45 protein-coding genes and 1 riboswitch are annotated in these 50,477 nt (G+C 58.1%); of the genes, 27 read left to right on the forward strand and 18 right to left on the reverse strand.

What is annotated here, in order from left to right:
- From ROO76_19670 to ROO76_19680, 3 genes are all read left to right on the forward strand, one after another.
- Positions 1-2,242 (forward strand): RHS repeat-associated core domain-containing protein (locus tag ROO76_19670; GenBank protein ID MDT8070390.1); only part of this gene is annotated, 2,242 nt, incomplete at its 5' end.
- 50 nt (positions 2,243-2,292) lie between these two features.
- Positions 2,293-3,009 (forward strand): hypothetical protein, encoded by a 717-nt coding sequence (locus ROO76_19675; protein MDT8070391.1) that lies wholly within the window; start codon positions 2,293-2,295, stop codon positions 3,007-3,009.
- 367 nt (positions 3,010-3,376) lie between these two features.
- Positions 3,377-4,141 (forward strand): glucose 1-dehydrogenase, encoded by a 765-nt coding sequence (locus tag ROO76_19680; protein MDT8070392.1) that lies wholly within the window; start codon positions 3,377-3,379, stop codon positions 4,139-4,141.
- Between the two features lie 146 nt (positions 4,142-4,287).
- Here ROO76_19680 and ROO76_19685 read toward each other — a convergent pair whose 3' ends face one another.
- Positions 4,288-5,211, reverse strand: a complete 924-nt coding sequence (locus tag ROO76_19685; protein MDT8070393.1) for a DUF4350 domain-containing protein — start codon at positions 5,209-5,211, stop codon at positions 4,288-4,290.
- Positions 5,212-5,407: 196 nt separating this feature from the next.
- Between ROO76_19685 and ROO76_19690 the strand changes: the two genes are divergently transcribed.
- The 4 genes from ROO76_19690 to ROO76_19705 all read left to right on the forward strand — a co-directional run bounded on the left by ROO76_19690 (position 5,408) and on the right by ROO76_19705 (position 9,992).
- Positions 5,408-7,585, forward strand: coding sequence for a prolyl oligopeptidase family serine peptidase (locus ROO76_19690; protein MDT8070394.1), 2,178 nt, complete (start codon positions 5,408-5,410; stop codon positions 7,583-7,585).
- Between the two features lie 207 nt (positions 7,586-7,792).
- Positions 7,793-8,509 (forward strand): thioredoxin-dependent peroxiredoxin, encoded by a 717-nt coding sequence (prxU, locus tag ROO76_19695; protein MDT8070395.1) that lies wholly within the window; start codon positions 7,793-7,795, stop codon positions 8,507-8,509.
- Positions 8,510-8,974: 465 nt separating this feature from the next.
- Complete coding sequence (locus tag ROO76_19700) at positions 8,975-9,445, forward strand: hypothetical protein (GenBank protein ID MDT8070396.1); 471 nt, start codon at positions 8,975-8,977, stop codon at positions 9,443-9,445.
- A 121-nt stretch (positions 9,446-9,566) separates the two neighbouring features.
- A complete protein-coding gene (locus tag ROO76_19705; protein ID MDT8070397.1) occupies positions 9,567-9,992 on the forward strand; it encodes a hypothetical protein in 426 nt (141 codons plus the stop codon).
- 25 nt (positions 9,993-10,017) lie between these two features.
- On the opposite strand, the gene bla is transcribed toward ROO76_19705, so the two are convergent.
- Together bla and ROO76_19715 are read right to left on the reverse strand one after the other, a co-directional pair.
- Entirely contained in the window at positions 10,018-10,884 is an 867-nt protein-coding gene (gene bla / locus ROO76_19710; GenBank protein MDT8070398.1) for a subclass B3 metallo-beta-lactamase, read from the reverse strand.
- Positions 10,885-11,004: 120 nt separating this feature from the next.
- Positions 11,005-11,400, reverse strand: coding sequence for a hypothetical protein (locus ROO76_19715; GenBank protein ID MDT8070399.1), 396 nt, complete (start codon positions 11,398-11,400; stop codon positions 11,005-11,007).
- 36 nt (positions 11,401-11,436) lie between these two features.
- On the opposite strand from ROO76_19715, the gene ROO76_19720 reads away from it, so the two are divergent.
- A complete protein-coding gene (locus ROO76_19720) occupies positions 11,437-13,500 on the forward strand; it encodes an ABC transporter ATP-binding protein (protein ID MDT8070400.1) in 2,064 nt (687 codons plus the stop codon).
- Here ROO76_19720 and ROO76_19725 read toward each other — a convergent pair whose 3' ends face one another.
- Positions 13,501-14,508, reverse strand: a complete 1,008-nt coding sequence (locus ROO76_19725; protein MDT8070401.1) for a hypothetical protein — start codon at positions 14,506-14,508, stop codon at positions 13,501-13,503.
- A gap of 209 nt (positions 14,509-14,717) precedes the next feature.
- Here ROO76_19725 and ROO76_19730 point away from each other — a divergent pair, with 209 nt between their 5' ends.
- On the forward strand, positions 14,718-15,773 hold the full coding sequence (locus tag ROO76_19730; GenBank protein ID MDT8070402.1) for a phospholipase D-like domain-containing protein: 1,056 nt from the start codon (positions 14,718-14,720) through the stop codon (positions 15,771-15,773).
- A 4-nt stretch (positions 15,774-15,777) separates the two neighbouring features.
- On the opposite strand, the gene ROO76_19735 is transcribed toward ROO76_19730, so the two are convergent.
- Complete coding sequence (locus tag ROO76_19735; GenBank protein MDT8070403.1) at positions 15,778-17,742, reverse strand: winged helix-turn-helix domain-containing protein; 1,965 nt, start codon at positions 17,740-17,742, stop codon at positions 15,778-15,780.
- Positions 17,743-18,033: 291 nt separating this feature from the next.
- Here ROO76_19735 and ROO76_19740 point away from each other — a divergent pair, with 291 nt between their 5' ends.
- The 9 genes from ROO76_19740 to ROO76_19780 all read left to right on the forward strand — a co-directional run bounded on the left by ROO76_19740 (position 18,034) and on the right by ROO76_19780 (position 27,731).
- A complete protein-coding gene (locus ROO76_19740) occupies positions 18,034-18,456 on the forward strand; it encodes a hypothetical protein (protein MDT8070404.1) in 423 nt (140 codons plus the stop codon).
- A 341-nt stretch (positions 18,457-18,797) separates the two neighbouring features.
- On the forward strand, positions 18,798-19,580 hold the full coding sequence (locus ROO76_19745) for a hypothetical protein (GenBank protein MDT8070405.1): 783 nt from the start codon (positions 18,798-18,800) through the stop codon (positions 19,578-19,580).
- Positions 19,581-19,864: 284 nt separating this feature from the next.
- Complete coding sequence (acpP, locus tag ROO76_19750; GenBank protein MDT8070406.1) at positions 19,865-20,107, forward strand: acyl carrier protein; 243 nt, start codon at positions 19,865-19,867, stop codon at positions 20,105-20,107.
- A 3-nt stretch (positions 20,108-20,110) separates the two neighbouring features.
- A complete protein-coding gene (fabF, locus tag ROO76_19755; protein ID MDT8070407.1) occupies positions 20,111-21,349 on the forward strand; it encodes a beta-ketoacyl-ACP synthase II in 1,239 nt (412 codons plus the stop codon).
- 153 nt (positions 21,350-21,502) lie between these two features.
- A complete protein-coding gene (locus ROO76_19760; GenBank protein MDT8070408.1) occupies positions 21,503-22,213 on the forward strand; it encodes a PilZ domain-containing protein in 711 nt (236 codons plus the stop codon).
- Positions 22,214-22,238: 25 nt separating this feature from the next.
- Complete coding sequence (locus tag ROO76_19765) at positions 22,239-23,186, forward strand: ATP-binding cassette domain-containing protein (GenBank protein MDT8070409.1); 948 nt, start codon at positions 22,239-22,241, stop codon at positions 23,184-23,186.
- Complete coding sequence (locus tag ROO76_19770; protein ID MDT8070410.1) at positions 23,179-24,465, forward strand: ABC transporter permease; 1,287 nt, start codon at positions 23,179-23,181, stop codon at positions 24,463-24,465. Before ROO76_19765 ends, ROO76_19770 begins: the two co-directional genes overlap by 8 nt.
- A 90-nt stretch (positions 24,466-24,555) precedes the next feature.
- A complete protein-coding gene (locus ROO76_19775) occupies positions 24,556-25,281 on the forward strand; it encodes a lysophospholipid acyltransferase family protein (GenBank protein MDT8070411.1) in 726 nt (241 codons plus the stop codon).
- Between the two features lie 61 nt (positions 25,282-25,342).
- Positions 25,343-25,523: riboswitch (cobalamin riboswitch) on the forward strand.
- 24 nt (positions 25,524-25,547) lie between these two features.
- Positions 25,548-27,731: a TonB-dependent receptor gene (locus ROO76_19780; GenBank protein MDT8070412.1), complete on the forward strand. Its 2,184-nt coding sequence runs from the start codon at positions 25,548-25,550 to the stop codon at positions 27,729-27,731.
- Between the two features lie 68 nt (positions 27,732-27,799).
- Here ROO76_19780 and ROO76_19785 read toward each other — a convergent pair whose 3' ends face one another.
- Complete coding sequence (locus ROO76_19785; GenBank protein MDT8070413.1) at positions 27,800-28,465, reverse strand: class II aldolase/adducin family protein; 666 nt, start codon at positions 28,463-28,465, stop codon at positions 27,800-27,802.
- Between the two features lies 1 nt (position 28,466).
- Between ROO76_19785 and queA the strand changes: the two genes are divergently transcribed.
- A complete protein-coding gene (queA, locus tag ROO76_19790) occupies positions 28,467-29,708 on the forward strand; it encodes a tRNA preQ1(34) S-adenosylmethionine ribosyltransferase-isomerase QueA (protein MDT8070414.1) in 1,242 nt (413 codons plus the stop codon).
- Positions 29,709-29,808: 100 nt separating this feature from the next.
- Here queA and ROO76_19795 read toward each other — a convergent pair whose 3' ends face one another.
- Entirely contained in the window at positions 29,809-30,153 is a 345-nt protein-coding gene (locus ROO76_19795) for a cupin domain-containing protein (protein ID MDT8070415.1), read from the reverse strand.
- A gap of 104 nt (positions 30,154-30,257) precedes the next feature.
- Between ROO76_19795 and polA the strand changes: the two genes are divergently transcribed.
- Positions 30,258-33,071, forward strand: a complete 2,814-nt coding sequence (gene polA / locus ROO76_19800; protein MDT8070416.1) for a DNA polymerase I — start codon at positions 30,258-30,260, stop codon at positions 33,069-33,071.
- A 50-nt stretch (positions 33,072-33,121) separates the two neighbouring features.
- Here the strand turns inward: polA and ROO76_19805 are convergent, their stop codons facing one another.
- The 5 genes from ROO76_19805 to ROO76_19825 all read right to left on the reverse strand — a co-directional run bounded on the left by ROO76_19805 (position 33,122) and on the right by ROO76_19825 (position 36,896).
- On the reverse strand, positions 33,122-33,439 hold the full coding sequence (locus ROO76_19805; GenBank protein ID MDT8070417.1) for a hypothetical protein: 318 nt from the start codon (positions 33,437-33,439) through the stop codon (positions 33,122-33,124).
- Between the two features lie 2 nt (positions 33,440-33,441).
- Positions 33,442-34,821 carry a phosphoglucosamine mutase gene (gene glmM, locus ROO76_19810; protein ID MDT8070418.1) on the reverse strand — a complete coding sequence of 460 codons (1,380 nt, stop codon included), beginning with the start codon at positions 34,819-34,821 and terminating at the stop codon, positions 33,442-33,444.
- Positions 34,822-34,836: 15 nt separating this feature from the next.
- Complete coding sequence (locus ROO76_19815; GenBank protein ID MDT8070419.1) at positions 34,837-35,535, reverse strand: CdaR family protein; 699 nt, start codon at positions 35,533-35,535, stop codon at positions 34,837-34,839.
- Positions 35,532-36,422, reverse strand: a complete 891-nt coding sequence (gene cdaA, locus ROO76_19820) for a diadenylate cyclase CdaA (protein ID MDT8070420.1) — start codon at positions 36,420-36,422, stop codon at positions 35,532-35,534. Before cdaA ends, ROO76_19815 begins: the two co-directional genes overlap by 4 nt.
- Positions 36,423-36,665: 243 nt before the next feature.
- Positions 36,666-36,896: a DUF2905 domain-containing protein gene (locus tag ROO76_19825; GenBank protein MDT8070421.1), complete on the reverse strand. Its 231-nt coding sequence runs from the start codon at positions 36,894-36,896 to the stop codon at positions 36,666-36,668.
- A 72-nt stretch (positions 36,897-36,968) separates the two neighbouring features.
- Between ROO76_19825 and xseA the strand changes: the two genes are divergently transcribed.
- Positions 36,969-38,351 (forward strand): exodeoxyribonuclease VII large subunit, encoded by a 1,383-nt coding sequence (gene xseA, locus ROO76_19830; protein MDT8070422.1) that lies wholly within the window; start codon positions 36,969-36,971, stop codon positions 38,349-38,351.
- Between the two features lie 185 nt (positions 38,352-38,536).
- Here the strand turns inward: xseA and ROO76_19835 are convergent, their stop codons facing one another.
- Entirely contained in the window at positions 38,537-38,737 is a 201-nt protein-coding gene (locus ROO76_19835) for a cold-shock protein (GenBank protein ID MDT8070423.1), read from the reverse strand.
- 319 nt (positions 38,738-39,056) lie between these two features.
- Between ROO76_19835 and ROO76_19840 the strand changes: the two genes are divergently transcribed.
- A complete protein-coding gene (locus tag ROO76_19840) occupies positions 39,057-39,554 on the forward strand; it encodes a hemerythrin domain-containing protein (protein MDT8070424.1) in 498 nt (165 codons plus the stop codon).
- Between the two features lie 99 nt (positions 39,555-39,653).
- Here ROO76_19840 and ROO76_19845 read toward each other — a convergent pair whose 3' ends face one another.
- Together ROO76_19845 and ROO76_19850 are read right to left on the reverse strand one after the other, a co-directional pair.
- A complete protein-coding gene (locus ROO76_19845; protein ID MDT8070425.1) occupies positions 39,654-39,887 on the reverse strand; it encodes a hypothetical protein in 234 nt (77 codons plus the stop codon).
- A 137-nt stretch (positions 39,888-40,024) separates the two neighbouring features.
- Positions 40,025-41,608 carry a M28 family peptidase gene (locus ROO76_19850; protein ID MDT8070426.1) on the reverse strand — a complete coding sequence of 528 codons (1,584 nt, stop codon included), beginning with the start codon at positions 41,606-41,608 and terminating at the stop codon, positions 40,025-40,027.
- 573 nt (positions 41,609-42,181) lie between these two features.
- Between ROO76_19850 and ROO76_19855 the strand changes: the two genes are divergently transcribed.
- Positions 42,182-42,817, forward strand: coding sequence for a PilZ domain-containing protein (locus tag ROO76_19855; GenBank protein MDT8070427.1), 636 nt, complete (start codon positions 42,182-42,184; stop codon positions 42,815-42,817).
- A 13-nt stretch (positions 42,818-42,830) separates the two neighbouring features.
- Here ROO76_19855 and ROO76_19860 read toward each other — a convergent pair whose 3' ends face one another.
- On the reverse strand, positions 42,831-43,820 hold the full coding sequence (locus tag ROO76_19860; GenBank protein MDT8070428.1) for a hypothetical protein: 990 nt from the start codon (positions 43,818-43,820) through the stop codon (positions 42,831-42,833).
- Positions 43,821-43,990: 170 nt separating this feature from the next.
- On the opposite strand from ROO76_19860, the gene ROO76_19865 reads away from it, so the two are divergent.
- The 3 genes from ROO76_19865 (at position 43,991) to ROO76_19875 (ending at position 48,017) form a co-directional block, all read left to right on the forward strand.
- The gene (locus ROO76_19865; GenBank protein ID MDT8070429.1) at positions 43,991-45,997 is read left to right on the forward strand and encodes a serine hydrolase domain-containing protein; all 2,007 of its coding nucleotides are present in this window, start codon (positions 43,991-43,993) and stop codon (positions 45,995-45,997) included.
- 361 nt (positions 45,998-46,358) lie between these two features.
- Complete coding sequence (locus tag ROO76_19870; protein ID MDT8070430.1) at positions 46,359-46,727, forward strand: PilZ domain-containing protein; 369 nt, start codon at positions 46,359-46,361, stop codon at positions 46,725-46,727.
- Between the two features lie 60 nt (positions 46,728-46,787).
- On the forward strand, positions 46,788-48,017 hold the full coding sequence (locus ROO76_19875) for an aryl-sulfate sulfotransferase (protein MDT8070431.1): 1,230 nt from the start codon (positions 46,788-46,790) through the stop codon (positions 48,015-48,017).
- A gap of 164 nt (positions 48,018-48,181) precedes the next feature.
- Here ROO76_19875 and tsf read toward each other — a convergent pair whose 3' ends face one another.
- Complete coding sequence (tsf, locus tag ROO76_19880) at positions 48,182-48,838, reverse strand: translation elongation factor Ts (GenBank protein MDT8070432.1); 657 nt, start codon at positions 48,836-48,838, stop codon at positions 48,182-48,184.
- A gap of 151 nt (positions 48,839-48,989) precedes the next feature.
- Entirely contained in the window at positions 48,990-49,871 is an 882-nt protein-coding gene (rpsB, locus tag ROO76_19885) for a 30S ribosomal protein S2 (protein ID MDT8070433.1), read from the reverse strand.
- Between the two features lie 284 nt (positions 49,872-50,155).
- Here rpsB and ROO76_19890 point away from each other — a divergent pair.
- Positions 50,156-50,477, forward strand: a 322-nt coding sequence (locus ROO76_19890; GenBank protein MDT8070434.1) for a GDP-mannose 4,6-dehydratase, incomplete at its 3' end; no start/stop codon positions are given.

Consider the following 50,477-nt stretch of genomic DNA (forward strand, 5'->3'; position numbering starts at 1 on the left):
ACCCCGCACCGCATCGCTCGTGAGCAAATCGCCTGCTCCCGTTCCCGATGCGGAAAACCATACCACCTTGCCTTCGTGCCCGTCGAAACTCCAACTGCATCGTCGCTTCCACGGCCACCGACTCAATCATGCCCGATACGACGCTCTGCATCGCCTCACCTACGTTAATTACCCAAGTGGCCAATATGCGAGCGTCACGCCGTCCAAGTACTACATCTACGACAGCGCGACGATCAATGGTACGGCAATGGCAAATCCGAAGAATCGCTTGGCCGAAGCCTACACGTGTACATCGTGCTCTCCGGCGACCAAGATTACTGACCTCGGGTTCAGCTATTCTGTCCGAGGTGAGGTCACTGACACCTATGAATGGACCACGAATAGTGGCGGCTGGTACCACGTAAGCGGCTCGTACTGGGCAAATGGAGCGCTCAACCAACTAAGTACAAATCTGTCGGGACTGCCGACGATCACCTACGGTGCCGACGGAGAGGGCCGCGTGTCAACAGTCGGCGCATCGTCCGGACAGAATCCCGTCTCAGCTACAAGCTATAACTATGCGAGCCAAGTGACAAACGTAACCCTGGGTTCTGGAGACAGTGACCAGTACACATACGACTCCAACACAGACCGCATGACGCAATATAAGTTCGCTATCGGCGCGACTCCGCAGAACGTGATCGGCAACCTGGGCTGGAATCCGAACGGATCGCTCGGTTCTCTTACCATCACTGATCCTTTTAATGCCGCTAACGATCAGACCTGTAACTACACGCACGATGACCTTTCACGCCTTGCGACTGCGAATTGCGGCTCCATTTGGAACCAAAGTTTCGGGTTTGATCCCTTTGGCAACATCAGCAAAACAGGAACACAAAGTTTTACACCGACCTACAGCAACTTGACGAATCAGATCAACGGCGGCGGCTACTCTCAGAGCTACGATGCGAATGGCAATCTGAAGACAATCAATGACGGGACAAACCACACTTATTCTTGGGATGCGGAAGGCAAGCAGATAGGCATTGATACCGTGACTGCAAGCTACGATGCGTTGGGGCGTATGGTTGAGGTAAACAACTCCGGAACGTTTACACAGACCGTTTACGGGTTAGGGAGCGAAAAACTGGCTTTAATGAACGGGCAGACGATGCAGAAATCCTTCGTTGCTTTGCCTTCAGGTACAGCGGTCTACACCGCTTCTGGGCTCACTTACTACCGCCATTCGGACTGGCTAGGTAGTTCGCGGTTTGCATCAACGACGTCCCAAACAATGTACTCCAGTTCGGCTTACGCGCCTTATGGAGAACAGTATGCCGGTGCTGGGAGCAACGATCAGAACTTCACGGGGCAACAGCAAGACACAACCTCAGGTCTTTACGATTTCATGTTCCGACGGCTGGGTCAGATACAAGGAAGGTGGATCTCCCCCGACCCCGGCGGGCTCGGTGTCGTGAATCCGGCAAATCCGCAGACCTGGAACCGATATGCGTATGTGTCGAATAATCCCATGAGCTTTACTGATCCTTATGGATTACAGATGGGCTATACCTGCCCACAGGACCAGACGGGCGAGGATGGCACTGGTTGTGAAAGTGGTGGTGGTGGCGGCGGCGGTGGTGGTGGCTTCTGCGACGCAAGCGGCGATTGCGGTGCAGGGACAGGGGTAGACGGCTGGGGAAATACAGGCGTTAGCGGAGTCCCTTGGAACTGGCAGCCAGGCTATGCAGGCGTTCTCATGTCTCCTCTTGGGCTGATACATTCGGCTGAACTGCAATACCTCATGAGTACGCCCGCCTTCTATATCGACATTACGACATATTACGCAAATGGAAACGTAGGGCAATCTATTAACTTGTTCGAAGGCTACGATAGCTATGGACTTGCTCCGATCGCGTTTACCCAGAGCTACACGATAGATCTGACGGGCCCTTCGAACTATGGGAACGCCACAAAAAACGGTCGAACACCAGGGACCAACGGGCAGCAGCACAGCGCCACCCCGCAACCCGAGCACTTTTGGCAGAAGCCCGGCTGCAGTGAGGCGCTAGGCGGACTTGCGGTCGGGGCTGTGGGGACTGCGATTACTGTTGGTGCGATTGTGGCTTCATTCTATCTTGGACCAGAGCTATACGAAGGTGTTGAAGGACTCGGCACGATAGCTCATATCGGCCCTATTGGTGCTCCTGGATTAGTTCTGCTGGGACAGAGTGGGTTCATGGTCGCAGACAAGTGCTTCTGATTCCGAACGGTGCTTATAGTCAGGGTATTTTGGGGGGGGAGGACGAAGTGGTGCCAGAATTCAGAGTAGATAGAAATCTTTTGAACAAGGAACGAGAATTGAGCCGTCGACTGTTATCGTGGGGATTAGTGGCCCTACTGTTTGCGATAACTGTATTGCTCTTCTGTCTCGGAATTTCTGGGTACCTCAGCTCCCATTCTGCTCTCCGTTTCTTATTCGTCTTTACTCTCCTAGCGGCGGTTGTCGCCGCCTCTATCCTGGCATCCGGTGAAGCCTTACGTATTGCGGAGCGGCAGATGGTGTTTGCGCTGGACGAGGAAGGAATCACCCGAAGAAGAAAAGGATGGCCGGATGTGACGATCGCATTTTCTGAAATTGATACATTGCGAGAGGAACTTAGATGGCTGGTTATCTACGGTGGCCCCACCCGTAAGAAGATCGCGATACCAAAGAATATTTCAGGGTACGAAAAGATTCGTGCCGAACTTGCCAGACGCCATCCTCTGTCCGTCCCCGCAGAAATTCCATTGAGCAATGTTGCGCTGTCTGCTATTGCGGTTCTCAGTTGGAGTGGTTTAATCTGGTTTGGAGACGCGAGAATCGCGGTTCCCTGTGGATTTATCGCGCTGGGGTCGCTAGCCATAGGGTCTAGACGCTTGTGGACCTTGCTGCACCTAGGACCGAAACGCGTGCTCATGTGGTTTTGCCTCGCTTCTGCATGGATTTTGGCGATTTTTTTAATTTACATCCGTGCGGTACGACCCTGAGATGTGTGAGCGAAAGGAATCAGAAGACGCACCTGATTATTTGCGCACCGGTTACTCTAGAATCACTCGGAATCAAACTAGACATTACAAGAGTTCTAAAATCGTCCTCTAGGGCCGACCAATCCTCTTGCTTGTTCCAAATCCCAGGCCGACCAATCACCTTGCGCTTCAGAAACTCACAATTCCCTTTCTTGTGGTTGGAACTCTCACAATCTAGGCCTGTGAATTGCGCGGCTTCAGGACAAGGTGTAGTATTCGCGGACATCCAGATTCCATTCTTAGCCCGTCATTCGCGGATCCAGGCCCTAATATCCCGTCCTCCCTGTCGTCGAATCGGTCGTCCAGATATAAAGATGGAGAGTGCTTTATGCCGCATTCGTTGTTTGACCTAACCAATCGGGTGGCTGTCGTGACCGGCGGTAACGGCGGAATTGGCCGGGCAATTGCGCTCGGATTGGCTGAAGCCGGAGCTGCGGTCGCAGTCCTTGGACGAAACGACGAAAAGAACCAGCGAGTGCTTTCTGAAGTGAAGGCAATCGGTGTTCCGTCGATCGCAGTCAGGGTTGATGTGACCAACCGCGCCAGCCTGGAGCCGGCCATGAACAAGGTCGAGAGCGAACTCGGTGGCGTCGACATCCTGGTGAACAATGCAGGCAACGTGTCGCTGAGCGGTGGGGTGTTGCAGGAAAAGCCTGAAGATTGGGACAGCGTTATCGAGACTCAACTCAATGCGGTCTTCCTACTTTCGAAGCTTGCCGCGAGATCGATGCTGGGTCGTAAACGTGGAAAGATCATCAACATTGGCAGCATGTATTCGTTCTTTGGGTCTGGGCTCATCCCCTCTTACAGCGCGGCAAAAGGAGCGATCGTCCAATTGACCAAGTCAATGGCGATTGAACTCGCTCCTCACAACATTCAAGTCAATGCCATCGCTCCCGGGTGGATCGAAACAGAAATGACGGCGCCCGTACATACGATGCCGTTGAACGACGAGATTCTTGCGCGTACCCCCGCCGGTCGATGGGGTCAACCGGAAGAGATAGCCGGAACAGCTGTGTACTTGGCCTCGCGAGCTTCGGACTTTGTTACCGGCGCCACGATTCGCGTCGACGGTGGCTATGCAATCCGTTGACACTCTGAGCGGAGTGGTTTAAGAAAAGGATTTTAAGCCGACAGCGGCGAGCAAAATAGCACGGCTCAAGGGATTGTTCGCTACTCTGGGTGTCGATCTTCTCACCACAACCTCCTTACTTTGGCGCCACCTGCCGACTTCCCCCATCACTTAGCGTTTGTCAGCCAGTGCATGATGTTGAGCAAAAACTGATAATTCTGCTTTGCGATCTCCGAGTTCATGCCCATCTTACGTTTCTGTGGTCCGGCGACTTGCGCGGTGAACATGGCTGCCTCACCAAACACGGCCACTCGTCCCTTTCCGACTTTCACCACGGCGCCCTGGCACCACCCGGTGATCGGAATCCTCGGAGTCTCCGGCGTAAATTGCCATGCGACTTCCGGCGTCGCCGAGACGTATCCCTCCGGGAAGACGAGGACTGGTTCTACGTTCGGGCCCGGATAGAACGCCGAACCTGTGAATGTCACCACGGAATCGACTTTCTCCTCGGGGGAACGTCCTTCGGTCCATGGACCGGGTTTCAGTCCTGTCTCCGGTGTAAAAGTAATCGGGCCCGCATTCTTTCCGTCGCGCGGCATCGCGAAGCCGTTGCTGAACTCGACTCCGAAAGCGCGGGCAAGGTCGCCTGCAGCGCCAGGAAACGGCATGTGGTCGACGATCAGGAACAATGCTCCACCGTTCTCCACATATTTCTTTACCTCAACGATCTCCGCCGAAGTGAAGGCCGGAGGCGTTGGGAGTGCCCATTCGCCTTCGGCATTAATCTCGTTCAGTGCGTTGGCGATGACCAGCACATCGGCCGAGTTCAGAGAATTTGCGGTGAAGGACGCGTCACTGCCCGTGACGCGGTACCCATCGCGCCGAAGTAGCTCGGCGAACGGCTTATACCTTTCATCGACAGTGTGGAAGTTATGATGTCCGCCATCGATTACCACGCGGGGCCCCTGGTTCTGCGCATAAGCAGGTTTAGGGATGGGAGGCTTGTAACTTAGATCAGGAAGCTGCTGTGCGACTGCACAGCTAGCTATAAGCAGGACGAACGCGATTAGGAATACGCCGCGATACTTCATAAAAACCACCTCCGGCGGACTTGGTGGCTAATGTCAAACTCCGTGCTTCAAATTGAACTATTCTGAGTGGCTTCGCAAGCCGAAAAGCGGGAGAGCTCTAAAATCGTCTGCTAAGGCCGACCAATTCATCAATTCAGCGCGAGGGTTCAATCCGATTGCCGAGTTCCGAGTAGCTTTGCTATCTTTTTCGCCCACCATGAAATCGTTAAAAATCTTTTGCCTCTTCGTATTCGCATTCCTGTCGATTGCCTGTTTCGCGCAGCAGAAGTTCAACCTTGAACAGGTGATGAGCGCGCCTTTCCCTGACAACCTTTCTGTCGCCAAGGACAGCGGGCGCATGGCATGGGTCTTCAACGCCAAGGGAGTGCGCAACGTCTGGATTGCCGACGCGCCCGATTTCAAGGCGCGGCCGGTCACGCACTATGACGTCGATGGTGTGCCCATCGCCAGTCTCCGGCTCACGCCCGACGGCAAGACCGTCGTGTATGCCCGCGGCAGTGAGACCAACCACCAGGGTGAGGTCGCAGCCCCGCAGCACTTCACTGTCAAGCCGGAGCAGCAGGTTTGGGCCGTTGATGTCGACGGGAACAGCACTCCCCGTCTGCTCGGCTTGATGAACTGCGACGATGAGGGGTGCGAAGACATCCAGATTTCTCCCGATGGCAAGTGGGCCGTCTGGGCGGCGCGCAAAAACCTTTGGCTGGCGCCGATCGCGGCCGGAGCGAGCGCGCAAACTTCCAATCCCGACGCTGCCGCACAATCAGATAAAGTCGCCGCGAACGGCCCGGCGAAGCAACTGGCCTACCTTCGCGGCAACAATTACGACCCGCACTGGTCGCCTGATTCGCGGCGAATCGCATTCACCAGTTCGCGCGGCGATCACAGCTTTATCGCCATCTATACCCTGGGCAGCGACAAAGTCCAATACATGGCCCCGGCGCCGGACCGCGACCGCTTGGCCCGCTGGTCGCCTGGTGGCAACCGCATCGCCTACATCAGGTTGCATGGCGCCGAGCAGCGCGTGCCGCTTATTCCGGAGCGCAGCAATCCATGGTCGATCTGGGTCGGCGATCCCGATACCGGCGCGGCGAAAGAGATCTGGCACAGCAGCACCGATCTGAACGGCAGTCTGCCGGGAATGATCGAGGACGATGCGTTCCATTTCGCAGGCGATCGCATTACCTTCGCCAGCGAAATGGATGGACGTGGTCACCTCTATTCGATTGCCGTCACTGGTGGTCAGCCGACGCTGCTTACGCCTGGCGATTTCGATGTCGAAGATATCGCCGAGAGCCAAGATCAAAAAACACTGATCTACACCTCGAACCAGAATGACATCGACCGCCGCCACATATGGCGGGTGCCCATCACCGGCGGCACACCCGAGGCGGTCACGCGAGGCGAGAAGATCGAGTGGTCGCCGCTACAGATGAGCGATGGCACACTTGTGTTCTTCCAATCCAGCGCGACGCAGGTCGGCATGCCGATGTATCTCGGCAAGTCGGGTCCGCAAATGATCGCGCGTGAAGCCATCCCCGCAGACTGGCCGGGCTCACAACTGGTCACGCCGCAGCAAGTGATTTTCAAATCGACCGACGGCCTTGAAATCCACGGCCAACTCTTCATTCCGCGCGAGAAGAAACAGGGCATGCCAGGAATCATCTTTACGCACGGCGGCTCACGTCGCCAGATGATGCTCGGCTTCCACAACATGAACTACTATTCGAACGCCTACGCCGAGAACCAGTATCTGTGCTCGCTCGGTTATGTCGTTCTGAGCGTCAACTACCGCACCGGCATCATGTACGGACGCGCCTTCCGCGAGGCGCCGCACACGGGCATGCGCGGCGGAATGGAGTACCAGGATGTGCTCGCCGGTGGACGTTACCTGCAATCTCTGCCCTACGTCGACAAGAATAAGATTGGACTCTGGGGCGGTTCCTACGGCGGATATCTCACGGCCATGGGTTTGTCGCGTAATTCCGACTTGTTCAAGGCCGGCGTGGACCTTCACGGCGTCCACGACTGGTGGCCTGAAGAGCGCATGTGGAACCCCACCCTTGGCGATAACGCGCCAGACCTCGAGCAGGCGCAAAAGCTGGCGTGGGAGTCGTCTCCTAATTCCACGATCGACAAGTGGACCAGCCCGGTGCTTCTCATCCAGGGCGATGACGATCGCAACGTGCCTTTCACGCAGACCGTGGACCTGGCACAACTGTTGCGCGATCATCACATCCCGTTCGAGTACCTGGTCTTTCCCGACGAAATCCACGACTTCCTGAAATGGGGCAGTTGGATGCACGCCTATTCGGCCGGCGCGGATTTCTTCAATCGCGTGCTGGTAAAGGGCGAGAAGATCGGAGTGCCGAATTAGTGGTCGTGACAGAACAGACGGGTGAGCGGTTAGGCTGAAATGCTCGCGATGTGACAGGGCTACTCATGGTGAGTAGCCCTTTACAGACCACCAAGCTCTCCTTAGCCACAAACGCACGTGAGCTATGTCACTTACAGTCATTTGACCGTTCCGCAAGAATGCTGGCTCACAACCAGGTACTGACAACTATAGAAGTGAGGCGGACCAATGACTCAAGACAAGAAGAAAGTAGTCGGGTGCATTGCACCGGCCGCGGGCCCGCTGATTCCGAAGCCAGCGGAGAACGCGGGGCAAGCAACCAGCACTGGAGAGGAGAAGAAGATGAGTGTTACAGTTGGAAAGCAGGCGCCCGATTTCGAGGCAGCGGCCTTTCACAAGGGCGAGTTCAAGAACGTAAAGCTGTCTGACTATCACGGAAAGTGGATACTCCTCTGCTTCTATCCAGGCGATTTCACCTTTGTTTGACCGACCGAACTGTCTGCGGTCGCAGACAAGGCTGGTGACTTCAGGAAGTTGGGCGTGCAAGTGCTCGCATGCAGCACGGACAGCCGCTTCGTACACAAAATCTGGCAGGAAGAAGAACTCTGCAAGATGATCGACGGGGGCTTCCCGTTCCCGATGCTCTCCGACGCTGGTGGCAAAATTGGATCCGTCTATGGTGTTTTCGATGAGGCTGGCGGAGTCGATGTTCGTGGCCGCTTCCTTATCGACCCGGATGGCGTGATCCAGGCGATTGAATTTCTCACCCCTCCAGTCGGCCGCAAAGTTGCCGAAGCGATTCGACAAATCCAGGCTTTCCAGCTTGTACGCAAGACCCAAGGTGCTGAGGCCTGTCCGGCAGGCTGGGAGCCCGGAAAGCCGACGCTCAAAGTTGGCCCCGAACTGGTGGGCAAGGTCTGGGAAGTTTGGAAGCCGAACGAATAGAGATCTGAAGGGTCAGAGGCGTATACAATGGCGAGAGAGCGCCACCCGCGTGCGACTCTCGCCTTCCCAGTTTCTTTGCTTTCCTTTGTGGTCGCTGATATCCGCGGCCGGCTCATCACCCCACCCAAAGTAAATGATAGGGAACGTTACTCCTCAATGCTTTCTTACAGCCGTTTAACCCGGAGGGTAAGCCTTTTGTGACTCCGCTCTCACGTCATCCGGGCAACCATCCGCAGCTCTGCGGCTTCTCTAAAAGATTCCGGACCAATGGCCTACTCACAAAAGAAACTCTGGTTGCACACGATGCTGAATGGTGATGCACGGGCGCCAGCGAGCGGAGCGTAATTGCGTTGGATGAAGAAACGGACTGCAGCCCTTATTATTCTGGTCGCGACCTGCTTTGCGTTGATTAGCAGTCCGGCGTATGGACAGCTACGCTGGCCTGACCCTCCCAGGGAAACTCCGATGCGAGTGCGTCTCGTTGCCATTGCGCTCTCAGATCCGCGGTCTTCTTTCTTCTCGAGCCATGAGGTCTTCGTTGCCGAAAGAAAGATCGCTGGCGAGGAGTGGAGCCTCATCAAGTTGGTCTTCACATTCCTTCCGTACCAGCCGCGCTTGTCGGAATCGGGATTCGACTACTCGGTGGTTCACCAACTCAGCGCCACGCGCGACCCGAATTGTGATCAAACCGTCGCGGATCTCACAGCGCGCGACCTGACGACCCGTCACGAGCCTCTAATCTATGCCAGCCATGTCCCCGAGGAGGACCTTGATCGCCGACGTATCCCTCTGCCCTGCTACGAAACCAGCGCCGACGAGTACATGAAAGCCACCCTCGATCCACTCGCTCCACCACCGGCACTACCCGACCCCGCACTGAAACATCGCTGGGACCCCCATCCGAATCCAAGCGGCTCCTCGTCCGATCCCCATTGAAAATCGTTTCCAGCTGCCGCCTCAGTAAAAACCTAATCAGTAAAGATGAATTGGCGTTCAGTAGATAGGCGCTGGTTTTGGCGTACTCCGGTATTTATCATGGAGTGCTCGGGAGCCAACCATGAACGCCAGTTCTTCCGATTTCTCCACCATCGACGCAATCATCCACGCAATGTACGACGTTTTATCCGGACCCGCGGGTCAACCACGCGATTGGGAGCGTTTGCGCGCGATCTACCATCCGGGAGCGCATTTGACGCCCGTCGTATCCATAGAAGGGCAGCCCGCTCGCGCGCGTCTCCTCAGTCCAGAGGATTACATCCGCCGCGTTGAGCCGATCTTCGCCGTTGAAAATTTCTGGGAACGCGAATCAAGGCGTGAATGCGAAACTTTCGGACGGGTCGCGCACGTGCTCAGCTATTACGACTCGTTCCGCGATCCGAACGGTACTCCGTTCGAGTCCGGCGTGAACAGCGTACAACTATTCAACGACGGAGTACGCTGGTGGATCCTCAGCGTCGTCTGGAATACCGCGCGTTCCGCCTGACCCGAGTTGCGTATCCGGCGAGAAATCACTGGGATCGCCTGGCCTGCTGTTGCTTCTTTAACTCTTCCTCGAACTCGCGCTGCGATCGCTCGACATAGGCTTGGAATTCGCCGGGAACGATAAACGGATTCTGTTTCGGGTGAACCGCGAGCGCATCACGTTTCTGCGTCAGGTGGAAGAAGGAACCATGCGACGCAAGGAATACATCGGCGGGAAGAGTTCTCAAGTAAGCGAACGTGTGTCGGTAGTCCCGGACAATGTTTGGATAGTTCGGGTTGTTGACAAGCTTGTAGCCGGGCACACTCGTACTGCAGAGGAATACCACGTTGTACCGGCGACCGTTTTCCTCGGCTTCGGTAGTCCAGGTGGTGCAGCCCTTCGTGTGTCCGGGTGTGAGGTGCGCGATCATGGTTACGCTGCCTGTTGAGACGCTCTCGCCGTCTCCGATGATCCTGTCGGGTTGTAGTGGCGGAAACGTCAGCTTGTCGCCCCATGCAAAATCGCCCCGTTCCCCGCGAGCGATCAGTGCACCATCTTCTCGGCTCGCGACGAACTGTGCTCCAGTCCATTGCTTCAGTTGCGCAAGTCCGGCGGCGTGATCGAAATGCGCGTGGCTATTGATCAGGTATTTCACATCACCGAGCCTGAATCCGAGTTTACGGATGTTGTCGCGAATCATAGGTGCGGTTTCCGGGAAGCCCCCGTCCAGCAGCATGTGGCCTTGAGGGCTAGTGATCAGGAATGATGTTACGTCGCTGGCTCCAACGTAATAGATGTTCCCAATGATTCGAAACGGTTCGACCGGTTGATTCCACGAGCGCCACTCCGGATTCGATTGGCCGAACATGGAGATGGACAACAGAAGCGTGACCACGCAGAGGACGGACTTCATGTTGGACGGGAGAAATCCTGAGAGCTAGAGGAGTGTACAGGAAGAACGGGCAAATGGAAAAGCGACAAGAAAGCCAAGGAGCGACGTGAAGTGCTTTCGCGTCGCCCGATGTTCGTTCAATTAGCTCGCCGCCAGCATTCTTTCCTGCGCCAGCGAATTCAGAGCCGCGAGCACGGCCTTCTCGCCATCTCGCGAATCGAGCGCTACGTCGACTGCCGGATGCTTGCCGCTAGCGTGAAGAACCATGACCTGCGGATGTCCACTCGACTTCTTCGCCAGGTATGGCAGGTGATGGCGGTCATCCTTCGTCAGCGTGTGTCCCAGGACAACGACGTCGTAGCTACCCTTGCGAAGCGCCTGCTCGGCGGCTGCCCGGCCCTGAATGCATTCCACAGCATACCCAGCCCGTTCAAAAGTCTTCGACTGGGCCGCCAGGACAGCGGCATCATTTTCGCAATACAACATTGTCCCTTGTGACGGCCGAGCCACTTTCTCCGACTTCGGTGCAATCTTCATCTGGGAACTCCTTCCCGGCCACACGGTACATCGGAAATGCCATGTTTCAGCCCTGCCGAAGGTGCAGTTACCGCTCAGATTGCCAGCCGAAAGTACATGCTCCAGGACACGACGACCTTCCGTAATAGGCCTGTTTTGGCCGTCAAACCCCGGATCGGGATCTCAGCAACTCCGGCGCGCCAACCCACCCGTGACTCTGAAACCCGCATCTTAGTGCCAGTGAACCTGAAGCGATCGGCGCCGCAACCCGCTCTTGGCTCCGAACCGCAGGCGGAAACTATCGACGCCCGCGTGCAGGAGAAGGCGAAGAAGATTCCGCGCCGCCACAGCCGTCATCTCTCTATCCGTAGCCTTCTAAAGCCGCACTGGGCCGCTCTCTCCGTCGGACTGCTGGCCGTTGCGGGCGAATCCGCAGCCAATCTGCTGCAACCCTGGCCTCTCAAGATCGTCCTCGATGATGTGCTGCGCTCCAAGGGCAGTCATCCGGGGTTTATGCGCTGGATCGAATCCATTGTCGGCAACGGCAAATTGGCAATCCTGGAATTTGCCTGTGCCGCCGTTCTGGCCATCGCTGTGCTCGACGCCATCTGCACCTATACCGAGAAGTACCTCACCACCAGCGTCGGTCAGTGGATCACCTACGACCTGCGCCGCACCATCTACTCGCATATCCAGCGCCTCTCGCTCGCCTTTCACGACCAGAAGCGCACCGGCGACCTCATTACCCGCGTCACCGACGACATCGACGCTATCCAAACTTTCATCACCTCCGGCTTGCTCGGCCTCTTCATCAACGTTCTCACGCTCGTCGGAATGATCGGGGTGATGTTTTACCTCAACTGGCGCTTCACGCTGATCGCACTTTCCGTTGCGCCTGTGCTCTTCCTTATCGTTTTCATTTACACGCGTCGCATCAAGAAGGCCTCGCGTGCCGTGCGTCGCAAGGAGGGTGAAATCGCGTCCGATGTAGAAGAAGTGCTCTCGGCCATGCGCGTCGTAAAAGCTTTCGCGCGTGAAGACTACGAAGTGAAGCGCCTCGAGGAACAGAGCATCGAGCAGGTTGAGATCGCCTTGCGCGCACGCAGCCTGAAAGCCAAGCTGAACCCGATCGTCAATGTTGTCGTCGCGGTAGGAACATGCATGGTGCTCTGGTTTGGCGCCCACTATGTACTCGCAGGCACGCTAAGCGCCGGTTCGCTCGTCGTTTTCATTCTGTATCTCGGCAAAATGTACAAGCCGATGCAGGAGCTTTCCAAACTCACGGACACCTACACCAAGGCAGCCGTCGGATACGAGCGAGTGCAGGAAGTGCTCGAGGTTGAGGACACGGTGAAGGACGTTCGCGGCGCCCGTCGCGCACCGCGCTTCCGCGGTGAAATCGAATTCGACCATGTCTCGTTTGGCTATGGCAAAGACGATCTTGTGCTCAACGACGTCAGCCTGAACATCATGCCCGGCCAGCTTGCAGCCCTCATCGGCCCCACCGGGGCAGGGAAGACCAGCATCATCAGCTTGATTGCACGCTTCTACGAGCCCGTCTCCGGAGTCATAAAAATCGACGGAACGGATGTCCGTCAATTCCGTCAGAAGTCGTTGCGCGAACAGATCAGCTTTGTGCTTCAGGACACGACGCTTTTCCGCGCGCCCATCTGGCAGAACATCGCCTACGGCAAGCCAGGCGCCACCCGCAATGAGATTGTCCGTGCAGCCGAGATGGCCAATGCCGCCGAGTTTATCGAGAAGATGCCCGATGGCTACGACACGGTTCTCGGCGAGCGCGGAATGACAGTTTCCGGCGGCCAGCGGCAGCGCATCGCCATTGCCCGAGCTGTCATCCGCAACGCACCCATCCTCATTCTCGACGAGCCCAGTTCTGGCCTCGACTCCAGTTCCGAGAAGCAGGTTTTCGAAGCTCTCGATCGCCTGATGAAAGGCCGCACGACCATCGTCATCGCACACCGCCTCTCGACTATTCAGAACGCCGATGTGATCTTCGTGATCAACGAAGGGGAGATTGTCGAGCGCGGCACGCACATTGAGCTGATGCGTCAACGCGGCCTCTATTGCGAACTTCACGACCTGCAATTCAAGTTGGCTTGATCAGAGTTTTGCGATCTGCGCAATGCGATCTTCAACCGCCGCTGAAAATGCGTCCACCTGTGCCGGCGTGTACCCCGCCGCTCGAAACGCATCCCGAATCTGGTTGGGCGAAAGCTGCGAAAGTAGTGAAGCGATCCAACGCACGTCGTCGCGCGGAATGTGCCGTCCTACCCAGCGATGCCGCCACTCCTGCCAGACAAATGGAAACTCGAACAGCGGAAAGTAGTAGATGAAAGAAGGATGCGTAGGGAAGTTGAAATCCACGTAATCCGGTGTGACCTTCGAAATGAACTTGTGCTTTCGATACGCTTCTAGATTGTTTTTTGATGCCGCCTCGCTGTAACTCTTTCCCGAAGTGCCAAACGAAGCGCCAACGTCCGTCACGCCCAAAATCTCCCGTGAAGGATCGCGCTTCTCCTCGTAGATGGCGTTGTTATCTTCCTTCAGGTCCCAGTTGCTCAGCAGCGCCATCATCACGCGAAGGCCGTTGAATTCGCGTGTGCCCTTCACCGGGTTCTTCCGCCAACTCCATCCTTTCAGTTTCTTCTCATCGGCCGGCGTCCGCTGCAGGCGTACCCCGTGAGCCACATCTTCCTTGCTGATGAACTCTTTCCCGCGGTGCTGGCGCTTGTGGCTTCCCGGCAATGGTATCTCCGGGATGTAGTAGTCCTCGTTCGCCGAATACCCGACTGCCCACAGCAGGCGTGACGCCACGACCTCCGCTTGCGACTCCGGCCCCAGCTTCGCTTTCCACTTCTCACCCGTCGCATCGCGAACACTAAATTTCGGACTGGTGCCGCCCTGGTCTTCCTTCAGGTACGTGAACGGGCCCTTCGGTACATCCTGCCTCCCGCCGATCCCGTAGTAGAGGTTCTTCCCCCGGATATTCCCGGGGTCTATCCAGACGACCGCGGTTGCATTTGCGGAGGCCTGTTTCTGTGCGAGGGCCGGGGTTGCGGCCGAGATACTTAGCGCGATAGCGAGTGCAAGGGTCCGTGGAAATCGCATCCGATGCATACCTGAAGGAATTTGTCCTCTCCAGGTGCGGTTGCGGAGAGGCATCTTTGGGGACGACTGCAACAATGTCCTGGCTATTGGAATGCCTTTGTTGCCGGCGGGTGTTGCCTCGGGCCCGCCACTTTGCATCATAACCAGAGCGCATTGAGGAGAAACTTCTGCGTCTGTTCATACAACCCGGCGACGGCGTAGACCCGCTTGTGAAGGCCATCAAGAAGGCCAGGAAATGTATCGATATCGTCATTTTTCGATTCGATCACGACGCCATCGAACGCGCGCTCGTCGATGCCGTCGAGCGCGGAGTCGCCGTCCGCGCCTTAATCGCGTTCACGAATCGTGGCGGCGAAAAGAACCTGCGCAAACTCGAAACTCACTTCCTCGCCAAGGGCATTACGGTTGCGCGTACCGCCGGCGATCTCATCCGCTATCACGGCAAGATGATGATTGTCGATCGCCACGACCTCTACCTGCTGGCGTTTAACTTCACCCATCTCGATATCGACCACAGTCGCAGCTTCGGCCTCGTCACGCGCAACCGTAAACTCGTCCAGCAGGCCATTAATCTCTTCGAAGCCGACTCTCAACGCCAGTCTTACGAGGCCGGCAGCCCGAAATTCCTGGTCAGCCCCTTGAACGCCCGCAAGGAACTCGCGGCATTCATCAAAGGCGCAAAGAAGCAGTTGCTCATTTACGACCCTAAAATCGGCGACCGCTCCATGATCGGGCTTTTGCGGCAGCGCCTCGAAGCCGGAGTCGAGGTTTGCGTCATCGGAAGCTCAAGCGCACGCGGCATCAACGTTCGCCAGTTGGGACGCATGCGCCTGCACGCGCGCGTCATCATCCGCGACCGCAAGGACGCTTTTCTCGGCAGCCAAAGCCTGCGCACCCAGGAACTCGATGCCCGCCGTGAAATCGGACTCATCTTCCGCGACGCCAAGATTGTCAAAACCCTGCGCCGCGAATTTCGTGAAGACTGGAAAGCCTCTGAAGGGCTCGAATCGCAAGAACAGGAAGCCAGGAAACTCCCGGTCGAGAAAGCTGCCAAGAAGGTTGCGAAAGCAGTCGCGGAAAACCTCGCCGTGGATCCGGTCGTGAAAAAAGTTGTAAAAGCGATTAAAAAGAACGGAGCCGGTCGAGTGCCGGCGAAGCAGATCGAAACCAAGGTAAAGGCCGCGGTCAGAGATGTCGTGGGCAAAAAAGTAGAGGAAGCGACTGCAGAAACCGTCCGCGAACTCGCGGATGAAGTCGCGAGCTAACCCCTCATCCCTTCGGTATCCCAACCCGCCGGGCCAAATCTTCAAATCGTGGATCTCCCTGCATTCCCGCGAAGGCGGGATGCACGCGCAGGAAAAGAAGTGCGCCATCGTGCATCGCGTACGCTTTCTCCAGCGACTCCATGGCTTTATCGGCGTCTCCGAGCCGTGCATAATACAACGCTCGAGGTATCTCCTTGAGGGGGTCCGGATTACCTGCGATGCGCTCTACCATAACCTGGTACAGTCCTCGCATTCCCGACTTCGAAAAAGCCGCACGTAGCTGAGACAATTCTTCCGCTGTCGCATTCCTTCGTTTCATCTCTTGTTCTATGAAGTCCAGCGCCTCCGCCCCTCTGCCCGTATACATCAAAAGGCCCGTCTTCACGTTCAGCGCATATTCAAAATTGCTATCCAGTTCCAGGACTTTTTGTACCTGCGCGAACGCCGCGTCGTAGTTTCTGGCGTCCGCGTAGAGTTCGCCTGCCAGCGTAACCAGCGGCAGCCTCAGCGGATCCAACTCCAGGGCGCGTCGGATATGAGGCGCAGCTTGCTGGTGGCGCCCTGAGCAAGTCAGGAACAACGCGTAGTAAAGATGTGCCGAAGTGGAGTTAGCATCCAGTTCCAGGGCCTTCTGAAATTCCGATTCCGCTCCCTTCCAATCCCAGTCGTGGTACAGCTTGGCAATTCCCAGCAGACTGTGTGCACCTGCAAGATTGTTGTCCAACTGGGTCGCGATCGTAGCCTCAGCCTTCGACTTGGCGAGGTTCTCCATCGGGGGAACTCCGGCAACGAACCGCAGCGGCTGACCCAACACAAAGTAAGCGTCTGCCAGCCCCACGTGTGCTTGCGCATATTGAGGATCCAACTCAACTGCCCGTTTGAAGTGCTCGATGGCGCCCTCCACTCCTTCCTTGTCGAATTTCCCCATCAGGTATATTCCGCGCAGGTACTCGTCGCGGGCTGCCGGATTCGCCTCCCGTGGACTTGCAAGCTTCGCCTTCTGTTGTGGAGTCAGCCGTAAATCAATCTGGTTGGCAATGGAAGCTGCAATGTCGCTCTGCAACAGGAGGATGTCTTTCCCGTCCTGCACATAGGTTTGGCCCCACAACTGCCGCTGCGATTTCACGTCCACCAGGTTCGCCGTCACGCGCACCTTGTTGCCATCTCGTCGAAGGCTGCCGTCAAGGATGTAGTCGGCATTCAATTCTCGCCCAATTTCGTCAATCCGTTTAGACGAGTTCTTGTAGCTCATCGCCGAAGTACGGGCGATTACTCCCAGCTGTTGTGGTTGCAGGTTTCCGATCTGCTGGATCAACTCCTCAGTCATTCCGTCGCTGAGATACTCTTCCTGCGGGTCGCCGCTGGCGTTCTTAAACGGCAACACGGCAATCGTGGTGTTTTTTGCCGTGGGAACTCTCACAAATGTGTGAAACACGGCTGCCCCTGCCAGTACGGCCATTACCGCCGTTGTTGAAAACACAAACAGCTTCCTCTTCCAGGCAGGTGGTTCTTTCTCCGGAGAGGGCTGTGGCTTCTCGGGAAGTTCAGGCTCTGGCTTCGGTTGCTCGATCTCAAACAGCGCCCGCTCATATCCAACCTGGAATTCCGACCAGTTAGGCAGCACCGCAGCGTTCAACCGGTATCCATTCTTCGGCACCGTCTGGATGAACGCTTTGTTCTTCTCACCGAAGCCCTGGCGTATTTGCCAGATGGCATTTGTAAGAACCTGCTCGGAGACGAACGTGTCGGGCCACACCGATTTCAGTAACGTGTCTTTACTGAGGACTTCGCCTTGGTGCTCGGCCAGGAACACGAGCACCTGCATCGCCTTCGGTTCGAGGTGGCTTATTGTTGAACCACAGACAATAAGGTTAAGGCTGGGCTGAATCAGCCAATCCTCGATCAGAAAGTCCGACTGCGACAGCGGTTTGGGTGTAATTCCCGAAAATCCGTTTTGCATCGCGTCCATCCCAGACTTCAACCGCGCCGAATTATCTACCTACTGATACGAATTCCTCTGTGATTTCGACGTTAGAAAGTCAGGGCTGTAAGCAGTTAACCAGATCCCATCCTGATGACTTCCTGAGAAATCCCGCTAAGACTCTGAAAACAAATGGCTATCGTTGTCCAGGCGTACCCGCACGAACTTAGGAATTCTCGATTACTCCGTGAGGACTTTTGTCGCTGGCTTGGGCTATCTCTTCTCGCGTAACGAAGGAGTCCCGGAGCAGGTAGCCGGGCCACTCTCGAGGAGGTTGTTATGAAACGCTTGGCTTTGATTGCGGTTGCAATCGCGGTTATGTTGCTTGCTGCTCCGAGTCTCTATGCGCAGGCGGGCACCTTTATCACTGCAAATGTTCCCTTTGATTTCTTCGTTGGGAACGACCGTATGCCCGCTGGAGAATACCGGATCGCCTACTACGGAAACAGCGACAGACTCGTGATCCAGAATCGCACTAGTGGCGACGTCATCACGATTCTCAGCTATCCGGAAGACCGCGATGTCCGCGGCGCGAACCCCCGCCTGATCTTCCACTCCTATTACGGCAAGTCGTTCTTCCTGGTTCGAGTTGCAATGCCGGGAAGCATGATTCAGGAATTGCCGCAGATACACACGGAGCGTGAACTCTCCGCCAAGGCTCTGCCTGAGGAAGTAACTCTCGTGGCACGTGTCTATCGGTAGTCGAAAACCAACCCCGAGCCCGGCCGCCTGGCCGGGCCTTTGTTTTTTCCGCAGCCTCGCCCTTCTTTTCTGTTCAACCATGAAATCGGGGTGTAATATTCACGAACCCCAATTTCTTCATATTCTTTTCTGTGGGGCGTTCCCCAAGGTCCCCATAGTTCTATCCATTACCAGAACAACAGGGTGTCTTTCTGTCCTCGCATTCTTTGGAGATGTACCTGACAATTCGGACTACTCCGTAGTCACCTGAACGAGCTGCCGCGCCCTCAGTTTCGGCACGACGCTCTCTATCTCGCAGTCAGTGAAAGTACCGGGTACGAAGTTCCAACAGGAGAGAAGAAATGAAGAAATGTGTGGGGAAGGTTTTCTCCGTCGTCTGCGTCGTCGCCACGTTCGCCATTTTGGCAATGCCAGCTGCCGCGCAGACATCGCAAGTCAAAGAAAAACCGCCGATGTATTCCTACGTCGCGAACTGGGTCATTCCGCGTGCACAGTGGGGAGACATGGCCAAGAACAATGCCGCCGACCTCCCAATACTTCAGAAGGCCCTCGCCAGCGGGACGATCGTTGGCTTCGGCGACGACGAAACGCTCATTCACACGCCTGACGGTTCCACTCACGACAGTTGGTGGTCTGCAATGTCGATGGCAGGAGTACTCAATGTTCTGGAGCAGTTCTACACTACTGGAGCAGCCACCAATGCTGTGCTGGCCAGTTCCACAAAGCACTGGGACAACCTCTGGGTAAGCCGTTACTACAACTGGCACTCCGGATCATTCAAGGGCGGATATACCAAAGTCTCGTTTTATAAGCTAAAGAAAGATGCTCCGGATAATGCCGTTGACACGCTCAGCAAGAATCTCATAGCGCCTTTGCTTGAGAAATTGCTCGCAGACGGCACCATTCACGAATACGAAATCGACACCCAGGCGATCCATACCAGTTCACCGGATGGGTTCTCGATCGTCTACATTGCCGCCACTGCCGAGGGTCTCGACAAGGTTGACGCGGCAATTCACGCAGCGGTACAGGCGCAGGCTCTGTCCGGGCCTGCATTTGGCTCGATGACAGAGTACTCCGCTCATCGCGACGAACTTCTACGGACCAACGCGACCTACAAATAGAACTCGAGCTTCCGCTTCGCGAGCGGCGCCATTCCGCGCCGCTCGCGCTAGTTTCATCCGTCATTTTGCAGTGTGTCAGAACGCACACACTCCTGTGATTCTCCTGTCGCGCAACATTGACCTGCCCGTACTGACCATTTAGCATGATGCGGGCTTAGAGCAGCAGTCACGCGGTCTTGAACCGAGCTGCGCAAGCGCAAGGAGAGACCTGTCTCTCTTGCAACTGCTGTAATTCATCACGTAAGACTAATTCGTTTTCGCAAAACGTAAGGAGAGTTAGATCGATGGCTTCTGTAGAAGATAAAGTAAAGCAGATTATCGTTGAGCAACTCGGTGTGGACGAGGGCGAAGTCACGCCCAACGCATCGTTCGTGGACGATCTTGGCGCGGATTCGCTCGACACCGTGGAACTGGTGATGGCGTTCGAAGAGGCCTTCGACATCGAAATCCCCGATGAGGATGCCGAGAAGATCCGTACCGTCAAAGATGCGGTTGACTACATCGACAAGCACGCGAAGGGTAAGTAAATAGTGGCGCGTCGGGTGGTCATTACCGGGATCGGGCTGATCTGCGGTGTCGGGAATACGGTTCCAGAGGTCTGGTCGGGCCTGCTGGCCGGTAAGAGCGGCATCGCCAGGATCACGCATTTTGACGCCTCCGCATTCGCTTGCCAGATAGCGGCGGAGGTCAAGAATTTCGATCCTCTCAACTTCGTCGAAAAGAAAGAACTGAAAAAAATGGGGCGCTTCATCCATCTTGCCCTGGCAGCGACGGATGAAGCCATGAAGATGTCCGGCCTGCAGGTGACGCCCGAAATCGCAACTCGCGTCGGCGTTCACATCGGATCCGGCATCGGCGGATTCGACGTCATCGAGCGCGAGCACTGCGCGTTGCTCGAAGGCGGCCCCCGCAAGATCTCCCCATTCTTCATTCCTGCAACCATCATCAATCTTGCCGCCGGCCACGTCAGCATTCGTTACGGCGCCAAGGGGCCCAATGAAGCCACTGCAACCGCATGCACGACCAGCGCGCATTCCATCGGAGACGCTTTCAAGATCATTCAGCGCAACGATGCGGATGTCATGATCGCTGGCGGCACCGAAGGAGCGATCACGCCGATGGGGGTGGGCGGTTTCGCCGCCATGCGCGCGCTTTCCACGCGCAACGACGATCCAGAGCATGCCAGCCGTCCATGGGATAAGGATCGCGACGGCTTCATCGTTGGCGAAGGCTCGGGCATTCTGATCCTGGAAGAACTCGAGTTCGCCCGTCGCCGCGGCGCCAAAATCCTCGCCGAGATCGTCGGGTACGGCATGAGCGCGGATGCCTATCACATCACCGTGCCATCGGAAGACGGCGACGGCGGTTTCCGTGTCATGACCAATGCCATCAACGACGCCGGCATCAAGCCAAGCGACGTCGGCTACGTCAACGCGCACGGCACCTCGACCCCGGTCGGAGATGTGCTTGAGGCAAGGGCAATCCGCCGCTGCTTTGGCGACTACAAGGTGCCCGTCAGTTCGACCAAGTCGATGACCGGACACCTGCTTGGCGGCGCCGGCGGACTGGAAGGTGGCATCACGGTTCTGGCGCTGTTGAACCAAACCCTGCCGCCAACCGTCAATCTCGAGAGCCAGGACCCCGATACCGAGGGAATGGATTTCGTGCCCAACCACCCGCGCAAAGCGGAATTCGAGTACGCACTCTCGAATTCCTTCGGCTTCGGCGGGACCAACGGCTCGCTCCTGTTCCGCCGGTGGTCCGAGTGAGCTCGTAGCCCCGGGCGCTGCCCGGCAACTTATATCGAAAGCACGGCTGCGGCCGTGCTTCCTTTTTATTTACAATTTGAGTCCCAGATGTACTTTGTATCGTATCCCCAATGGGGCTACGATACAGACGCAGCTTCTTGCAGCAATCCTTCTATGGCTCCTGTTCCAGCCCCGCAAAAATCGGGTGGTCCTAAGGCGTACGCCTACGTCGCCCTCATCGGTCTGGGCGACGCGGCCGCCAAACTGATCGGCGATTGTTTTAAGCAGTTCGGAATCGAAACGAACGCGTTCAGTCCGGAAGACGCGCCGGTCCGCTTCAAGCGTGAAAAGTATGAGGCCTGCGTGCTATCGCTGCGGGCTCCGAACGTGGGCCAGTTGCTTGGCGATATTCGGAGCAGCACCAACACGCAGCGCATGGTGGTTTACGGAATTTGCGGAACGATGCAGGAAGCATTGCAATTCTCGCAGTACGGCGTGAACGCCACCTTCAATGATCCTCTCGATCGCCAGAACCTGCTTCGCGTCATTCGCGCCACGCACCTGCTCGTTCTGCACGAACTGCGTCGCTACGTTCGCATCCCCATCGTCACCGAGGTCCGGGTACGCTCCAATGGCACCATCCATCGCGCCACAATGATCGAAGTGAGTGGCGGCGGACTCTCCATGCACAGTCACGCGGGATTCGATTTCGGCGAGAACGTTGAAGTCCTGTTCGCTTTGCCCAATGCAAAAGAAGTCTCCATTCGCGGCACCATCGTCTGGATCCGCCCCGATTCCGGCGCAACCGGCGTTCGCTATGAATTACAGGACCCCGGCCGCGAAATCGTGAAGTCCTGGATCGACGACTACCTGGACATTGAATGACGAACGTTTCCTCAGGCACTTTCTTATGACTAATACCCTGGAACTGCACGGCATCACCAAGCGCTATGACAGCTTCACTGCCGTCGACTCGCTTAGTTTCTCCATCCCGCAAGGGTGCGTCTACGGCCTGTTAGGTCCCAACGGCGCCGGGAAGACAACCACCATCCGCATGATGATCGGTATCACCTTGCCCGACAGCGGCGAGGTCTGGATGTTTGGCGAACGCTTCAGGACGGCGCATCTCGACCGCGTCGGCTATCTTCCCGAAGAGCGCGGCCTCTACAAGCGGATGAAAATCAGCGAACTGCTCAGTTTCTTCGCGCAACTGAAGGGCATTTCGCGAGTCGAGGCCGACAAGCGTGCCGCCCGATGGCTCGAGCGCCTCGATCTGCAGCAGTGGGCAAAAGCGAAGGCCGAGGAACTCTCCAAGGGAATGCAGCAGAAAGTTCAATTCATCGCCTCGGTCCTGCACGACCCCGAGTTCGTCATCATGGACGAATTCTCCTCCGGCCTCGATCCCGCAAATGCGCGCGACCTCGAAAACATCCTGCTGGAGCTCCGCAAGGCCGGAAAGACCATCCTCTTCTCGACCCACCGCATGGACCAGGTCGAGAAACTCTGCGACGAGATCACGCTCGTGAATCACGGCCGCGCCGTTCTCCAGGGCGAACTCCGTGCCGTCAAGGCAAGCTACGGCAAGTCCTCTGTCGAGATCGAGTATGACGGCGATACCTCCTTCCTCGAACGCAAGGACCTCGTGCAGTCGTTCCACAACTCAGGCAACCGAATCGAGTTGAAGCTGGCTCCTGGCGCCGATTCCCAATCCTTGCTCCGCCTCGCCGCGGATAAGGCACGCATCAGCAAGTTCGAACTCGTTGAGCCCTCACTGGAGGAAATTTTCATTGACGTGGTGAGCGCCGGGAAAAATGGCGGTGCTGCATTAAACGGAGCCGCGGGGGTGACCAATGCGTAATGTCTGGCTGATCGTCAAACGCGAGTATCTTGAAAGGGTTCGCACCCGTGCCTTCATCCTCTTTACCGTGCTGATGCCGATCTTCGTCGCCGGTGTCGTTGTGGTCCCGAGCAAGCTGATGATGATGAAGTCCGACGCTGTCCGGCACATCGTCGTCGCTGCACCGACCATGCAACTCGCGAATGAGATCAAGTCGCAGTTGGAGAATCCCGAGCGTCCGACAAAGTCGCGTGCCAACAGCGATGAAAACACCTCGCCAAAGTTCGCCGTGGACGCGCAGCAGACGACAGATGAGGCCGCGCGCAACGAACTCACGACGCAGGTTGCCAAAAACAAGATCGACGGCTTTGTCTGGCTTACCGATCAAGCGATTACCGATAACAAGTTCGTCTACGTCACCAGCCATCCCAGCGACTTCACCGATTTCTCTACCGTGCAGGGCGCGGTCAATCGCTCTGTCATGCGCTTTCGAGTTGCGGCAAAGGGAATTCCGCCGGACCAGATCAAAGGCATTCTCAAGCGCCTCGACATGGACGTCACCAGCGTGGATAAAAGCGGTAAAGAGGGCCCGCCGGTCGGCATCGCCGCCTTCTTCCTGCCCTATGTGATGATGTTCATCATCTATATGACCGTCCTCATCTACGGCATGGCCGTAATGCGCTCGGTCCTGCAGGAGAAGACCTCCCGCGTCATGGAGGTGATGCTCTCCGCCGCAACGCCCACTCAAATGATGGCGGGGAAACTGATTGGAGTTGGCGCGGTCGGGATCACACAGATCTTGATCTGGCTGGCGACACTTGTCATCTTCAGCACGCCAGCGTTAGCCGCTGCAGGACCCGTGATGAAGGACCTCAGCATTCAACCCGCCGTGCTGGTGTGCCTCGCCGTGTTCTTCCTGCTGGGATACTTTCTCTATAGCAGCATGTACGCGGCCGTCGGTGCCATGGTCAATTCCGAAGAAGAAGCCCAGCAGTTGCAGTGGCCGGTAATGATGCCGCTCATCCTGTGCGTCGTATTTGCCAGTGCCGTCATTCGCGACCCGAATACTCCGCTCGCCTTTTGGACCTCCATCTTCCCATTCACCGCTCCGATCATCATGTTCGTCCGGGTCGCGGTGCAGATGCCGCCACTCTGGCAGATCCTTTTGTCCATCGCCCTGCAGATCCTCGCAATCTGGGGAATGATCTGGGTCTGCGCCCGTATTTATCGCGTCGGTATCCTCATGTACGGCAAGCGCCCAACCCTGCCGGAAATCATGAAATGGATTAAGTACGCGTGAGGAATGGTTCCCGTTCGGGTGCCCCGTCCAAGCTCAGCTTGGGCGGGGTAGTTCTTTGCGTTCCCACCGTGCGTTCCCTAGAATCTTAATGTGGCTTCATCCGACGCAACCGTGATGGACGAGCAGACGACTCCTGACGAGCGCCCCTTCACTTTCCGCCAGCGCCTGGCCCTCTTCTCTATTTCCGTGGCTGGCTACCTTGCCATCTCGATCATCTGCCGCACCGTCCGCTTCACAGCCAGCACCGAAGAAGAGGGCGTCACCGATCCCGCCGCCCTTCCGCCGCCTCAAACCATTGCCCCCTTCTGGCATCGCTGCGTCTTCTCCGCAACCTACTTCTTTCGCAAGCGGGGTATCTCCGTCATGACCAGTCGCAGCTTCGACGGCGAGTACATTGCGCGGATCATCGAGAAGTTCGGTTTCCGGGCCGTGCGCGGATCAAGTTCTCGCGGCGGCGTTCGCGCGCTTCTCGGGATGCACACCGTCATCGAAGGAGATGGCGTCGCAGCATTCACCATCGATGGTCCACGAGGTCCGGTCTACGTGGCCAAGCCTGGCCCGGTCCTGCTCGCCCGCAATACCGGCGCACCCATCCGCTGCTTCTACATTGCCGTGAAAGACGGCTGGGTGCTGAATTCCTGGGATCGCTTCGTCATCCCGAAGCCTTTCACTCGCGCGCACGTTCGCTGGTCGCGCCCCATCTTCGTTCCTCGCCAAACCGACAGCGTCGCCGCCCAGCAGTTTCACGCCGAAATGCAGGCCGCGCTCGAGCGTGTTCGTGACCAGGCCAACGCGCTTGTTGGTTCTGCCGTTTGACACGCCGCTGCTTTTTCCATACAGTTCAAATTTCCCTGTCTGATTGGATTGGGCGTTCTTTCGCAATCTTTTGTTCGCGCGTTCATGACCTTCGTCATGAACAGGGAAGCGGGTGAGAATCCCGCGCTGCCGCGCAACTGTAAGCGAGCTAAGCTGCCTGCCACTGTGCAATCGCATGGGAAGGCCACAGCTGCTGTATGACTCGCCGAGCCAGGAGACCGGCGCGAACGCAACGACAACCCCTTTCGCGTGCAAAGGAGGACGACTTGCGTTTCACCTATTTCCTTTTTCTCCTGCTGATAACACCGACCGCGTTCGCATCTGATCTGCGAGTCCGTGTCACCGACCCGCATCACGCGCCGGTCTCTGGTGCTCACGTTGCGCTCTACGAAGGCCAGCATGTTATCGCCGTCCAGACCACCACCGCCGAAGGCACCGCCGAATTTCACAATATCGCCGACACCAATTACCGCGTCGAAGTGCTCGCGCCCGGTTTCGCATTGTTTTCAACTACCGTCAGCGGAACCACCGAGCAGATCGGTGCCTCTCTCAGCCTCTCCAACGTGAACACCAGTGTGAACGTCACCGCCGCGCGTACACCGCTGCCCACCGAAGATTCCCCGGTAAGCAACGCTGATCTCACCGCCACCGAACTGAAGGATTTACAACCGGTGGCCGCGGGCGACGCCATTCGTTTCCTTCCCGGGGCCATCGTCTCCAATGCCGGCCAACGTGGTGGCCTGACTTCGCTCTTCGTCCGCGGCGGCGAATCGCGCTACAACAAGGTGATCCTCGACGGCGTGACCGTGAACGACCCCGGTGGCACCTTCGATTTCGGCGTAGTGCCCATGACCGACATCGATCGCGTCGAGTTCGTGCGTGGGGCCGAAAGCACTCTCTATGGCTCCGACGCCATGACCAGCGTCGTCCAATTTTTTACCCGAAACGGCAGCACCCGAACTCCCGAGCTTCGTTTCGGAGCCGACGGCGGCACCTTCCAAACCGCCAACGGATATGCAGCGTTCTCCGGAGCAATCCATCGCTTCGACTACAACCTGTTCGGGAACCAATTCAACACCCTGGGGCAGGGAATCAACGATTCCTACTGGAATTCCTCACAAGGCGCCAATCTCGGTTTTGCAGTCACTCCGAAACTGCAACTCCGCTTTCACGCCCGCCACAACAACAGCTTCGTAGGGATTCCCGGCGAGTGGTGGTTCAATGGTCAACCGCTTCTTCCACCCGACCGCGACGCGCACGCCACCCAGAACAATTTCCTTTCCAGTCTCGACCTCAGCTACGCCAGCGGAAAATGGCAGCACCGCCTCACTGGGTTCGAATACAACCACGTCCGCAATGACGTCGATACCGTGCAGGAGCCCGGCCGGCAAACCCCGGCCTACGGAAACTTCGACTACCCCTATCACGACTTCGCCAGCATGAATCGCGCCGGCCTCGAGTACCAGGGCGATGTCTGGGAGCGCACCTGGACGCGCACGACCTTCGGCTATCGCTTCGAAGATGAGAATGGCTTCGTCGGAGACATCACCGCGCCGCCGCTGGGCCACGGCCTGCGCCGCAATCATTCGCTTTACGGACAGCAGGTCTTCGCCGCCCATCGCGCCACCCTCATCGCTGGCCTTCGTTACGAGCATAACGAGAGCTTCGGTAACCGAGCCGTACCAGAACTCGCGGCCAGCTACCTGCTCTGGAATGGACGCGGCCCACTGGGAGCATTTCGCCTGCGGGGCCGCTACGCCGGGGGCATCAAGGAGCCGCGCTTCGAAGAGTCCTTCGGAGTAGGCGGGTACAACATCATCGCCAATCCCAACCTCAAGCCGGAAACCAATCGCAGCCTTGAAGCCGGTTTCGACCAGTCGTTCTTCGCCAACAAGTACGCTCTGAGCGCCGTTTACTTCGACAACCTTTTCCGCAATCGCGTCGACTTCAACATCATCGATTACTCGACTTTCGAGGGCCAGTACGTCAACGTGAACAAGTCCTTCGCCCAGGGTGCTGAAATCGATCTCCAGGGTCGGCCCACCGAGCGCATCCAATTCCAGGGAGCCTACGTTTACACTTCCGGCCAGATCCTCGCCGCTCCGTTCGCCTCGGGCCCACTCGCCCAGGGCAATCCGCTGCTTCGTCGCCCGCGCCACTCCGGCAATCTGCTTGTCTCCTATACTCGCCACCGTTTCGGCGGCACGCTCGGCGGAACCTTCCTCGGCCGCCGCTTCGACTCTGACTTCCTCGGCCTCGAACCGCCCATTACATACACCGCCGGCTACGCACGTTTCGACCTCGGCGCATGGTACGAATTTCATCCCCGGATTACCGCTTATGCGAATTTCGAGAATTTTCTAAATCGCAAATACGAAGACGTTGCCGGCTATCCCGGCCTCAAAGCGAACTTCCGCGCCGGCCTGCGCTTCCGCCTGGGAGGCGAATAGAGTACGTTCCCATCCCGCATCTGCCGCAGCCAGCAGACGTGGGTCTTTTCTACCTGGAAATGAGGTCTTTAGACTTTTCGGAGTGCCGCGATTTTTGCTTCCTGCAACCGCCGTCGAATCTCGTCCAGTTCTTCCACCCGATGCGGCGGAAGAACCTGCTGTGTTCCCAGCATGTGCGTGGTCAAGGCAATCTTCGCGAAGTGCTCTACCGTCTCCATGTGCATGTAGGCGGTGCAGAGATCTTCGGCGTGCGCCACTACTCCGTGGTTCGCCATCAGGACGGCGTGGTGACTGCACACCAGCGGCTCGAGTGATGCGACCAGTTCTTGAGTTCCCGGCGTTCCATACTTCGCCAGCGGTACTGATCCGAGCGATATGACGATCTCGGACACCAGCGGCTGATCCAGTGGCATTCCTGCCGCTGCGAACCCGGTGGCGGTCGGCGGATGCGCGTGCACAATTGCCGCTGTCTCCGGACACTTGCGGTAGATCATCATGTGCATGGCGATCTCGCTGGAGACCTCGCGGAAGCCTTCCAGCTTGCGCCCCTGCATATCGACGACCACCAGGTCCTCGACCGTCATCATGCCCTTGCTCAGGCAGGTAGGCGTAGCCAGCACTCGTCGCTCGTCCAGTCGGACTGAAATATTGCCGTCCGTGGCAGCAACAAACCCTTTGTCGTGCAGCGACTTACCCAGTCGTACAATCTCTTGGCGAACTTCGTATGCCGTCATGATGCAGTACTGCCGCGGACGCAGGATAAAAGGGAACCGGGCGCGCAAGGCAGTTTGGTTATACTACCCCACCTTTCGGCGGATCGCCAACAAATACACTTGCAGCGCCGCCTATAATCGAGCAGTGCTGGTTTCGGAGTTCGATTTCCACCTTCCCGAGGAGTTGATCGCGCAGCAACCGCTTGCCGATCGCGCTGCCTCGCGTATGCTCCACCTCGACCGCAACTCCGGCGCCTTCCAGGATACCGGCTTCCGAGAGTTCCCGAACCTGCTCCGCCCGGGTGATCTGCTGGTCCTTAACAATACCCGCGTCTTGCCTGCCCGCCTCTTCGGTCACCGAGGCGGCCTGCACGCCCAACGCCTCAGCCCCCAAAACCCCGCCATGCGAGACTTTCTCCACGGCAAAGTCGAAGTGCTGCTGGCGAAGCAGGTCAGCCTGCACCCACCCACCTGGCAATGCCTGGTTCGCCCGGGACGAAAGATTCGCGTGGGAGAGAACCTCTTTTTCGGCGAGGGTACCGCCTACGAGTTACACGCAGAGATCATCGAGCACGGCGAGTTCGGGGAACGAACGATCCAATTCGACGATGTCCCCGACTTTTTCGAACGGCTCGAGAAACTCGGCCACGTGCCCCTGCCGCCCTACATCCATCGCCAGGATCGCACCGAAGACCGCGACCAGTACCAGACCGTCTTCGCGCGCAATCCCGGGTCCGTAGCCGCGCCCACCGCCGGCCTGCACTTCACCCCGGAAATCCTCGACCAGATTCGCAACCGGGGCATTGAGATCGCCGAAGTCACCCTGCATGTGGGCCTTGGAACTTTCCAGCCCGTCCGCAATGAAGTCGTCGAAGAGAACAAGCTACACACCGAAACCTTCGAGATCGGCGAAGAAGCAGCTGCCAAGCTGAACCAGGCGCATTCGGAAAACCGACGCGTCATCGCTGTAGGCACCACGGCGGTTCGAACCCTGGAGTATGCCGCCGCCGAAGACGGAACGATTCAGCCCCAGCGCGGCGAGGCCGACATCTTCATCTACCCCGGCTGGCGCGGCCCTGACGCTCCTAATCGTGGCTTCCGCTTGGTGCAAGCCGTGCTGACCAATTTTCACTTGCCCAAGTCCACGCTGCTGATGCTCGTCTCCGCCTTCGCCGGCCGCGAAAGCGTCCTCCGCGCGTACGACCACGCCGTCGCCGAGCGCTATAGATTTTTTTCCTATGGGGATTGCATGTTTATCGAGTGATCCGGCTATGCTTTGGCAGGGGCAGGCGCCCTCGCCTGCCCCTGCGAGTGCAAACTCGCATCCGTTCTTGGCCCACCCGATTTTCAGTTCTTCGGTTTCCCTACTTCTCCCCGCCCTCCGGCCCGTAAAAGATCACCCAAGTGTAGAAATCATCCGTGAACTCTTCGAATCGGTGTACCTCTCCAGCCGCCGCAAACAGCACGTCTCCCGGCCCGAACGGCTGTCGCGTTTCGCCGTTCATGAAGATCCCTTCACCTTGGACGACCACGTACAGCTCATCCTGGCTGTGCGGTTGTTGAGGATCCCGCGAGCGAGGCGCGTAGATTTCGACGCGCAGCGTCCCATGACGGAAGACTTCGGCGAAGCGCCCGTCGCCTTCGGGAATCATCTGCATCGCTTCGCGAAGCAGGAAGCGGCGTTCGCTTGAACTTGCGGAAGAGGTCATCGATTACCCCTGGGAGATTTCTTGATTCTCAACATCATACGCGCCGGAAACCGCGCCCGGCCATGGATTCCACCTGGGTATCCCTCTGATAAAATCAGGCTATCTTGCCAGCTCGCACGAAATCCCCGAAACCCGCTGAATCCGCGCCTTCCGAGAACAAAGCGCCCGTCGCGCACCCGCCCAAGCTGCCGCCCGACACCGGCAAAGGTCGCATCTTCCTCATCGATTCCATGTCGTTCATCTTCCGCGCCTACCACGCCATGGCGCGGCAGCGGCCCATGTCCACCAAGACCGGCATTCCCACCAGCGCGACTTATGTCTTCGTGAACATGCTCAACAAGCTGCGGAACGACTTCGCGCCCGAGTACATCTGCGCCGTCTTCGATCTCTCCGGCCCGACCTTCCGCGACCAGCAGGCCGCGGCCATGAAGTTGAAGAAGTTCGACAAGGATGCCGGTGCTTACGTCGATGTCGCCTATCAAGGCTACAAGGCCAACCGCTCGGCGATGCCCGAAGACCTCGCCCAGCAGATCCCCTATATCCGCCGCGCCCTCGACATCTACCGTATTCCGATCCTCGCCATGGAAGGTTTTGAGGCCGACGACGTCATCGGGACCCTGGCCCGTGAGGCGGCCGAGCGGAAGTATCCCGTCTATGTCGTCTCCAGCGACAAGGACATGCTGCAGCTCGTCAACGACCAAGTCTGCGTCCTCAATCCGCCCAAAGATAACCTGATCTGCGACGCCGCGAAAGTCGAGGAGATCCTCGGCGTCCCACCCGAGCGCGTCATCGATGTAATGGCTCTGCGTGGTGACTCTATCGACAACATCCCCGGCGCTCCCGGCATCGGCGACAAGGGGTCCGTCGAGTTGATTCAGCGCTTCGGTTCACTGCAGAACCTGCTCGACCACTCCGACGAGGTCGAACGCAAGACTTACCGCGAGTCTCTGCAACACAACCGCGAAGCGATTTTGCTCAGCCGCGACCTGGTGACGATCGACCAGAACGTCCCCATCGAATTCGAACCAGAGAGGATGAAAGCTCAACCACCCGATGTCGCAGGCGCGCGGCAGCTCTTCACCGAGCTTGAATTCAACACCCTCGTGCAGGAGTTCCTGGGAGAGGGAGACGAAGTCGGCGAAACCGATTACCGGGAAATCAAGTCCACAACCGAACTCGAGAAGTTCCTCAAGGCTCGCCCGGTTGAAGCGGCCTTGGCCATCGCGGTCGACGCATCCTTGTCTGAGACAACTGAAGCCGAAGAACCCGATACGGAGGAGGATTCCACCCAGGGCAGCCTTGCCCTCGACACCCTGCCGCCCGCCACCCAAATCGGCCCGGAATCCATCGCATTCGCATACAGAAAAGCCAGCGCCGCGATCATTTCTCTCCGCGACGACAAGCTTCGTGACATCGTGCGCAAGACGCTCGCCGATCCGAAGCTCACGAAAGCCGTCCACGACCTCAAATCTGCCATGCACGCGCTGCAACCCGCCGGGATGTCGATCGAATGTCTAGAGCACGACACCATGCTCTACGCCTATCTGCTCGACCCGACGTACACGACCTACACACTCAAAGACCTCGCTCTCCGCCGCCTGAGCCTGAAACTGAGCGGCTCGCTGGCCGAGGCCGCGGACATGGTTTCGCGCCTCGCCGCCGATCTTTCGAAAGAAGTCGACGCCCGCAACCTTCGAAAGACCTACGAGCAGATCGACCATCCGCTGGTCCCTGTGCTCGCCCGCATGGAAGACGCCGGCATCAAGATCGATTGCGACGTCCTCGCCGCTATGTCCGAGCGTCTCGAACGCGAGTGCCACGCGAAAGCCCGTGAGATCTACGCGAAATCCGGACACAATTTCAACATCAACTCGCCCAAGCAACTCGGCGACGTGCTTTTCAACAAGCTGAACCTGCCCAGGCCCGTCAAGTACGGCAAGGGCAAGACGATTTCCACTGCGGTCGACGTTCTCGAGGGACTCGCCAGCGAGCACGAAGTCCCGCGCCTCGTGCTCGACTACCGCCAGCTCTCGAAGTTGAAATCAACCTACGTCGATGCGCTCCCGGCGCTGTGCCGTGCCGACTCCGGCCGTCTTCACACGCAGCTGAACCAGGCCGCCACTTCGACCGGACGCATCTCGTCCACGAATCCGAACCTGCAGAACATCCCGGTTCGTACTGAAATCGGCCGCGAGATCCGCGCCGCCTTCATCGCCGAAAAGGGCAATGTTTTGCTTTCCGTAGACTATTCGCAGATCGAGTTGCGCCTCATGGCGCACTTCTCCGAAGACCCGCTACTGACCAAAGCATTCCTCAGTGGCGGAGACGTGCACAAAGCCACTGCGGCGGAACTATTCGGTGTTCCCGTCGATGAGGTCACAAGTGAGCAGCGCGCAGCCGCCAAAACCGTGAACTTTGCCACCATCTATGGGCAGCGCGAGTTCTCGCTCGGACAGCAACTGGGCATCTCCACCGCGGAAGCCAAGCAGTTCATCGCCGCTTATTTCGAGAAGTATTCCGGCGTGCGCCGCTTTATCGACCGTACCCTCGAGGAGGCCCGCCGCGACGGCCTCGTGCGGACGCTCTTCGGCCGAGTCCGCCCTTTGCCCGACATCAACAGCAAGAATTTCAACCTCCGAGGCTTTGCCGAACGCACGGCTGTTAACACGCCGCTGCAGGGAACCGCCGCCGATCTCATTAAGCTCGCCATGATCCGCATCGACCGCGATCTGACCGACCGCAAGCTGCGAACCCGCATGTTGCTTCAGGTTCACGACGAGCTTGTCTTTGAGGTCCCGAACGAAGAAATTGAAGAAGTCCGCGCGCTCGTTCAGGATCGGATGGAGAAGGTCTGGGAACTCCGTGTCCCCCTGGTCGCCGAAGCCGGCGTGGGATCCAACTGGCGCGATTTGGATTAAGGTGAAGCGCCTGTGCCTCGCCGGCCAAGGCGGGTTACCTGGGCTCTTCCTTAGTGTCCTTCGTGGTTAGTCTTCTTATCCCGCAGCGCCGCTTCCATCAGCTCTCGTCTTTCCTGTGCGGTTCTCATCCCTCTTATTCGCCACAACCGGCGCAGAAACACCTTCCACACAAACCAAATCAAAACCAGCGGGATTCCGATAACGAAAAACAGTCCGGCGACTGTTTGCGCCACCCCGAAGTAAATCGCCAGAGCGACTATAGTCACACCTGCAACAAACACCGCTATCGCGGCACCAACCGTCATCCGGGGTGCTTCTTCGGAGCTCTCTTCCGCTTCAACTTCCGGAATCTCCGGATCCTCGTCCATCTCTACGCGCCAATTTCCCGCTGCAACGCGCCCGCGATCGCTTCAACGTGCTTCTTGGTTAACGATTCGCTCTCCGCTTCCACCATCACGCGCGCCAGCTTCTCGGTGCCCGAGTAACGCACGACGACTCGGCCATTGCCATCGAGGTCCGCTTCCGCCGCGTGAATAGCCTCGATCACCCGCGGCAACTGTTCCATCGGCAACTTTTCGCGAACCTTCACATTCCGAATCAACTGCGGGAACTCCTTAAGATCAGCAACCAGCTCAGCCAAAGTTCTTCCCGAGCGCGCTATAATGTCGAGCACCCGCAGAGCCGTCAACAGTCCATCCCCCGTCGTCGACTCGCCATCCATGAACAGGATGTGCCCCGACTGTTCGCCGCCGAGCATCGCGCCTGTTTTCAGCATCTGCTCCAGCACATACTTGTCGCCCACGTTCGCACGCAGCATCTGAACACCTTCGCCGCGCAGCGCCTTCTCCAACCCCATGTTCGACATCGTCGTAGCCACAACCGTGTCGCCCTTTAGTCGACCGTGCTTCTTCATATCGCGAGCAGACATCAGCATCACCGCATCGCCATTCACCACGCGCCCATTGGCGTCGCTGAACAGCGCGCGATCGGCATCGCCGTCAAACGTGATGCCCAGCGAATAATGTCCATTTGCTGCCGCTACTTGCCTGGCCACGTGCTCCGGATGCAGAGCCCCGCACCCGTCATTGATATTCTGCCCATTCGGATGCACATTCAGATACTCGCCCTCGACGCCACAGATCCGGAACAATTCAGGTGCGACCGAAGTTGCCGCGCCATTCGCACAGTCCACCAGCACCCGCATACCGCGCAGTCCAGCCCTCTCGACATTCGTGCTCAGCCACTGCACGTAGTCGTCGCGCAACGTCGCCTCGCCCGGCAGAACGTCATGGCTGTCTTTCGTAGGCTCACCGTGAGAACCAGCCAGTTCCGCCAGATGTGAAAAAATCTCCGTCTCGATCTCGTGCTCGATCGCGTCAGGCAGCTTCATCCCATCCGGCCCAAACAGCTTGATCCCGTTATCGCGCCAGGGGTTATGCGACGCCGACACCACGATTCCCGCCGCGAATCCATTCGTGCGCGCCAGGTACGCGACTCCCGGCGTCGTGAGCACACCCGCGCTGGCAAACGCAATGCCGCTCTCCATCAGTCCACGCGCCAGCGTTTCGGAAATCCACGCGCTCGACTCCCGCGTGTCCTGGCCAAAAACAACGCGCGCATTGGCATTGCTTCGTTTCAGTCGCGCGCCCAACGCGCGCCCAATCGCAAAAACCGTCGCTGGGTTGAGCGGATACTCTCCGGCAATGCCGCGGATACCGTCAGTACCGAAAAGTTGGCGGGCAGCTTGCATACCTGGACTGGTCAACTACGGAGCTCCTGGAGTTGCAGAGTTTTTGTCTGGGACAGGGGAAGTCTTTTCCGTGATAACCGTGACCCGCACTGGCGCGGGTTTCACCAGTCGCACCAGCGGGTCGGGGATATACACATTCGTTGTGAAACTCGCGCGGCCCATCACTCCCGTTGCGTCCACCGGGTCGGTGATGGCGTTCTCAATCATATTCACTCGTTGTTCCGGCCCCACGATCTCGACCCGTGATGGTTCCACCTGCGCGCCGACCAGCCGATACCCGGATGCAAAGCTTCCCGTCACCCGCGGCCTGACCTCTACTTCCTTGTGAGCGCTGTAGTCAAAGCTGATCCGGAGATGCGAAGGCACCACCTGCACCACGTCAGCCTCGCCAGGCAGGTGAATCTGCTGCGCGGTCAGGTCAAACGTCTTTTCTCCCGGTTTCACGCCAGTTAAATCAATGATCGGATGGATCTCTTCCGGTCGTAGCTGACGAATCACGCGGGCCGGGCCACGCACGCGAATCTGCGCCTCCGGAATCACCTCGCTGCTCACCACCAGGTTGTTGGGGATGTTGTGCAGTTCGATCGGCACGTTGATCGCAATTTCCGCCACCGGGTCGTCCGCCACGCTATACCACAATCCGAACGCGATGAGCAGCGCCAGAAACTTCAGCCCGAAATTGTGCAGAACGTATTTCTGGAGGAATCGTCTCACGCGCGCTCATCCTCCCTCTCATCACCGTCGTCGCCTGCCAATGTGGCACGTTGTGCGGCCGAACTCGCATCTGCCGGCCCTTCAATATCGGCCAGGTCGGCAGTCGTATTCGCGATCGAGGTCGGCATCGCCGGCTTCGGAACATACCGCCGCAGCAACTCCGCCAGGCGCTCCCGCAAGCGCTCAGGCGTAATATCGCGCTCCACGTTTCCGCCTACCGCCAGGCTGATGGCGCCGCTCTCTTCAGAAACAATGACCGAGATCGCGTCTGTCTCTTCCGTAACCCCGATCCCCGCGCGGTGTCGCGTTCCAAGCTGGGTCGAAAGCAGGGGATTCATCGACAGCGGCAGGAAGCACGCCGCCGCGGCAATCCGGTCCCGCCGAATGATCACCGCACCATCATGCAGCGGCGCGCTCGGCCGAAAGATGGTCGCCAGCAGGTCGTAGGAAAGTTGCGCATCCAGCGGAACTCCGCTTTCAATGTAGGTGCGCAACCCGATCTCGCGCTCGATCACAATCAGCGCGCCCGTCTGATTCTGCGAGAACAGGTTCGCCGCCAGGACAATATCGTCGTACGAGTCCATCCCGTTCGCCGATTGCATCCGCGAGAACGTCAGCTTGCGTCCGAGTCGTGCCAGGGCATGCCGAATCTCAGCCTGGAACACCACAATCAACGCAAAAATCGCGTACGGAACGACGTTCGTGACCAGCCAATCCACCGTGCGCAGTCCGAGTAGATGCGACACGTAAAACGCAATCACCAACGTGCCAACCCCGAGCAGCATGGGAGCTGCACGTGTCCCGCGAATCAGCAACAAAAATTGATAGATCAGGAATGCCACAACCAGGATATCGAGTGTCGCGTTGAGCGAAAACTGTGGAAACATCCGCGAAATTTGCTCGAGTCCGGTCATGAAAATATGGCGATTACATCATGATGACGATAACTCCACCTTAATCATTGTAATCCAGCCCACAAAGCACTTTTGGAAGGATTATTGCCAGGGTGAACAGCAGCGAATAATCTCCCCAAACGAGTCCATGGGTCGGCTGCAATGGGCCCAAATGCAAGCTTTGGAGGCTGGGGGCAGCCCCGGCTCCTCCCAAGCTCAGCAGCAACAACGGCCAAGCTATTTTCTGATCGCCCCGATGATCCAGAACAAGACGCTGAGAAGGATGCTCACCAGCACGCACGTCGCCAGGGGGAAATAGAACGACCCGTTTCCGCTCTTACTGCGCCAGGAAAAGTCTCCGGGCAGTCGCCCCAGAGGCAGGTTCAACTTGGCGGCGCCGAGCAGCAGCGCGCCGATCAGCACCACGAACACTCCCATCCCGATCAGCGCCTTCCCCAAATCACTCATGCCTGTATTTTAGTCGGGTTCCACTCTTTCTGAGCCGCTGATTTCCACTCCTGCCTTTGCTACACTCGCCTCGTGGGCGATCCCTCACAACTGGGCCTCAACTTCCAGGCTACCCCGCCTCAGCGAAAGCTCTGGAAGGTGGGCGAACTCGTCTCCAGCGTGCGCACCGCGCTTGAGCGGAGCTTCTCCGACGTCTGGGTGCAGGGCGAAATTTCCAACTTCAAACCCGCCGAGAGCGGGCACCTCTACTTCACCCTGAAGGACGGTGACGCCCAGTTACGAGTCGTGATGTGGCGGACGACCGCGCGCCTGCTTCGCTTCAAGCCTGAGAACGGCATGAGCGTGACCGCTCGCGGCCGCGTCACCCTCTACGAAGTCCGCGGCGAACTTCAACTCCAGGCCGAGTACCTGGAACCCCAAGGCGCCGGTGCGCTCCAAGTCGCCTTCGAGCAACTCAAAGCCAAGCTCGCCGCCGAAGGCCTCTTCGGCCAGGAGCGCAAGAAGCCTCTACCAACACTGCCGCGGACTATCGGCATCGTCACTTCGCCTCGCGGTGCCGCCGTCCAGGACATGCTCAACATCCTGCGCCGCCGCCATGAGAGCGTTCATATCATCATCTTTCCCGCGCAGGTACAAGGCGAATCCGCCCCGGGCGAAATCTCCGCTGGCGTACGTTTTTTCAACTCCTCGCGCATGGTCGACGTCATCATCGTCGCCCGCGGCGGCGGCTCCGTCGAAGATCTTTGGGCCTTTAACGATGAAGCCCTCGCGCGAACCATTGCCGGCAGCAGTCTGCCCGTCATCTCCGCCGTGGGTCACGAAACCGATTTCACCATCTGCGACTTCGTCGCCGACCTTCGTGCCCCAACCCCTTCAGCCGCCGCCGAACTGGTCATCCAGTCGAAGCACGAACTGGGCGACCGAGTCGAGAATCTTCGCACACGCGCCGCCCGAGCCGTGCGCTACCAGTTGCTCGTCTCACGCAATGCCCTCACTGCCCTGGCGCAACAGGGAACCTTCGCCCGCATGCGCGACCTCATCGCCCGTCGCGGCCAGCGCGTAGACGAGTTGGTCTTCCGTCTTGCCGAAGCCCAGCGCCGCCACCTCCGCAACTATCATCGCCGCCTCGACAGCGCCTCCGCCCGGGTCCGAGCCCACGATCTCCGCGCCAAGCTCGTCGCCATGCGCCGCGACGTCGAAGCTCGTACCGGCGCCCTCACCGCAGTCACACGCAACGTCCTGCTCCAGCACCACGCCCGCCTAGACCGCCTCGCCGCCCAACTCGGGGCACTCTCGCCCGTCGCCATCCTCGACCGTGGCTACGCCCTCGTCTTCGACGCATCTGGAAAGTTGGTCAAGAACGCCGGCCAGCTCTCGCCGGGAGAATCCGTACGCACTCGCGTCGCCAACGGGGAATTCACCGCCAAGGTGGAAGAGGTCAAACCGTCCTCTTAGATTGTTGGCCGCCGTCATCCTGAGCGGAGCCGCGATCGGCTTTTTCACGCGCGGTAGTCGAACGACCCGCATTTCTCGGATGGCAGAGTCACTCGATATGTGCTGTGGCGCAATGTCATGTCTTTCATTCCCCAAAAAGCGAAGGGGCAGCTTTCGCTGCCCCTCAACGGTGATGAGAAATTTTGCTACAGAGCCTGGACGTTGGTGGCCTGCAGACCCTTAGGGCCTTTCTCAACGGTGAACGACACCGCCTGGCCTTCCTTCAGCGAACGGAAACCATTCGACTGGATGGCCGAAAAGTGGACAAACACATCTTCACCGCTCTGACGGCTGATAAAGCCGTAACCCTTGGCGTCATTGAACCACTTCACTGTTCCTTGTTCCATGGTGTTACAAAGTCCTTCTTTTTTGGTGTAGCGAGTGAATCGGAAGGTACTGAAGGCAGGAACTTGCTGGGGATGCAGCACTGCTTACAAACCGTCCAGACTCCAACGCGAGCACATTATAAGTCAAGTTGCTAAGAAATCTGGAGTAGATTTATGAGATATGCCCTTTAGTTTGTCTAACTTAGACCGCCCCGTGCCCGCCGGCTAAATGTAAGTAGAAGAAAACAAAGACTCTGCACCCTTCGCTCGAATCGGGCAATCTAACCCGGTGATGCTGCAAAAGATCAAATTCCCCGCCGCCCCGAAAGCCGAATCCAGCATGCCTTCCGAACTTCTACTCGCTTGTCACCAGCGCATTCGACATTTCAGCGGAGTCGCCGTTAAACTCGCGCACGCGCACGGGGTGGATGAGAAGGAAATCGTGCAAGCAGCCGCCGGCTTGCATCGATACTTCACAGTTGCGCTCCCGCTCCACGAAGCCGACGAGAATCTCTCGCTTCATCCTCGCTTGCGACGTGCCGTCCCGCCTCAAGAACTTGCAGGACCCGCCGCCGACGCCATGCTCGACCAGCACCAGGCCATCGACGAGCTCGTCGAGCGTCTCGTGCCGCTCTGGTTACTGTTGAAATCTGCTCCCGAAAAACTGCCGGAGACCTCGGCCGAAATGTGCGCCCTCTCGTCGCGCCTCAACGACTTGTTTCAGGCCCACCTGAAACTCGAGGAAGAGACAATCTTTCCCGCGATGGACAAGTATCTATCCGCGAGCGACCAAGCCGAAATTGTTCGCGAAATGCAGGAGAGACGGCAGCAGGGATAAATGGAGGAGCTGTTTGGTGGGGGCGGGCGACCACGACTGCCCCCGCGAGCGCCAGCTCGCGTAAGTTCTTCGGTTCGGTCTGCGGATCTTCGGTGCTTGTTACTTCTTGATCAGGTGCTTCTTCTCTCTAAGCACCTTCTCTGTCGCATCCTGGATCTTTGTGAAAATATCGTCCCCGCGCGGATGCGCTCGCCGCTCTGGCGGTTTGTGTTCATGATGTTCCGAATGGTGGCTGGGAGAGTGGTGGTGTGGGGCACTGGTCGGATGCACGGCTGCTGAACGGTCCTTCTTGGCGGAAACCTTCTTGTTCCCGGACTTTGTTGGCTGCTTCATGGCCTAAGCTGCTGATCCAAGATATAGCACGTTCGATGCGACCAGAACAACGAAGGGGGACCACGCTTTTGGGTGCCCCATCCTTGGCCGTTCCGTGCCCCACGTCTGCCGCAGTTAGCAGACGTGGTTTTTTTTCCTCAATTTCTTGAACTATCTATCTCCAACCGATGGTCCAAATTCGCCAGCCGCCACCCAGTCTCCAGGACCAGCCTCGTGATCTTCGTCATCTTTCCGAAATCGATCTTGTCGATCGTATCGGTCGGCTGGTGATAGTCCACATGCGTGCCGTCGAAATAGAAGATGATCGGAATTCCGTGCTTGGCGTAATTCCAGTGGTCCGACCGGTAATAAATCCGCTCTGGGTTTTTGGGATCATCGTAAAGGTAATTCAGGTTCAGCTTCTCGTACTGTCGATTCGTCTGCTCGCTGATCTGGTTCAGTTCCTTGCTGATCCGGTCCGCGCCGACAAGATAAACCGAGTTCGGATCCGTTAAATTCTCGTCCAATTTGTTGGTATCCCCAGCCGGCTTCGAACGGCCGATCATGTCGATATTCAGATCGGCCACGATCTCCTTCAGCGGCACTGCCGGCTTGTAGTCGGTGTTGTACCGCGAGCCGAGAAGTCCAAGCTCCTCGCCAGCATGGAAGATGATCATCAGCGAGCGCTTCGGATGGGTGTCGGCCAGCGCATGCGCGATCGTCAGCACTGCCGACGTTCCCGACCCGTCATCGTCCGCCCCTGGATAAATCTGCCCGTTGCGCGTCTGCAGGTGATCGTAATGGGCGCTGAACGTCACATACTGCGATTTCAGGTTCCGATCCGACCCCTCCAGTATTCCGACAACGTTCTCCGCCGTCGCCTTCGAAGCATCGACCGCAACGTTAAATTTCGCGGTCGCACTCAACGCCTTCGGTTCCAAATCTTCGCCGTTCGACGATTTATGCATCAGTTCGTTGAACTTCATCCCGAACGCCGCAACTATTTTCTCGGCCGCATCCGGAGCCAGCACGATCGAAGGCAGTGTTCCATCCACCGTCTCTTCCAGTCGAACGCTCGCCCGTTGCGCAACCATCTCTTTGAATCGCGGATTCTTCATGAACCGGAGGAAGCGCCCTGCCGGCAGCGTAATCACTCCGATCGCTCCGTGCGCCCGCGCCGCTGGCTCTCCGAACTCATCATCATTCAGCCGCGACCGGTCCACACCCTTCGGATCGCCATCTCCCAGGAGCATGACGATCTTGTCCTTCACGTCCACTCCGGCGTAATCGTCATGTTTCTGCTCCGGCGCCGAAATTCCGTAGCCGACGAAAACGATCTGCCCCTCGGCCGCGCCATCCTTCGCGTCCTGCGAAAAGAAATCGCCAAACTTATAATTTGCTGTCGAGCCATTCTCCGTGACTACCAGCGAACACTCGTCCGGCTTCGGTTTCGATGAGATCAGCGGAAAATGCTGGAAGTAACTTCCATGATCGCCGCCGGGCTTGTATCCCCACGCCTGCAGCCGCGTTGCCAGATACCGTGCCGCAATCGGCAGACTCGGGCTCAACGTGTAGCGCCCGCCCAACTCGGGCGACGCCAGGAAGGCGAGATGCTCTCGCAACTCGGTCGGGTTGATCTCTTTTACAGCTGTACTGGGCGGCGTTGGCAGCGTGCCCGCTTGCGCCAACGACGCAGCCAGAAGCACAAAAGGGACGATCAACTTGCAGGAACGAATGCTCACTCCTCACCTCGGCAGAAAAAGGTGCAGAGATCATAGCAAAACCCGCAGCTTACGAACGATGCCGCATCATGGCGTCCGGCTGCCAACCTCGATTCGACAACGCGGCGGTAGCCCTTAGGCATATAATCCAAGCGAAGATAGTTTTCTCCCCACCAAGCGCCTGCGAGTATTTAGGCCTGCAAACTCTTCTTGGCGAGAGAGCCACCTCCACGGTGTCGTCAAGGAGCTGCTTTGTTCTGCGAACAGTACAACGCTCTACTGGAGCACAACTGTATCGCCTCTGCTAATTATCACGAGGCGATCACGAAACTCGTGCGACTAGCTGGGCAATCAGAGCGTGCCAGGTTCAATGAGGCCAAGTGTTTCTGCACAACGTGCCTCGAGGAGTGCAAGCGTACATCGCTCGCGATGCGCCAACATCAAGCCGATCACGGCTGCTAAGCACAGTGCTCCTCAGCACCGCCCGGACATGTCTGATCGTCCACCGTGCTCTCGTGCTTACGTTAGTAGTCGATCATCTTATTTCTGCGTAATCTTGCAAGGTTCAGCAATAGCTCTGCGAGAACTGCTGCCATGCCAGACAACACTCCACAACAAGGCTCCTACTATCCGCCGCGCGCCTACCCGCGCGTTCCCCTGCACAGTCCCGTGGAGGTCAAGACTCGCTCGCGCCTGTTCATCGGCCAGATCGAAAACATCAGCATTGGCGGCCTGCTCGTCTCGTCCGATCCACCCCCGGCCATATCGAGCGAGCTCGAGTTGCTCTTCAATCTCGCCGCCGGACGCACCGTCTCTGTCAGTGCCGTCGTTCGCCACTCAGCGAAAACGACCTTTGGAGTCGAATTTCGTGACCTCACTCCCGCCGCGCAGGACGCCATTACCGAATATTGCCAGACCAATCTCGGCCAAGCGCGCCGCAGTGGAAGAATCCCGAGGCGCCTTCTCGTCACCCTGCGCGGCAAACGCAAGGAAGATCAGGACGAACTCGCCGAAACCATCACCCTCAGTCGCAACGGTGGTCTGCTGGCCTCCCGCGCTCGCTTTTTCGTCGGCAACCACCTCGAACTGTTTTGGCCCGAAAAGAAGCGCCAGGCCGAAATCGAAATCGTCTCCAGCCACCCCGCGCCAAATGGCCTCTTAGAACTCGGATTTCAATTTGCTGATCCCAGTTTCGACTTCTGGGAGCTCGACTTCCCGAGACTTTCCTGAAGCCTGCGACCGACTAAAGCAATGCCCGGCGTCCATGCCTGCGTCTTAAAGGGTGGAGATTGTCTTTCAATGGTCCGACGGCGCGATCGCCCGATCCCTGCAGCCCCTTCAACCACCGGACGAATTCCGGCAGCGAGTGCAACTGGTCCACGTGATCCGGCGCCGAATTCCCCGCGAATCCCACCATCAGAAACTTGCCCGATCGGGTCTGGCTCAATTCCTGTGTTCCCATGGGCCCCCACTTCACGACCGGCGTCGCGTGTAACCCCACTTGGTGCAGGATGTAGTCGGCCGTCTCCGTCGTGCTCGCAAAGGTTCCGGGAAAAATTTCCGTATGCGTGATGAGGACGCGCCGCTTTCCCGCCATAGCGTCCTTCACCAGCTTCACATAGATTTGCAGCGGCCCCGGATCGATCTCCGACTCCAGAGGTCCCGGCGTTCCGTTCACGTAATCCGTATGAATCCCGTCGATCATGATGGTATTCGCAATCTTGTCGTAATACTCGGGTGTGCTCATGATCTCCCGAATCGCGCCGCAACCCGCGCTCCACCCCGCCAGCGTAATGGGCCGCAATCGCACTCCCGCCTCTTGTTCTGCCTCGTGCAGCAGTTTCCCAAACAGCGCGTGATCCATGAACGGCTTTGCATACGCCGAAGATCCAGCCCCAATTGTGATCGTCACCGACACCATGCCGTTCTTCTCCGCCGCGATTTCCGGCACGAACGTCGGCGAGTGAAACATGAAGAGCACCGGAACCGCCGACTTCGATTTTTGCTTCAGCTTCGCGGGAATGAACATTTTCCCGAGCGACAACTGCTCGCGACGACCTTCCGGCGCCCGGTCCGGCAGACGCAAATGCGCCCGCGCATGTTCCACCATCGGCGACGGATTCTGCGGCAGGCCCGCCTTCGCCGGAGCCGGCTGCGCCGTCTGTTGTCCCAGCGAAACTGCGCTGGCCAGAAGAAGTATGAACGCGAGCAAAAACGCGCGCTGAATCGGCATCTGGACTTGTTACTACCCCGACTCCTGCAACGTCAACTCCAACTCCCACACCAACGTGCAGCCCCCAACTCCCTGGCCCTGCTCAGCGCAACATGTGTTGATGTCTGTTGACTGACAGCACCAAATGATGTACATAGTTCCAGTCCAATTTCACCACCAGGCGCGCTTCTATGCTGATTCCAAAGCTTCGTCGTCGTGACGCCCTTCTGCCCCTCGCATTCTTAATCCTCCTGCTGTCCTTCTCCACTGCGCTCTCGGCACAGAAGCCATTACTGCCGAAGGAGGAAAAAGGAAAGCCCATCACTCCTCCCGTTCCGGCCACCTCTGCCCACGAACTGACCACCGCCGACCTCACCGCTTTTTTCGACGGCTTCGTGCCGTATGCGATTAAGAATGGCAAGGTCGCCGGCGTCACCATTTCGGTCGTCAAAGACGGGCAGATCCTCCTTGAAAAGGGCTACGGCTATGCGAACGTCAAGACCATGCGCCCGATGGATCCCAACCTCACGCTGGTCCGCGTAGGCTCGACCTCCAAGCTCTTCACCTGGACAGCCGTGATGCAATTGGTCGAACAGGGAAAACTCGATCTCGACCGCGACATCAACGATTACCTGGACTTCAAGATCAAAAGCCCCTATCCGCAACCGATCACTTTGCGCAACCTCATGACGCATCGCGCTGGCTTCCAGGAAGGTCTGAAGTCCATCCTCGCCGACAAGCCGGCCAACCTCATCTCCTTTTCCTCCGAGCAATTCCTCAAGCGGCATCAGCCTGCGATTCTCTACCCGCCCGGCCAGGTCCCAGCGTATTCCAATTACGGCGCAACCCTTGCCGGCTACATCGTCCAGCGCGTGTCCGGCGAACCCTTCGACACTTACGTCGAGCAGCACATTTTCGCGCCCCTCGGCATGACCCACTCCACCTTCCGCCAGCCCGTTCCCGAACCTCTCCGCGCGGATGTGTCGGAGGGCTATATGTCCGCCTCCGGACCGCCCTCGCCGTTTGAGTACATCATCACCGCGCCCGCCGGTAGCCTCAGCACCACCGCCGGCGACATGGCGAAGTTGATGATCGCCTACCTCCAACGCGGGCAATACCAGGGCAAACAGATTCTCAAACCGGAAACTGTCCACCTCATGTGGCAGCCCGCCGTGCAAAAGATCGATGACCTCAACGTGATGGGTTTGGGCTTTTTCGAGGAGAACCGAAACGGGCGCCGCATTCTCGGCCACGGCGGCGACACCATCGTCTTCCACACCGCCTGCGATCTCTTCGTCGATAATGGCGTGGGCATCTTCATGTCGTTCAACAGCCGCGGGGCGAACGCCTCCGTTTACGGCATCCGCCAGGGCCTCTTCGACGCCTTCGCCGATCGCTACTTCCCCAGGGTCAATGCGCCCGCCGAAGGCACGTCGGTCGCTGCCGCACCTTCCGCCGGCAACCATGCCCAACTCATCGCCGGGCGCTATCAAAGCTCGCGCCGGGTCGAAACCGCATTCATCAGCGTGCTCTACCTCCTGAGCCAGACGACCATCACCGCCAATCCCGACGGCACCATCAACGTCCCCACGTTCCCCAGCGAAACCCCGAAGCGCTACCGCGAGACGGCGCCCTTCGTCTGGTCTGAAGTCGACGGCCAGCACAAAGTCGCGCTCGTCGGCAAAGGCCTCGACCGCACCGTTTACACCAGTGACGACCCAAGCTCCGTGCTCCAGCCCGTGCGCTGGTGGAATTCGGCGCCCCTGAACCTCACCATCCTGTGCTCCGCCGTCGCCGTCCTGCTGCTCGGCGTCATCGCCTGGCCGCTCTCCGCCTTCCTGCGCTGGAAGTATCGTCAGCCGACCACCGCAACTGACCGCGAACTGCTCGTCCGCAAAGTGCTGCGAGCCGCTGCAGTCTTCGACCTCGTCTATCTCGCGGGGTGGATGTACGCGCTCTCGCCGGTCCTGAACAACCAGCTGGGGATCTACAACAGCCACTTCGATCCCTACCTTCGAACGATGCAGATCGCCGGCCTCGTCGTGATCGTAGCCGCCATCGCGGGCGTCTGGGCCGCCGCACAGCGCGTCAAGAAACGCAGCGCCGCTCTCTGGCACATCCTGATGGCACTCTCGCTGGTCGGAATCGTCTGGTTTAGCGTGATCACAAAACTGATCAGCTTCAACCTGAACTACTAGGGCTCGTGGCCCGGGTATCCGTACTTTCGGTGCCCCACGTTCGCGTCCCGCTGTTGGACGCTAACGTGGGCAGGCACAAACTCGGACCATTTCAGGGTGTTCCTTAGAGTGGTCAAAGGAAAATTCGTTCCGGGCCGCCGTTTTTTCGTACAGGTTCGCGTCCCGTTTTCGGACGCTAACGTGGGCTTATCGTAGACGCCTGCCCGCAGGCAATAAACGGGAGCTTTGGCCGCGCAGAGGACATGGTTAGCGCAATGCGAAAGGTCAGCTTGTGCGTTTTATCCGCTGTCCCCCCGCCCACATCCCCCCTGCACCTCGGTCATCTTTCCCCCAATGCCACGACCAGATACTTTCGAAGAGCATGTTTTTCTCTCCTCTTCGTGATCAGCGAAGGTCGCCGCGGCGGTGGATTTCCCTGCCCATCCACATTCTCATGGGAAAATCGCGCATGGAAGGCACCACCCTGAATCTGAGCGACCACGGCATGTACCTGTTTACCGCCGCCAACATCTCCCTGGGCAGCGAAATCAAAATCCTGTTTCGTCCACCAGCGGAGAAAGAGACAATTCAACTATCCGCAATCGTCCGCCGCAAAGTCGTCTACCTTTACGGCATCGAATTCATAGACTGCTCGAAGAGCGTAGCCCCGCAGGTGACTGCGGGGAAAATTACGCCAGATTCTCGCCCCGAGTCGCGCGAATGCGCGACGCCCGACTCGAACATGCACTAGCGCGTCCGCCCACGTTGTGCGAACATTCTCGCCGTCGTGAACCTCGAAGGAGAATCGACCGTGAACATCCGAGCGATCTTATCCGTCTTGGTCATCGGGGCGAGCCTCTCGCTTGTCGGCTGTTTCCCTGGCGTTCGCGTCGCAGCCACCCGCTCCCAGAACCTGCCTCCGGCGCCGGGCCTCGTGCTCATGTCCGCCAATCAGGGAGAACCTTGGGCGTTCGCCACCGACGTGGACGGCAAAGTCCGCTGGAACTATGCCTTCGAGAGCCACTCCGGCTCGTATCAGCCGCAGCCCATACAGCCGCTTCCCAACGGAAACCTCATCGTCGTCGCCGCGCATGAGAGCGGCATCGCCCCCTGCTCGCACTGTCCCGCCAGGAACGCCATCTACGAGATCGACGTTGCGGGCAACACCATCTGGCACATGACGAACCAGCAGTTGCAAGCTGCATTAGCCCAGGCCGGATACAAAGTCACTCTTGCCCAGATCAGTCACGAGACCATCGGCCTCACCAACGGACACCTGCTCGTGCTCGCCAGCAATCTCAGGAAGGTTCCCGGCCATCGCGAAGAAATCCAGGGCGCCGTAATCATTGATCTCGACCAGGATCACCGTCCTGTCTGGGTCTGGGACGCCTTCGATCACCTCGACGTCAACCGTCATCCCTACTTCAAACTCCCGGACTGGATCCACGGCAACGCTATCACCTACTCCCGCGACGACGGAAACCTGCTGTTCTCCACTCGCCATCAGTCCTGGGTTATCAAGATCGATTATCAAAACGGACGCGGCAGCGGAGCCGTTCTCTGGCGTCTCGGCTATGAGGGAGACTTCAAACTCCTCAACGGAGGGCCGGCCGACTGGTTCTACGGCCAGCACGCTCCTATCTTCCTCACTCCCAACACAACCGGGGTCTTCCAACTCGGGCTATTTGACAACGGCAACGGCCGCGTAGTGGACGCCAGCGGAGCGCACTGCGGCACAAAGGGTCAGCCCGCCTGTTACAGCACCATCCCTATCTTCGAGATCGACGAAGCGCATCGCACCGCCCGTCTAGTCTGGCGCGACACGCTGCCATTCTTCAGCCTCGCTGTCGGCAACATGCAGGTGCTTGACAACGGCAACGTCTGGTTCAATGCCGGCGACATCAAGCGCAAAACCATCATCCGCGAAGTCACACGCGAAACTCCCCCACAAACTGTCCTCGAGATGCGCGTGAACACCATCATCTACCGCGCCATCCATCTGCCCGAAGAAGCACTGCGTGTTCCACCCAACGCGCCGTAACGTGCGATTCCTCGGCACGAGATCTTGAGCTGGTACAAAACCGAATCACGTTCCCGAGATGGTTGATGAAAAACCGAGGAATCCCGGAGGCATGAGAGAAGGGAATTCCGATCGAAAAGCAAAAGGCAGGCGATTTCGCCTGCCTTTTGCTTAAGAAGCTGTTGCTACTTGCCGTCGCCTTCAGCGGCAGCCGCTTGCGGCTTGCTAATCGCGATCGTCTCGCCGACGTCGCCGACCTTGAAGCGCGCGAAGCGACGCACCGAGATGTTCTCGCCGAGCTTGCCGATGACGCTGGCAATAAGCTGCTCGATCGTGATCGACTGCTCCTTGATGAAAGGCTGCTGATACAGGCAGACTTCCTCGTAGAACTTCGCCATCTTGCCTTCGAGCATCTTCTCGATGATGTTCGCTGGCTTTCCAGTCGCTGCGGCCTGCGCACGATAGATGTCCTTCTCCTTCTCGTACGCTTCCGGAGTTACATCTTCCTTGCGAACGTACTTCGGATCGACCGCGGCGATGTGCATCGCGATGTCATGCACCAGGTTCTGGAACTCGTTGGTGCGCGCGACGAAGTCGGACTCACAGTTGACTTCGAGGAGCACGCCGATCTTTCCGCCCGCGTGAATGTAGCTGGTGACCGTTCCTTCGCTCGTCGTCCGAGCCGCCTTCTTGGCCGCCGTTGCCATGCCCTTCTTGCGCAGCCACGTGAAGGCCTCTTCCATGTTGCCTGCAGTCGCGGTCAGCGCGTTCTTGCAATCCATCATCGGAGCTCCTGACTTCTCGCGAAGCTCCTTGACCATAGTTGCGGTAATGTCTGCCATCTTCGGAACCTTTCTGATTAGTGCGAACCGAATGAATCGGATATCTGGTATTTGGGAAATCGGCTAGGCGAAAACCCCTTACGTTAAACGACCCGCGCCCGTCGTTCGGCGAGCGCGGGTCGGAAACTCGAGACCCAGGAGCAGACGAGCGTTAGAACGACTCGGCTTTGCTCAGGTCCTCGCTAAGTTCTGGCTCGGGAGCTTTGCGAACGCCCTTGCCGAGCACATCTTCCATGCTGACGTCTTCCGTCTCGGACGATGCAGCGACTTCGCTCTCGCCATGCGTCGCAGCTTCCGCTTCCTCCGCGGCCGAGATTCCACCCTCGATCTGAGCAGCCGCCTTGTCGCCAGCAGCGGCGTTGCCTTCGACGCAGGAGTCGGAGATCTTCGAGGCGAACAGACGGATCGCGCGAAGTGCGTCGTCGTTGCCGGGGATCACGTAATCGACTTCGGTCGGATCGCAGTTGGTGTCGACGACGGCGACGACCGGAATGCCCAGCTTGCGCGCTTCCTTCACCGCAATCTGCTCCTTGTTGGAGTCGATGATGAAGAGGGCGTCGGGCAGGCGAGCCATGTTCTTGATGCCGGCGAGGTTTGCCTGGAGGTGCTTGCGCTCGCGCTCCAACTTCACGACCTCTTTCTTGGGCAGCAACTCGTAACGGCCATCGGTGGCCATTTCGTCGAGCTCTTTCAGCCGCTTCACCGACTTTTGCACGGTAACCCAATTGGTGAGGAGCCCGCCGAGCCAGCGCTGGTTGATGTAGAACATCCCGCAGCGGTTCGCCTCTTCGGCGATCGCGTCCTGCGCCTGCCGCTTGGTGCCAACGAAGAGGACTGTCTTGCCTTCAGCGGCCAGGTCGGTCACGAACTTCGAGGCTTCTTTGAACATCTTCAGGGTCTTCTGAAGATCGATGATGTAAATGCCGTTGCGCTCTTGGAAGATGAATGGCTTCATCTTCGGGTTCCACCGGCGAGTTTGGTGCCCGAAATGGACGCCCGCCTCGAGAAGTTCGCGCATGGTGACTACGGACATGAGGACACTCCTTCTGGTCCTGGCCCGCGTGCCATCGTAGCGTGCGGACCCCTCAGGGGACCATGATCGCCTCCCATCCATGCGAGGCGTAGTTATTTGCCGCCCCGCACCCGCTCTTGTCATCCCGAGCGTAGCGCCGAAGGCGCTAAGTCGAGGGACGAAGGTCGAAGGACCGGCTCAAGGGCAACCGCACGAGTATACCACGGGCGCCCGAGGCGGTCTAGCGCGGGGCATGGAGCGCGTGGGCCTCAGGAGGCGAGGCGCCTGGGCCGAACACCGGAAAGATGCGTTGGCTCGTCACCGGCGGACTCGGGTTCATCGGGTCCAATTTTATCCGCCTCGCCTTGCGCGAGCGGTCCGCCCTCGAGGTCGTCAACCTCGACGCCATGACATACGCCGGTAATCCCGCAAACCTGCGGGATATCGAGGGCGATCCGAGGTACCGCTTCGTCCGCGGCGACATTTGCGAGCCCGACAAGGTCGAGACGGCAATCGGGCCGGGCGTCGATGCCATCGTCAATTTCGCCGCGGAAACCCACGTCGACCGCTCGATCCTCGATCCCGAAGCGTTTCTGCGTACCGACGTTCTCGGAACGCACGTTCTGC

The organism is Terriglobia bacterium, assembly GCA_032252755.1.
In the GTDB taxonomy this organism is placed as follows: domain Bacteria; phylum Acidobacteriota; class Terriglobia; order Terriglobales; family Acidobacteriaceae; genus JAVUPY01.

Coding starts and splice junctions, on each gene's coding strand:
- ROO76_19680 (MDT8070392.1), top strand. CDS start 3,377: ATGCCGCATTCGTTGTTTGACCTAACCAATCGGGTGGCTGTCGTGACC.
- ROO76_19685 (MDT8070393.1), bottom strand. CDS start 5,211: ATGAAGTATCGCGGCGTATTCCTAATCGCGTTCGTCCTGCTTATAGCT.
- ROO76_19690 (MDT8070394.1), top strand. CDS start 5,408: ATGAAATCGTTAAAAATCTTTTGCCTCTTCGTATTCGCATTCCTGTCG.
- ROO76_19700 (MDT8070396.1), top strand. CDS start 8,975: ATGCGAGTGCGTCTCGTTGCCATTGCGCTCTCAGATCCGCGGTCTTCT.
- ROO76_19705 (MDT8070397.1), top strand. CDS start 9,567: ATGAACGCCAGTTCTTCCGATTTCTCCACCATCGACGCAATCATCCAC.
- bla (MDT8070398.1), bottom strand. CDS start 10,884: ATGAAGTCCGTCCTCTGCGTGGTCACGCTTCTGTTGTCCATCTCCATG.
- ROO76_19715 (MDT8070399.1), bottom strand. CDS start 11,400: ATGAAGATTGCACCGAAGTCGGAGAAAGTGGCTCGGCCGTCACAAGGG.
- ROO76_19720 (MDT8070400.1), top strand. CDS start 11,437: ATGCCATGTTTCAGCCCTGCCGAAGGTGCAGTTACCGCTCAGATTGCC.
- ROO76_19725 (MDT8070401.1), bottom strand. CDS start 14,508: ATGCGATTTCCACGGACCCTTGCACTCGCTATCGCGCTAAGTATCTCG.
- ROO76_19735 (MDT8070403.1), bottom strand. CDS start 17,742: ATGGACGCGATGCAAAACGGATTTTCGGGAATTACACCCAAACCGCTG.
- ROO76_19740 (MDT8070404.1), top strand. CDS start 18,034: ATGAAACGCTTGGCTTTGATTGCGGTTGCAATCGCGGTTATGTTGCTT.
- ROO76_19745 (MDT8070405.1), top strand. CDS start 18,798: ATGAAGAAATGTGTGGGGAAGGTTTTCTCCGTCGTCTGCGTCGTCGCC.
- acpP (MDT8070406.1), top strand. CDS start 19,865: ATGGCTTCTGTAGAAGATAAAGTAAAGCAGATTATCGTTGAGCAACTC.
- ROO76_19760 (MDT8070408.1), top strand. CDS start 21,503: ATGGCTCCTGTTCCAGCCCCGCAAAAATCGGGTGGTCCTAAGGCGTAC.
- ROO76_19765 (MDT8070409.1), top strand. CDS start 22,239: ATGACTAATACCCTGGAACTGCACGGCATCACCAAGCGCTATGACAGC.
- ROO76_19770 (MDT8070410.1), top strand. CDS start 23,179: ATGCGTAATGTCTGGCTGATCGTCAAACGCGAGTATCTTGAAAGGGTT.
- ROO76_19785 (MDT8070413.1), bottom strand. CDS start 28,465: ATGACGGCATACGAAGTTCGCCAAGAGATTGTACGACTGGGTAAGTCG.
- queA (MDT8070414.1), top strand. CDS start 28,467: ATGCAGTACTGCCGCGGACGCAGGATAAAAGGGAACCGGGCGCGCAAG.
- ROO76_19795 (MDT8070415.1), bottom strand. CDS start 30,153: ATGACCTCTTCCGCAAGTTCAAGCGAACGCCGCTTCCTGCTTCGCGAA.
- ROO76_19805 (MDT8070417.1), bottom strand. CDS start 33,439: ATGGACGAGGATCCGGAGATTCCGGAAGTTGAAGCGGAAGAGAGCTCC.
- glmM (MDT8070418.1), bottom strand. CDS start 34,821: ATGCAAGCTGCCCGCCAACTTTTCGGTACTGACGGTATCCGCGGCATT.
- cdaA (MDT8070420.1), bottom strand. CDS start 36,422: ATGTTTCCACAGTTTTCGCTCAACGCGACACTCGATATCCTGGTTGTG.
- ROO76_19825 (MDT8070421.1), bottom strand. CDS start 36,896: ATGAGTGATTTGGGGAAGGCGCTGATCGGGATGGGAGTGTTCGTGGTG.
- ROO76_19835 (MDT8070423.1), bottom strand. CDS start 38,737: ATGGAACAAGGAACAGTGAAGTGGTTCAATGACGCCAAGGGTTACGGC.
- ROO76_19840 (MDT8070424.1), top strand. CDS start 39,057: ATGCCTTCCGAACTTCTACTCGCTTGTCACCAGCGCATTCGACATTTC.
- ROO76_19845 (MDT8070425.1), bottom strand. CDS start 39,887: ATGAAGCAGCCAACAAAGTCCGGGAACAAGAAGGTTTCCGCCAAGAAG.
- ROO76_19855 (MDT8070427.1), top strand. CDS start 42,182: ATGCCAGACAACACTCCACAACAAGGCTCCTACTATCCGCCGCGCGCC.
- ROO76_19860 (MDT8070428.1), bottom strand. CDS start 43,820: ATGCCGATTCAGCGCGCGTTTTTGCTCGCGTTCATACTTCTTCTGGCC.
- ROO76_19865 (MDT8070429.1), top strand. CDS start 43,991: ATGCTGATTCCAAAGCTTCGTCGTCGTGACGCCCTTCTGCCCCTCGCA.
- ROO76_19870 (MDT8070430.1), top strand. CDS start 46,359: ATGTTTTTCTCTCCTCTTCGTGATCAGCGAAGGTCGCCGCGGCGGTGG.
- tsf (MDT8070432.1), bottom strand. CDS start 48,838: ATGGCAGACATTACCGCAACTATGGTCAAGGAGCTTCGCGAGAAGTCA.
- rpsB (MDT8070433.1), bottom strand. CDS start 49,871: ATGTCCGTAGTCACCATGCGCGAACTTCTCGAGGCGGGCGTCCATTTC.